Origin of the sequence: Pullulanibacillus camelliae, from assembly GCF_014642655.1 — a bacterium.
Lineage (GTDB): Bacteria > Bacillota > Bacilli > Bacillales > Sporolactobacillaceae > Pullulanibacillus > Pullulanibacillus camelliae.
This window is the reverse complement of record NZ_BMIR01000004.1, coordinates 173,014-230,684: the sequence shown is the minus strand read 5'-3', so window position 1 is coordinate 230,684 and position 57,671 is coordinate 173,014. Positions and strand designations below refer to the sequence as shown.

Annotated in this window: 52 protein-coding genes, 3 pseudogenes and 3 riboswitches (2 of these 58 only partly in view); of the genes and pseudogenes, 40 read left to right on the top strand and 15 right to left on the bottom strand. The window is 41.0% G+C overall.

The features are described from left to right. A protein-coding gene (locus IEW82_RS06635; RefSeq protein ID WP_188691082.1) for a hypothetical protein crosses the window boundary here: on the top strand, positions 1 to 2,626 show its 3' portion. Its footprint begins 1,196 nt before the window's first position; only the last 2,626 of its 3,822 coding nucleotides appear in the window; the start codon falls outside the window, past its left edge; the stop codon is at positions 2,624 to 2,626. Between the two features lie 350 nt (positions 2,627 to 2,976). Further along, positions 2,977 to 3,498, top strand: coding sequence for a DsbA family protein (locus IEW82_RS06630; RefSeq protein WP_188691079.1), 522 nt, complete (start codon positions 2,977 to 2,979; stop codon positions 3,496 to 3,498). A gap of 801 nt (positions 3,499 to 4,299) precedes the next feature. On the opposite strand, the gene IEW82_RS06625 is transcribed toward IEW82_RS06630, so the two are convergent. Beyond that, positions 4,300 to 4,812: a DUF8453 domain-containing protein gene (locus tag IEW82_RS06625; protein WP_229672390.1), complete on the bottom strand. Its 513-nt coding sequence runs from the start codon at positions 4,810 to 4,812 to the stop codon at positions 4,300 to 4,302. A 401-nt stretch (positions 4,813 to 5,213) separates the two neighbouring features. Further along, on the bottom strand, positions 5,214 to 5,783 hold the full coding sequence (locus IEW82_RS06620; protein ID WP_229672388.1) for a hypothetical protein: 570 nt from the start codon (positions 5,781 to 5,783) through the stop codon (positions 5,214 to 5,216). 705 nt (positions 5,784 to 6,488) lie between these two features. On the opposite strand from IEW82_RS06620, the gene IEW82_RS06615 reads away from it, so the two are divergent. Beyond that, positions 6,489 to 6,740, top strand: coding sequence for a hypothetical protein (locus tag IEW82_RS06615; protein WP_188691076.1), 252 nt, complete (start codon positions 6,489 to 6,491; stop codon positions 6,738 to 6,740). Beyond that, on the top strand, positions 6,741 to 7,016 hold the full coding sequence (locus tag IEW82_RS06610) for a type II toxin-antitoxin system RelE/ParE family toxin (protein WP_188691074.1): 276 nt from the start codon (positions 6,741 to 6,743) through the stop codon (positions 7,014 to 7,016). A gap of 562 nt (positions 7,017 to 7,578) precedes the next feature. Here the strand turns inward: IEW82_RS06610 and IEW82_RS06605 are convergent. Continuing rightward, positions 7,579 to 7,911, bottom strand: a complete 333-nt coding sequence (locus IEW82_RS06605; protein ID WP_188691072.1) for a tyrosine-type recombinase/integrase — start codon at positions 7,909 to 7,911, stop codon at positions 7,579 to 7,581. 342 nt (positions 7,912 to 8,253) lie between these two features. On the opposite strand from IEW82_RS06605, the gene IEW82_RS06600 reads away from it, so the two are divergent. Next, the gene (locus tag IEW82_RS06600) at positions 8,254 to 9,333 is read left to right on the top strand and encodes a hypothetical protein (protein WP_188691068.1); all 1,080 of its coding nucleotides are present in this window, start codon (positions 8,254 to 8,256) and stop codon (positions 9,331 to 9,333) included. A 62-nt stretch (positions 9,334 to 9,395) separates the two neighbouring features. Then, positions 9,396 to 10,781 (top strand): hypothetical protein, encoded by a 1,386-nt coding sequence (locus tag IEW82_RS06595; RefSeq protein WP_188691065.1) that lies wholly within the window; start codon positions 9,396 to 9,398, stop codon positions 10,779 to 10,781. Positions 10,782 to 12,275: 1,494 nt separating this feature from the next. Here the strand turns inward: IEW82_RS06595 and IEW82_RS06590 are convergent. Both IEW82_RS06590 and IEW82_RS06585 read right to left on the bottom strand, forming a co-directional pair. After that, the gene (locus tag IEW82_RS06590) at positions 12,276 to 13,268 is read right to left on the bottom strand and encodes an amidohydrolase family protein (protein ID WP_229672386.1); all 993 of its coding nucleotides are present in this window, start codon (positions 13,266 to 13,268) and stop codon (positions 12,276 to 12,278) included. Positions 13,269 to 13,305: 37 nt separating this feature from the next. After that, a pseudogene (locus IEW82_RS06585) lies at positions 13,306 to 14,479 on the bottom strand (multidrug effflux MFS transporter). A gap of 131 nt (positions 14,480 to 14,610) precedes the next feature. On the opposite strand from IEW82_RS06585, the gene IEW82_RS06580 reads away from it, so the two are divergent. Next, entirely contained in the window at positions 14,611 to 15,516 is a 906-nt protein-coding gene (locus IEW82_RS06580; RefSeq protein WP_188691133.1) for a LysR family transcriptional regulator, read from the top strand. Positions 15,517 to 16,240: 724 nt separating this feature from the next. Here IEW82_RS06580 and IEW82_RS06575 read toward each other — a convergent pair. The 3 genes from IEW82_RS06575 to IEW82_RS06565 all read right to left on the bottom strand — a co-directional run bounded on the left by IEW82_RS06575 (position 16,241) and on the right by IEW82_RS06565 (position 17,667). Beyond that, positions 16,241 to 16,981, bottom strand: coding sequence for a DUF2306 domain-containing protein (locus IEW82_RS06575; protein ID WP_308422132.1), 741 nt, complete (start codon positions 16,979 to 16,981; stop codon positions 16,241 to 16,243). A gap of 78 nt (positions 16,982 to 17,059) precedes the next feature. After that, on the bottom strand, positions 17,060 to 17,344 hold the full coding sequence (locus IEW82_RS06570) for a hypothetical protein (RefSeq protein WP_188691061.1): 285 nt from the start codon (positions 17,342 to 17,344) through the stop codon (positions 17,060 to 17,062). After that, positions 17,341 to 17,667: a type 1 glutamine amidotransferase family protein gene (locus IEW82_RS06565; protein WP_188691058.1), complete on the bottom strand. Its 327-nt coding sequence runs from the start codon at positions 17,665 to 17,667 to the stop codon at positions 17,341 to 17,343. Before IEW82_RS06565 ends, IEW82_RS06570 begins: the two co-directional genes overlap by 4 nt. Positions 17,668 to 18,305: 638 nt before the next feature. Here IEW82_RS06565 and IEW82_RS06560 point away from each other — a divergent pair. The 4 genes and pseudogenes from IEW82_RS06560 to IEW82_RS06545 form a co-directional block, all read left to right on the top strand. Then, positions 18,306 to 18,407 (top strand): annotated as a pseudogene (locus tag IEW82_RS06560) (DNA-binding response regulator); the annotation flags it as partial. Between the two features lie 16 nt (positions 18,408 to 18,423). Further along, positions 18,424 to 18,774 (top strand): VOC family protein, encoded by a 351-nt coding sequence (locus tag IEW82_RS06555; protein ID WP_188691056.1) that lies wholly within the window; start codon positions 18,424 to 18,426, stop codon positions 18,772 to 18,774. Between the two features lie 708 nt (positions 18,775 to 19,482). Further along, a complete protein-coding gene (locus tag IEW82_RS06550) occupies positions 19,483 to 19,671 on the top strand; it encodes a helix-turn-helix transcriptional regulator (RefSeq protein ID WP_188691052.1) in 189 nt (62 codons plus the stop codon). A gap of 123 nt (positions 19,672 to 19,794) precedes the next feature. After that, entirely contained in the window at positions 19,795 to 20,346 is a 552-nt protein-coding gene (locus IEW82_RS06545) for a GNAT family N-acetyltransferase (RefSeq protein ID WP_188691049.1), read from the top strand. A 421-nt stretch (positions 20,347 to 20,767) separates the two neighbouring features. Here the strand turns inward: IEW82_RS06545 and IEW82_RS06540 are convergent. Next, positions 20,768 to 20,966 (bottom strand): annotated as a pseudogene (locus IEW82_RS06540) (transposase); the annotation flags it as partial. 1,125 nt (positions 20,967 to 22,091) lie between these two features. On the opposite strand from IEW82_RS06540, the gene IEW82_RS06535 reads away from it, so the two are divergent. From IEW82_RS06535 to IEW82_RS06490, 10 genes are all read left to right on the top strand, one after another. Beyond that, positions 22,092 to 23,306: a substrate-binding domain-containing protein gene (locus tag IEW82_RS06535; protein ID WP_188691046.1), complete on the top strand. Its 1,215-nt coding sequence runs from the start codon at positions 22,092 to 22,094 to the stop codon at positions 23,304 to 23,306. A gap of 132 nt (positions 23,307 to 23,438) precedes the next feature. Then, positions 23,439 to 25,004 carry an ATP-binding cassette domain-containing protein gene (locus IEW82_RS06530; protein ID WP_188691042.1) on the top strand — a complete coding sequence of 522 codons (1,566 nt, stop codon included), beginning with the start codon at positions 23,439 to 23,441 and terminating at the stop codon, positions 25,002 to 25,004. Further along, entirely contained in the window at positions 25,001 to 26,224 is a 1,224-nt protein-coding gene (gene mmsB, locus IEW82_RS06525; RefSeq protein WP_188691040.1) for a multiple monosaccharide ABC transporter permease, read from the top strand. The genes IEW82_RS06530 and mmsB overlap by 4 nt, the downstream gene beginning before the upstream one ends. A gap of 195 nt (positions 26,225 to 26,419) precedes the next feature. Next, positions 26,420 to 26,647 carry a hypothetical protein gene (locus tag IEW82_RS06520; RefSeq protein WP_188691037.1) on the top strand — a complete coding sequence of 76 codons (228 nt, stop codon included), beginning with the start codon at positions 26,420 to 26,422 and terminating at the stop codon, positions 26,645 to 26,647. Between the two features lie 1,176 nt (positions 26,648 to 27,823). Further along, on the top strand, positions 27,824 to 28,480 hold the full coding sequence (locus IEW82_RS06515) for a cysteine hydrolase family protein (RefSeq protein ID WP_188691034.1): 657 nt from the start codon (positions 27,824 to 27,826) through the stop codon (positions 28,478 to 28,480). Positions 28,481 to 28,502: 22 nt separating this feature from the next. Then, on the top strand, positions 28,503 to 28,652 hold the full coding sequence (locus tag IEW82_RS06510; protein WP_188691031.1) for a hypothetical protein: 150 nt from the start codon (positions 28,503 to 28,505) through the stop codon (positions 28,650 to 28,652). A gap of 31 nt (positions 28,653 to 28,683) precedes the next feature. Further along, the gene (locus tag IEW82_RS06505) at positions 28,684 to 30,090 is read left to right on the top strand and encodes a purine-cytosine permease family protein (RefSeq protein ID WP_188691028.1); all 1,407 of its coding nucleotides are present in this window, start codon (positions 28,684 to 28,686) and stop codon (positions 30,088 to 30,090) included. Positions 30,091 to 30,204: 114 nt separating this feature from the next. Then, complete coding sequence (locus IEW82_RS06500; RefSeq protein ID WP_188691025.1) at positions 30,205 to 30,873, top strand: TetR/AcrR family transcriptional regulator; 669 nt, start codon at positions 30,205 to 30,207, stop codon at positions 30,871 to 30,873. Between the two features lie 389 nt (positions 30,874 to 31,262). Next, positions 31,263 to 31,841 carry a hypothetical protein gene (locus IEW82_RS06495; RefSeq protein WP_188691022.1) on the top strand — a complete coding sequence of 193 codons (579 nt, stop codon included), beginning with the start codon at positions 31,263 to 31,265 and terminating at the stop codon, positions 31,839 to 31,841. Between the two features lie 117 nt (positions 31,842 to 31,958). Further along, positions 31,959 to 32,201 (top strand): Fur-regulated basic protein FbpA, encoded by a 243-nt coding sequence (locus IEW82_RS06490; RefSeq protein ID WP_188691019.1) that lies wholly within the window; start codon positions 31,959 to 31,961, stop codon positions 32,199 to 32,201. A gap of 720 nt (positions 32,202 to 32,921) precedes the next feature. On the opposite strand, the gene IEW82_RS06485 is transcribed toward IEW82_RS06490, so the two are convergent. Continuing rightward, positions 32,922 to 33,107, bottom strand: a complete 186-nt coding sequence (locus tag IEW82_RS06485; protein ID WP_188691015.1) for a hypothetical protein — start codon at positions 33,105 to 33,107, stop codon at positions 32,922 to 32,924. Positions 33,108 to 33,539: 432 nt separating this feature from the next. On the opposite strand from IEW82_RS06485, the gene IEW82_RS06480 reads away from it, so the two are divergent. The 4 genes from IEW82_RS06480 (at position 33,540) to guaA (ending at position 40,049) form a co-directional block, all read left to right on the top strand. Next, positions 33,540 to 34,508 carry an AAA family ATPase gene (locus tag IEW82_RS06480; RefSeq protein WP_188691012.1) on the top strand — a complete coding sequence of 323 codons (969 nt, stop codon included), beginning with the start codon at positions 33,540 to 33,542 and terminating at the stop codon, positions 34,506 to 34,508. Further along, a complete protein-coding gene (locus IEW82_RS06475; protein WP_188691009.1) occupies positions 34,505 to 35,752 on the top strand; it encodes a DUF58 domain-containing protein in 1,248 nt (415 codons plus the stop codon). Before IEW82_RS06480 ends, IEW82_RS06475 begins: the two co-directional genes overlap by 4 nt. Further along, positions 35,688 to 37,991, top strand: a complete 2,304-nt coding sequence (locus tag IEW82_RS06470; RefSeq protein ID WP_188691007.1) for a transglutaminase TgpA family protein — start codon at positions 35,688 to 35,690, stop codon at positions 37,989 to 37,991. Before IEW82_RS06475 ends, IEW82_RS06470 begins: the two co-directional genes overlap by 65 nt. Before the next feature lie 101 nt (positions 37,992 to 38,092). Further along, a riboswitch (purine riboswitch) is annotated at positions 38,093 to 38,194 on the top strand. 322 nt (positions 38,195 to 38,516) lie between these two features. Continuing rightward, positions 38,517 to 40,049 (top strand): glutamine-hydrolyzing GMP synthase, encoded by a 1,533-nt coding sequence (guaA, locus tag IEW82_RS06465; RefSeq protein ID WP_188691002.1) that lies wholly within the window; start codon positions 38,517 to 38,519, stop codon positions 40,047 to 40,049. A gap of 98 nt (positions 40,050 to 40,147) precedes the next feature. Here guaA and IEW82_RS06460 read toward each other — a convergent pair whose 3' ends face one another. The 3 genes from IEW82_RS06460 to IEW82_RS06450 all read right to left on the bottom strand — a co-directional run bounded on the left by IEW82_RS06460 (position 40,148) and on the right by IEW82_RS06450 (position 41,891). Further along, positions 40,148 to 40,666: a site-specific integrase gene (locus IEW82_RS06460; protein ID WP_268237341.1), complete on the bottom strand. Its 519-nt coding sequence runs from the start codon at positions 40,664 to 40,666 to the stop codon at positions 40,148 to 40,150. Positions 40,667 to 40,869: 203 nt separating this feature from the next. Further along, positions 40,870 to 41,526, bottom strand: coding sequence for a DNA-methyltransferase (locus IEW82_RS06455; RefSeq protein ID WP_188690996.1), 657 nt, complete (start codon positions 41,524 to 41,526; stop codon positions 40,870 to 40,872). A gap of 110 nt (positions 41,527 to 41,636) precedes the next feature. After that, a complete protein-coding gene (locus IEW82_RS06450) occupies positions 41,637 to 41,891 on the bottom strand; it encodes an MFS transporter (RefSeq protein WP_188690993.1) in 255 nt (84 codons plus the stop codon). Positions 41,892 to 42,246: 355 nt separating this feature from the next. On the opposite strand from IEW82_RS06450, the gene IEW82_RS06445 reads away from it, so the two are divergent. The 4 genes from IEW82_RS06445 (at position 42,247) to IEW82_RS06430 (ending at position 45,553) form a co-directional block, all read left to right on the top strand. Then, on the top strand, positions 42,247 to 42,759 hold the full coding sequence (locus IEW82_RS06445; protein WP_188690990.1) for a MarR family transcriptional regulator: 513 nt from the start codon (positions 42,247 to 42,249) through the stop codon (positions 42,757 to 42,759). Between the two features lie 14 nt (positions 42,760 to 42,773). Beyond that, positions 42,774 to 43,343 (top strand): nitroreductase family protein, encoded by a 570-nt coding sequence (locus IEW82_RS06440; RefSeq protein ID WP_188690987.1) that lies wholly within the window; start codon positions 42,774 to 42,776, stop codon positions 43,341 to 43,343. 20 nt (positions 43,344 to 43,363) lie between these two features. Beyond that, a complete protein-coding gene (locus IEW82_RS06435; RefSeq protein ID WP_188690984.1) occupies positions 43,364 to 43,840 on the top strand; it encodes a nitroreductase family protein in 477 nt (158 codons plus the stop codon). Positions 43,841 to 44,257: 417 nt separating this feature from the next. After that, complete coding sequence (locus tag IEW82_RS06430; RefSeq protein ID WP_188690981.1) at positions 44,258 to 45,553, top strand: MFS transporter; 1,296 nt, start codon at positions 44,258 to 44,260, stop codon at positions 45,551 to 45,553. Positions 45,554 to 46,542: 989 nt separating this feature from the next. Here the strand turns inward: IEW82_RS06430 and IEW82_RS06425 are convergent. Then, on the bottom strand, positions 46,543 to 47,733 hold the full coding sequence (locus IEW82_RS06425; protein ID WP_188690977.1) for an MFS transporter: 1,191 nt from the start codon (positions 47,731 to 47,733) through the stop codon (positions 46,543 to 46,545). A 216-nt stretch (positions 47,734 to 47,949) separates the two neighbouring features. Further along, positions 47,950 to 48,052: riboswitch (purine riboswitch) on the top strand. A gap of 146 nt (positions 48,053 to 48,198) precedes the next feature. Between IEW82_RS06425 and IEW82_RS06420 the strand changes: the two genes are divergently transcribed. Both IEW82_RS06420 and IEW82_RS06415 read left to right on the top strand, forming a co-directional pair. Further along, positions 48,199 to 49,494 carry an NCS2 family permease gene (locus IEW82_RS06420; protein ID WP_188691127.1) on the top strand — a complete coding sequence of 432 codons (1,296 nt, stop codon included), beginning with the start codon at positions 48,199 to 48,201 and terminating at the stop codon, positions 49,492 to 49,494. Between the two features lie 299 nt (positions 49,495 to 49,793). Then, positions 49,794 to 50,075: a hypothetical protein gene (locus IEW82_RS06415; RefSeq protein WP_188690974.1), complete on the top strand. Its 282-nt coding sequence runs from the start codon at positions 49,794 to 49,796 to the stop codon at positions 50,073 to 50,075. Here the strand turns inward: IEW82_RS06415 and IEW82_RS06410 are convergent. Then, on the bottom strand, positions 50,072 to 50,494 hold the full coding sequence (locus tag IEW82_RS06410) for an Hsp20/alpha crystallin family protein (RefSeq protein WP_188690971.1): 423 nt from the start codon (positions 50,492 to 50,494) through the stop codon (positions 50,072 to 50,074). The genes IEW82_RS06415 and IEW82_RS06410 overlap by 4 nt on opposite strands. Positions 50,495 to 50,669: 175 nt before the next feature. Here IEW82_RS06410 and IEW82_RS06405 point away from each other — a divergent pair, with 175 nt between their 5' ends. The 9 genes from IEW82_RS06405 to purL all read left to right on the top strand — a co-directional run. Next, the gene (locus IEW82_RS06405) at positions 50,670 to 51,209 is read left to right on the top strand and encodes a DUF2179 domain-containing protein (RefSeq protein ID WP_188690967.1); all 540 of its coding nucleotides are present in this window, start codon (positions 50,670 to 50,672) and stop codon (positions 51,207 to 51,209) included. Then, positions 51,206 to 51,409: an NETI motif-containing protein gene (locus tag IEW82_RS06400; RefSeq protein WP_188690964.1), complete on the top strand. Its 204-nt coding sequence runs from the start codon at positions 51,206 to 51,208 to the stop codon at positions 51,407 to 51,409. The genes IEW82_RS06405 and IEW82_RS06400 overlap by 4 nt, the downstream gene beginning before the upstream one ends. 72 nt (positions 51,410 to 51,481) lie before the next feature. Next, positions 51,482 to 51,583, top strand: a riboswitch (purine riboswitch). A 219-nt stretch (positions 51,584 to 51,802) separates the two neighbouring features. After that, on the top strand, positions 51,803 to 52,288 hold the full coding sequence (purE, locus tag IEW82_RS06395; protein WP_188690961.1) for a 5-(carboxyamino)imidazole ribonucleotide mutase: 486 nt from the start codon (positions 51,803 to 51,805) through the stop codon (positions 52,286 to 52,288). Then, entirely contained in the window at positions 52,285 to 53,436 is a 1,152-nt protein-coding gene (purK, locus tag IEW82_RS06390; protein ID WP_188690958.1) for a 5-(carboxyamino)imidazole ribonucleotide synthase, read from the top strand. The genes purE and purK overlap by 4 nt, the downstream gene beginning before the upstream one ends. After that, positions 53,433 to 54,758, top strand: a complete 1,326-nt coding sequence (gene purB, locus IEW82_RS06385) for an adenylosuccinate lyase (RefSeq protein WP_188690955.1) — start codon at positions 53,433 to 53,435, stop codon at positions 54,756 to 54,758. The genes purK and purB overlap by 4 nt, the downstream gene beginning before the upstream one ends. Further along, positions 54,758 to 55,471 carry a phosphoribosylaminoimidazolesuccinocarboxamide synthase gene (gene purC, locus IEW82_RS06380; RefSeq protein ID WP_373285702.1) on the top strand — a complete coding sequence of 238 codons (714 nt, stop codon included), beginning with the start codon at positions 54,758 to 54,760 and terminating at the stop codon, positions 55,469 to 55,471. The genes purB and purC overlap by 1 nt, the downstream gene beginning before the upstream one ends. Beyond that, a complete protein-coding gene (gene purS, locus IEW82_RS06375) occupies positions 55,468 to 55,719 on the top strand; it encodes a phosphoribosylformylglycinamidine synthase subunit PurS (protein ID WP_188690953.1) in 252 nt (83 codons plus the stop codon). The genes purC and purS overlap by 4 nt, the downstream gene beginning before the upstream one ends. Then, positions 55,716 to 56,402: a phosphoribosylformylglycinamidine synthase subunit PurQ gene (purQ, locus tag IEW82_RS06370; RefSeq protein ID WP_188690950.1), complete on the top strand. Its 687-nt coding sequence runs from the start codon at positions 55,716 to 55,718 to the stop codon at positions 56,400 to 56,402. The genes purS and purQ overlap by 4 nt, the downstream gene beginning before the upstream one ends. After that, positions 56,383 to 57,671: the 5' portion of a phosphoribosylformylglycinamidine synthase subunit PurL gene (gene purL / locus IEW82_RS06365; RefSeq protein ID WP_188690947.1), read on the top strand. Its footprint extends 946 nt past the window's final position; the window shows 1,289 of its 2,235 coding nt (coding positions 1-1,289); its start codon is at positions 56,383 to 56,385; its stop codon lies beyond the right edge, outside the window. The genes purQ and purL overlap by 20 nt, the downstream gene beginning before the upstream one ends.

Here is a 57,671-nt window from a genome sequence, read left to right as displayed (position 1 = left end):
TAATCAGCTTTTTAACAGGTTATTTCAACAGAGAAATGAACCAAATAATTCCCTACGAAGGACTGCAGAGGCTTGCTCTCTTGTGTATTCATTTGATAGCAGGACACAAGAAGGAGCAAATATAGAATTAAAACTTCTCAGTTCTTTAGCCAATTTGAGTATCCGCGAGGTATACGAAAACATTGTAGAACTAAAGCGGCGTGATCTTGTACAACAAAGAAGTGTATGGAGAGCTGTCCTACCTCATGCAATTGCAAATAGGCTTGCAAAGGAGGCATTAGAAAGAATACCGATCGATATAATTATGGATACCTTTGAAAAGGGGGGATCTGAAAGACTATTGAAATCATTTTCCCGAAGATTAAGCTATTTGCATGAGTGTGGGGCTTCAGTGCAAGTTTCTGAAAGGTGGCTAAGTGAAGGTGGCCTATTAGGGGATATCAGCCACTTAAATGAATTAGGTATAAGCTTGCTCGAAAATATTGCCCCTATAAATCCTCAGGTGACATTGTCTGCTATAGAAAGAGTTTCAATGAGGGAAAGTGCGGAAACGTTTTTTTCCCGCGAAAATGACCATTTTTCTAGATTTACAAGGCTACTTAGATCCTTGGCTTATGACAAAGACTTATTTGAACGTTCAGCAGAATTGCTATGTCAGTTTGCATTATCTGAAAGTCCAGATGAAAATTATGATTCAATACGGAGTTTACTCCGATCTTTATTTTATATTTATTTGTCTGGTACACATGCTACACCTGAACAAAGGATCAAAATAATTAAGAAATTGGTTGAATCGGATCATGAGGACCAAGTTGATTTAGGTATTTCTTTATTAGATGCTTCATTGGAGACCTGGCATTTTAGTTCTAGCTACAGTTTTGAATTCGGTGCACGTTCCAGAGATTATGGTTATTCTCCAGAGAATAAGAAAGAAATTCAAGATTGGTATAAGTTGTTTATTCAATTTACTGTATCTAAAGCGATCTCAAGGGATTCAGTTTCCCTTAAAGCAAAATCGCTTCTTTCTGACAAATTTAGAGGGTTATGGACAAAAGCAGGTATGTATAATGAGCTGGAAGAGGCAACAAAACAGATATTGGATAATGGTACTTGGAAAGAGGGCTGGCTGGCTGTAAAAACAACCAAGAGATATGATAGCGAGCATATGACCCAAGAGGTTATCTCTCGTTTGAAAAATTTGGAGGTAATACTTAGACCGACAACATTAACTGAAAAAGCTAGGCTGTATGCTCTTACTAGCCATCAAAATGCCTTTGATTTAGTTGAAACTGTGGAATATGAAGATGAAAAACTGGAAGCTGCTTTTCAACAAGCAGAAAATATTACTCGATCACTTGGGAAAGAGGTCGTTCAAAATGAAGATATTTTTTACGATTTATTACCTGACCTTTTAAGTTGTAATGGAGCAAGATTGTTTAGTTTTGGACAGGGTTTAGCAGAGGGATCTGACGATCTTGAAAAAGTGTGGCGGGATCTTAAGCAACAATTATCCGTTCTACAGGCCTCTGCGGCGAGGAATTTTCAGGTGGTTCGTGGATTTTTAAATGCTGTTTCAAATATAAACAAAGATCTTTATCAGCGGTTTCTTGATGAGGCTGTATTTGATCAAGTATTTGCTGAGGTATACCCAATGCTTCAAACCAGTAGTGAAATCAACAACTCAGATGTAGAACGACTTAAGAAGTCTCTTGAATATGGTTCAGCCTCTATATGGCAATACAGTAATTTAGCATATGGAAGGATTCACGAAACTATAGAAGATGATGACCTATGTGAATTGTTAAGGTTAATATCCCAAAAACCAGAAGGAAACGTAGTTGCAATAGAAATTTTGCATATGAGGCTTCATGGTTTTGACAAGGGTAAGTTAAGTGATATTATTGTTTCTACAGCCCAAAAATTACTTGCTGAATTCAAGTTTGATCAAAATTATCGTAATATGGATCACCTGGACTATGTAATAGCTGAAATTATCAAAGCTTGTCTTGGAGGTGAATCGGCAAAGGAAAGCGCAGTACAGATTTGTAATAATCTAAAACGGGTGTTATCAAGTTACTCAATTTATAGAGATTCCGATCATGTGTTACATGCTCTTGCAAAAATGCAACCCAATGTATTTCTCGATATATTTTTAGCAGGAGATGATGATGAAGTAATCGATCGTTTTGAAAATTTAGTCATACATGGTGTAAGAACATCTAGCAATCCAATATCCCAAATTAATGAGAATTTTATTATTCAGTGGTGTGAAGTTGATCCCAAGACGAGGTATCCAAAAGCTGCAACCGTCATAACTCCATTTAAAAAAGGAGATGACAAATCTTTAGAATGGACTGAACTCGCTCTAAACCTTTTGGATTATTCACCAGATCCAATATTAATTTTAAATGAATTTAAGTCTTCATTTAGACCAATGTCTTGGTCAGGTTCAAGGGCGGATATAATGCAAAACCGGTTGGGTTTAATATATAAATTAGAGAAACACAGTAATCCGATTGTTGCCGAGTGGGCAAGTAAGGAAAAAAGAACGTTCCAGGAAGAAATTCGTTCTGAGCGTAAGTGGGAGTCTGAATTAAACGAAAAACAAAATGAACGTTTTGAGTAATTATAAGATTTCATCGTAGGCTATTTGATCGGTTTAAGGCTCGTTTTTTGTTCTTGTTAACGATAAATCAGTTTTTAAATTTCTTGATCTCTTCTTGATGGTTAGATCAGATCACGTATAATGAAGTTCGCAAAAATAGAAAACAAGATTGAGGAACAGTTTTCAACATTTCAAGGAATAGTGCAGCATGAGAGTTTTAAGAAGGGTTTTGCCGATGGTATTAAGTTAATGGTGAGCTTAACTAAATAGCAGGTGGACAATGCTTTATCTTGGATAAGCTGTGCTATTTAAAATAAAAAGTTCTGTCCACACAATACATTGTGTGAGATTAAGCCAAAGGAGCTGAACGAATGAGTGAAATTCCAAGCGTGATCATTGGTTGCAGGGAATGTGAACGTGAAAATAAAGAAATGCGTTTTGCTCATGGCGTGATCCCCTTCCCGACAACCACCGCTTATAAAAAGAATGAATTGTTTAAACTTGAACAAGACTACACATGCCCGTTTTGCCAAGACATTTTAGAAATTACTCCGAAAATTATAAAGATGTGCCGAACCTTAATTGACGGATATTCACACATTGTGGCTCACCCTAAAGCAACGGAAATTACATCTCCTGACACAAATTGTTTCATCCCACATGACAGGTTATATCCTTCGCTTGAAGCCTTTTTTAAGGAGCACGGCTCTTTTGTGAAGGGGATCGATGGAAAATTGTTCAAAAACCCGAAAGAGGACTTGAAACTGATCCATGATGCAATGAACGATTTCGATACTGAAAAATGGTTACTCGTTATTGAGTGTGCTGGAAACCCAGAAGCTTATCTTTCGGACAGTACTCTTTGGTTCAATTTATTTGAAGATGATCTCTAGATAAATCATGCGCCTCTGTTCATTAAATCTTTTTTAGTTAATGTGAACTGTTGTGAAAGCTGATTCGAAGAGGTTTATGGGACTGAGTGACAAAGTCCAGGGGTCCTTCCCCTTTCCAGCCCCTTAAGTGCATTGATCAATCATTGCACTTGCTAAACCCAATCGCAGAAGGGCACTTTTTATATTTTTGATTATTTTTCGATGCATGACATTCATTCATCAAGAAATATTTCTGGAGGAGCAACAAAAACTAGCACAGAATAATGGAACTCCAAAAAATGAAGTTCCATAAAAATTCACTTATAAAATGAGGTCAGGGCAATTATTAGCTCATTGATGAGTGCGTTTTTGAAACAATTTTGTTGAGTCTTACACAGTGACCTCAAACTACCAACTGTAACAAAATAACACGAATAGGACTGTCTGAAGTCTTGAGTCTGAGCTCTTTAAACTCCTGATTGACCTACTAATTAGGTTGATGTTTGTTTATCCCATATTCCGCGCCTATTTTGAAGAGTAGACTCTTTTTTTTGCAGGAATTTCAACCCCGTTTATCAAAGGAGACGATAGACAAGTCTAACGGAGTGCTACGATGCAGAATCCCGTTCCAGAAATTCCTGCCATGCAAGTGCTCTGTATTGGAGCCATGCCTGTCATCAAACAACTGATTGATAACACGCATCTAATTGAGTGCATTGACCAACGTTCTCCGATCAAAAAGGAAGAATGCCATCTTTCCGTCAGTATAAGAATGGCCACTTTAATTCAAACTTCCTCCGATTTAACGACTGCATTTAATTATTATAACCCTCTCCTTAAAATCTCCTGTACTGTTTTTGTAATAATTTCACCTTCTGATTTGCCTTTTGAAGGCTTGATTTTAGCAAAGGCAAGATCATGATCCAATTCTTCATTTAATTTTATTGTATCTTGATAGTGCTTTTTCCCATTGTGATAAGCTACGATAACCTTTGTTATCCCGCTCCTGTCGTTGTCAAAAGCATTATAAGAGGTAACAGTTGAGATAGATTGACTTGGTGCAATAAAAGTATTGTCTATGTGCTCAAAGACATTATTGCCTCTAGTTCCTAAATAATTTGGGTGAAATTCCAAAGAGTCAATGATTGCGCCAGTTCGACCAAAGTTTTTAACAATTATGTACTCACAAATAGTATCCAATGCTTGGATATAATCTCTATAAACGACAACATAAGGTCTATTCGCCTGTTCAATAGAACGTTGAGTTTGTTTTAACGAAAGGATTGATATTATCACAGCAACAGCTGACACCCCTATTCCCACAAATTCAGCCACCTTTATTTTTCCTCCCTTTTTGATGCAGTAATAAACTACTATTTGAAATATCGGTTGGTTAACATAATCTCTAATTAAGCTTAAAAAGATTATAATCAGGTTTATTGATAATTTTCCGGTATATAACTCGGAAAATCACATTTCCCTTTAAAGTAAGTTACTCTGCGGGTAACCTACATTTGCTGGTTCTGCCCTTAGACATACTGTTTAATGGTTTCCTTTTTAGTTTTACACCTGTAGTTTATCATATGTAACTTCCAGGTATTTCCTTTTGGTTGTTCAAAACCCCTTCTTTATTAATTAAATTGCCATAAATGTAAAATTGATCGCCAATTCTTATTCCGGAAATGCGTCCAATTCAAGAATAAGTCTGACATTCAGGACCATGCCCTTTATGTCAACTAACTATTAGCTTCTGTCCACCTATATTTGGCTTCGATATCATCTTCAATTTCACACTCTAATGTCCAACAATTTTTTAAAAGAGTTCTTTTATAACCGCATTTTGGGCATTTATATTTATATCTTCCAAAATATGTTCTCGATTCTTTCATCTTTCTATAATCATTCTTACAATATGGTCCGTCCACCATGCCTACATTAATATCTAGGATCTCATTTGTGAGAGGATTTTTACGTTTAATATCTGCATGTACTTTCCATTTAAAACCATAACCTTCTGCCTTAGCTTCTAAATCATAGTTGTTTCCAATGCTAATGACCATAGGAAAAGGTGTTTGTAACTTATCAATTCTATTTCTAATAAACCAACGTATCACAATTAAAAAGATCAGTAATAACATCCAATAGATAAGAAATCTATAGGTAATAACCATGTTTGAAAAATCTTTGAAATTAATATTCTTCCTAATTTGTATAAACTGAAAAACGTATGTAGTCAAAAATGTAGCGAATAATGAAGCTATTACACCAATAGTAAAATCTTTGAGATGAGTAATCACTAAAGACACCGTCTTTCTTTTATTAAACAATATAGTCCTTTTTTTGAACAAAAAAATATCCAGTTGATTTTTTAATCTATTTTAACATATGCAAACGATTTTCAATTCCATTCGATAGTCCGAATACCCGAAATTACTAGCTCATTGATGAGTTGAGTTTTTTGAAATAAGTTTGTTGATAAACTCTTACAAGGTGATTTCAAACTATACTAACTGGAACAAAGTAACACGAATAGGACTGCCGTCAAATCAACGATTTCTTGGATTTAACTATATACGCGGTTTTTGGCTATTGCAAAGAATAGTTCCGGATATTACTACCTTGGCAGCAAGCACTGATTTGACCCGAAGTCTGGAATCAGTGCTTGTCAACTCTGGATTGACCTAATTAGATTTATTCAGTCAATACTACTACCTAAGTAAAACCCGCGCCAATAAAGGGCTGACAGTTATCTGGGTTATTTAGGTGAGTTTTTTTGTACAAAACCACTAGGGAGATTTCAACAAGCTCATAATTTAAAGCCACGCCTTTCAAGAGGGGGCTTGTCCAAGTTAATGGGGTGGAAAGGTTCATGAACGGAGGGTGTTTATACATATTTTTACAAATCCACACCCTACATGTTCAGTTTGCCATACACACATCGAAAATCCTTGATAAATATTGTATAATAAAAGTTAATCCAGATTGATCACGAAACTTCAGAGGGTGGTTATATGAAGAAGCTCGAAGGCCGAATTGCGGAAGTCATGAAGGGTATTATTCATGACGGAGATACTGTTATTGAAATTGACGGGAAGAAGTATTATCTTTCCTTAAGTGAAGAACCTGAAACAACAGTTGCGGAAGATGTGAAAGACGATCCGGATCTCAAACAGAAATTACTCCAAGCAAAAAAGGACATATTAGATGGAAAAACTTATACTTCAGATGAAGTGATGGAAATGATCGACCAGGGAGAAGTATAAATGAGGTTGGAGTGGACAGATCAAGCGTTGGAGGGTTTTCGTAATATTTATAGCCACCATTTTACTTTATCCGAGACCAAGGAATATAAAAAACGATTGCTCAAAAATATAAAAGAAAAAGTATCTCTCTTAGGAACAAGCATACCAGCCGGAAATGGAGAATGGGAAGGCAGTTATAAAATAATCGTTGATAAATTTATCGTTTATTATTCTTTTTCTGAGGATCGGGACATCTGTTATATTGAATACTTCAGACATTCCAGTCAACAGAGATAAAAGTTGTTGCTAACTTTAACAACTTGAGGACTTAAGGTAGTGAACATTTGGTGGAGGACATGTACAATCATCCTACCCCCACTGAAGAGAACAAAATAAATTTGGCATTAGCAAGGTGAATGCTACAGTAAAAAGATATTACATGTCCGTGCCTTCCTAGTCACGTTTATCATGTTGCAATCCAAAAAACAATCTTTATGGTTAATTACTTACCAATAGACATTACGCGATCCACAGCTGTAAAGCTGTGTTGGTAATGACGCAGGGGGTCTTCGGGCCCCCGTATTTGATATAATGCATAGAAGCCTATCGTGTTAGTTTAGGGGTAACATAAGGGTAACGTCATCCATTAAAAGGTCGTAAAAAGAGGTGGAAAATGTTACTCGCTAAACATGCAAAAACCTTGATATGACGCCATTTCATGAGTTTGGGTGAAACATGTATCAACCGCTGGATTTATGGGCGGTATGATGTAATAAATGCCCAAACCCCTTGATATATAAGGATTTGTTAGTAAGGTGAGAGTGCAATGCTAACATTTTGCTAACATTAATTTGAGGACTTAACGGAGGCTTCTCATGAGTTGACTAAACTTGTGGGAAGCTTCTTTTTTCATGTCTTGCGTGACATGGAGGTACACATTTTTCGTAATTTGATCATCGGTATGACCAAGACGGTCCATGATTTGTTCAAGTGACACACCTACTTTGGCGAGCAGTGATGTGTGCCTGAGCGAATGCGGTGTCAGGTCAGGGTTTAAGTCGGCAATGGATAAGAGCCTCGCCATTCGAAGTTGAACCATTTTAATGACGATGGGATAGCCGTAATGGCGCTCCGTCTTCGCAAAGATAAAGCCTTGGTTGTAGTAAAGCGAGTGCCAGGGAGCGGAAATCACCTGCCAATGCCATAACTGACTTCAGAAGGAATAATCAACAAATCTTTAGAAGAGCTTTTTAAAATTATTTTAGGCACCAAGGGAGCAGTATGCCCAAAAAACAGGTCATTTTGTGGGGAGCGACCGTTTTAATTCCTAAATCGGATTCAACATAATTTTCATAAAAGTGGCATGAGAAGTTAGCTTTGATCCCAGATCTTTTTTGTCCCGAAGTATGAATAAATCAGTTACTTTATAATTTCCATCTTTCCACTCTAAAATATTTAAATATTTAAATATTTAAATTATGGACCGATATAAATAGTGAGTTCACAAAATACTATTTAGGAGGTTCATAGTAAAATGAAGAAATTGGTGTCAATGAAATTTCTTGCAATTTTTTTAGTGACTTTTCTAATAGGTATTGATGCTACGACTTCGTCTGCGAGTGCTCATGAAATATCAAAGTCTATTAGTAACTTCAAAGTGGAAACGAATAATAAAGGAATAGATGTATCATTTGTTTCCAACGACCTAAAGATAGATAAGGGACACGGTGTTTCAATAAAGCGTCCAAAGTATTCAATTAAATCGAATTTTAATGTTTCAGGAGACCGTATGAATTTTACGGATACTTTAACTTCTACTGACACGGATGATTTTTGGTTCTTCAGTGTTGATACGGAAAGAAGCGTTATCTTTAATATTCAATCAACAAATCCGGATTATGCTGTGGAACTGTATCAAATAGACTGGGAAACTGGAACAGCCTATCCTACTTCTCTTGGAGGATATTCGGGAGATGAGGTAGCGTATAATCAATTACCGAGTGGAGACTGGGCATTAAGAGTTTACACAACGGGCACTACTTATGGAGATTCATACTCAATTAAAATGAATGCTACGAATCCTTCCGGTGCTGCAAATATTCTATCAGAGTCCGATTCATTGTTATACGTTGTATTAAGTTATCCAAATGGTGATATATACTCAAATGGTACTTATGTTGCAACAATAGGAGGGGATAATACTCATTTAAATTGGAAAAGGGAATATTATTTTACGTGGGATGGTAATTATGATCAACGAACACATGAAATATCCGAGGTAAAAATTAAATCTATTTCTGGTCCCGTAAGCTATCACTCAGACTATGCGAGTTCAGATAATGCAATACTTATTTATTTGGATGAGGGGACTTTATTTATGTATAACGAGTCTTCTTTCAGATCAGGCCCCCCTACACAATATACTAACTCTTTTGTAGATACAATTGGAAAGACAACACCTAGAAGATTAGACAGTGATGACCTCACTAATTGGGGGGATCATATTTTAGTATATGATTTAAACAAACAGAAACCGATCGATTTTTATAGTGTTCTAAATTATTATTATGCAAGTGGTGTTGAACCGCTCCCTTCAATTACATTTCTAAATTAAAACTTTTTATCATTCATGAAATAAACATCATAAGACCGAATAACTATTAGGGAGGAAAAGGCGTGAGAGTCAATCCTTTTATAGCAAGAAATTATGATTCAAATATTTATAAAGACAATTTTAATGTCAGCACTTTGGACTCACTAGATAGTGACCGTTCATTTACTACAGAAGATGATGTTCTCAATCAAGATACCTACAAGGAACAGGCCCTTCGTAGGAGTACATCACCCATCCTTGTCCATTTGTCAAAACAAGCAGATGGTACAATTACATTTGACCGCCAACAAATGACGCGTGAAGAGGTATTGTCACTGCGCGAAGGCGACTTAAAAAATGTAGCCATTAATTGGGCACCTTTAGAATTACAATTAGCCAGTAAGCAATCCAGCTACTCTTCCACTGATCAAGTAGCTTATGATTTAGATTATTTTGCCTCTGAATATGTACAATTTCAATCACAAATTAACATGCGCTATTCGGGTAAAGAACAAGAGGAACAGCTTCAAAAATTAGATGATATGATCTATTCACATGTTGAGAAATATGCTGATCAATTTTCAGAAATGGCGGACACCTTTTTTTCCGAAAATGGTATAAACATCAATAAAGACCAGTTTAAAGATAGCATCATGGATTTTTTTCAACAACGTAAAAACGCTTACGCGGATTTCATTCAAGAAAATAAAGACTATGCGGGAATCAAAGGGACCGAGAATGAATGGCTATTGAATGATAACCAATTTATGGGTGAACAATTGCGCTATGCATTGGATTCAAAGCACCCTGATGTGAATTTTATAAGCTCAAATGGAATGAGTATCGATGATTTGGCAGCGGTTGGTACAGTGATCAAGGAAACAAAGAACGCTGACTTCAATTCTTTTGAAATAGGTCACAACAAACATAGGGCAGAAATAAGTTACAACAAAAATAAATCAGAAGAAGAATATGGTGTGAAGCTTGGACTTACTGCCATGAAATATACATTAATTACCGAAAACTATCACTTAAGTGATGGCATAAAGTCTAAGTTAGATACCGCGTTCGATAATTTCATCAAGGACCAGAATGAGCGTGCTAGTGATTATGTGAAGGATATGCAAGAGGACCCCTTTGTCAGGAACAACGAAGCTTTTGCGATGGATTGGGATAAAGAGCTTGTTTCAAACATTATTAACAAGATGGTTAGTCATTTACAAACAACAGATATAAACCAATCATTCAAGAATGACATAAATGTTTTGATCGAATTGTATAAAAGCAAAACAGAAGATCAAAAGACAAGCGGCCTTTCACGGTATCAGAGTTATCATAATACTTGGGCAGAGGATAATTATGTTGATGATTGGAATAGGTTTGTTAATGGACTTTCACTCTCGACAGGAATAGACTCAAGCCAATACGAACTTAATTATCAGGTTGATTTGTTTGATACAACAATTTAATGGGACTAGGGGTCAGGTCCACTGTCCTAGAATGTAATACGGTAACATTTTGCTAATTTCTAAGTAATCTAAAGAGGCCTCTCATTGGTTGATTAAACTTTTGAGAAGCCTTTTTTAAAATTTTTTGTTACAGGAAGATTATCAGGGTGCTAGGGCAATATGCAGGGAACTCACAGGAAGGAGAGGGGGTGATCCAACCTTTGCGTGAGTTGGCCAAGCCTTTAGTGGATGGGACAAGCGTGACCCCTTGTGTGGCTCTTCAAAAGAAGCTGGATGCTAGGACCCTAAGTCATGTTCCCGTATATGGTGACATCCCTTTATTTTTCCCACCTTAGAAAGCCAAATGATTCAACAAAAGATGTAAGGTTAAGAATGGGTTATACAAATAATCAATTAAGAATGTTACTTGGATATTTGGACCAATTAAATGGTAAAGAAAATTGGGCCAGAATAATATCTAAAAGATGCCCATGCAGAGTGAGATAATGTTGAATTTAGATAATTATTTAAAAATAAAATTCAATCAGATATCAAGTAGATTGGCTCAATAAAGCTCGAAAGAAGTACCAATATGAATTAGCCAAAGCCCTAAAACCAATCTATAAAGCGCCAACTAAACAGATTGCTTTTTCAGAGTTCGAATCCTTTAAAAAAGGAATGGACAAGCCGATATCCTAAAATTGTAACCTCTTGGGAGGAGAATCTCTAAATACTCTTAAAAAAATCTTGGATCATCCATCTGAAATACGCTATGCCATCTAGACAACAAACTGGATTGAAAGAACTAATAAGGAAATCCGAAAGAGACTAAAACCTATGCATAGTCTAACACATATGGATGCAGCTGAGAAAATTGTCTACTTTAAGGTAATGGAAAGGAATGATGAATGGTCTGAAAGCATTTCAACAGGCTTCGCTATGGCAAAACCGCGAATTCAACACATGTTCAAGGAAAAATAGAGCGAATAAAAAAACTGTAATAAAATATATTTCGGTCATACAGAGGGCATTCCTGTATCTCTTATAACTGAATATTCAGACCAAATCCACGACATCTAGATACCCTAAAAGAGAAATTTGACTCTACCGCAATAGCCGAAACGAGTAAGCGCTGATTTGACCCGAAGTCTTGAATCAGTGCTTTTTAACTCTTGATTGACCTAATTAGGATTTATTTCGTCAATGCTACTAAGTAGGGGGATGGCAACGATACGTAAAATACATGGTCATTTCGGCCAAACTCAACCGATAACAGGGATTATCGATTGAGTTTCATGCCCTATTCCCGGTGTTTTTATTGATAGAGTCAAGGTTCTCAATCCGAATACATCTGTGCCGATAATAGTTCTCTTGTCATAACAATTTATTCTTGTATGACAATAACCTTTTAGGGAACCCATAAAATCTTATCAGCTGGGCTTAAACAAAAAGGCTGGAAATCCCTAAATCATTATCATCCCTTGATCATAGTACGAACGCTCCCGATCACTTACTTTACTGGTCAATACCGAAGAGACGGCGGGCATTGTCGTTGCTGAACTTGTTGCGGTCTTCGTCGGTGTCGAACTCGGTCAGAAACCGCTGAAGCTCATCCTGGGTCGGCCGTTGGAAGGGATAGTCCGTTGAGAACATTACCTTGTCAATCGTGGTCACCTCGAGGGCATGATGGAGCAACGCAGGGTTGAACATGCCGGAACTCGTGATGAAAAAGTTCGAGCGGATGTAGTCCGACACCTTTTGCTCCAGGCCGGCGATGTGAGACAGGCTGTTTATCCTGTCCTGCCAGAACAAGAGAAGCTCGCCCCAGTGGCCGAGAATGATCTTGAGGTTGGGGTATCGATCGAAGGTACCCCGGGCTATCAGGCGCAAAGCGGCGATTGCCGCCTCAAGATGCCATCCCCACGAGAAGGTCGACAGCGCCAAGTCGGTCATCGGACCCAATCCGGAATAAGCTGCTTTACGGACGACATTCGAGGGGATTTGGGGGTGGATGAAGACTGGCTGACCGAGAGTCACCGCGGTTGCAAACAGGTCATCGTAGCAGGGATCGTCGAGTGTCGTCTCGCCAATGCGACCATAAACCATAGCTCCGACGAAACCGAGACTTGCCGCACGCTCGAGCTCGCTAGCGACGGCGGCTGGCTCAGCCATCGGGAGAGTGGTCATCGCTCGAAGGCGTGATGGATAGCGACGGACCGCTTCGGCTGCGATGTCGTTCATCTCCCGGCTGAGCGCGACCGTCTCGGCAGGAGCGAGGGGAATAGTCGCTGGCGGAGCAAGGGAGATGATGTGCATTTCGATGCCCTGCTCGTCCATGGCCGCGATTCGTGCGTCGCTGATGTCCTCCAGTCTGGTGAGATTGTCTCCTATCTCGTTGAATGACAGACTCTCGTCACGTCTTCCCTCTGGCAGCCCCTTGAGCACTGCAGTTAGTTCGGGGGTGGTCCAGTGTTCCTCGATTCCAATGAAACTTATTTTGTTTGACATGTATATTCCTCCTACTTGTGATGTTTGATTAGAAGTATCAAGTGCATGGCTCCCTCGTTAAAAGCATATAACACACGATGGCACCGACATCCACGATCGCAATGATGATCCCCAGGGGTCAAGCCGTGTGACTGCTACCGATGCCAACTAGAGGTGCGACGACCGCCCAAAACACAAAAGGCAGCACGCCAAGAAGTGCCGAAGCACCGCCTACGGATGTTCCTTGATTCTGCATCGCCAAAGAAAAACTGGTCTTATTGATCATACCGGTACCGGCCACAACAAAAAACAAAGGGATGAGTATGGCAATCAAGCTGGTGTTCGAAAGAATCATGCCAAACCATTCGAGGCCACCTGCAGCGGCTAAAGAAAGACCAATCAGCAGCAATTGACCTTCTTCTCCCCTGTCTACGAGCTTTTCGGTGACAACAATACCGAGTTCGTTAATGGCAAAGATCACGCAAAACATTGTGGCGAAACACCGAAAATGTTTTGCAGAACAAAAGGAGAACCTGATATATAGGCAAACATTCTGCCCATCACAAGTCCTTGGATCAACTGCATAACCGACAAAACCCGATACCAATAAAATCGCGTAACGTCGACAGTGTTTCTTTGATTCCACCTGTAGCACGGCGTTCCTTTGACAATGTTTCAGGCAAATTGAAAAACACAGCGAAAAACATGATCATGCCAATGATCGCGAGTAGAATAAACACACCATGCCAGGAAGTTATATGCAGTATTTGACCGCCTGCAATCGGTGCCCCCCATAATAAGCATTAATATCGAAAAAACTTCGTCAATTCATTACCGGAGTATAAATCCCGTGATATCGCCCGAGATATCACACGATGCCCGCCGAACTTCCAACTCCTTGAATAAAACGCAATATAATCAGCGACCAAATCGAGGTACTGATGGCCGCAAGCAAGGAAGCGATCGTATAGGCCTATAGGCCGCGAGTACGATAGTTAATGGTTTACGCCTGCCACGTACATCACTGAGCGGATCTGCAATCAATTGACCGAACGCCAGGCAAACAGACAAGCAGTCAAACTTAGTTTTGCAAGTGAGGCACCGGTGTGCAAATCGTTAGTAAGTGATGGTAAAGAAGACAAATGCTTATCCAAGAATAACGGGCCAAGTGCCGTCAACAAGCTAAGCAAAATCCCCATCCATAATTTTTTTCGGTCCTTTGTATGAGTCATTTAATGAATCATTCAGTTGTTCCATGATACACCTCCCTAAAACGCCCTTGAAGTAACCGTAAATCAATTTTATAATGGAGTCCAACGCATTTAAATTCATGGATATATTGACTGAAAGGAATGGAAGCGGAATGGAGCTTCTGCAATTGCAATATTTTCAAGTAGTGGCCAGACTTCAACATATAACCGCTGCCGCGAAGAGTCTGCACGTCACGCAGTCCTCTCTAAGCAAAACGATCCAACGTCTGGAGGAGGACTTAGGTGTTCCTCTATTTGACAGGACTGGGCGAGTACTTCGACTGAACAAGTTTGGCCGTGCCTTTCTTAACCGTGTGGACAAAGCGCTTTTTGAATTGGCACAGGGGAGGCAGGAGATTAGTGACTTATCCAGTTCTGAGAGTGGATCAGTTGAATTGGCTGTTACCACAGCTAATTCATTGACACAAATCTTACAAGACTTCCGTGTCAGGCGGCCTCATGCGCATTTTCATGTCCAAATGTTAAAAACGGAGGAAATGCTTGAACCTCTCCATCGTGGTGAGATCGACTTCTGTTTATCATCGCCGCCGATACATGGTGAGGACCTTGAATGTAAAATAATCGCGCTCGATTCCTTTGTATTGGCTGTTCCAAAAGGGCATCATTTCGTAGATCGGAACAGCGTATCGATTTTGGAACTGAAGGATGAGTTATTCGTAGGATTAAAACATGGTTACTCCACCCGTGATTTGACCGACCGCGTTTGCCAATCCGTTGGTTTTACACCCAAACACGTATATGAGGGAGACGAACCGGCCAGACTGCGTTCACTTGTGGAAGCAGAAATCGGCATTGCCTTTATTCCGGAGACATCTACATGGAGCTCATCACAGGAGGAACATGTAAAATTTCTTCGAGTTGAAGAACTTAAATCTATGCGAGAAATAGGTCTCTCATGGCATAGAAGTCGTTATTTATCACATGCCGCCCTAGATTTCCGAAAAATAGTTTTAGAATACTTTAAAGGGCTACCTAGAGAAGGAAACCACTCATTCTAACTATGATTGCGAGAGATCATTTAGCTATTTACTACAGATAATATCCATGTCAATGACTGGATCCATGTATGATCACGTCTCCTTTTTTGTATTCGCAGGTGGCTCCACACAAATCTTGTAATCTCATAGCTTCATTTGTTATAAGGATCCCTGTCCCAACCAGCCTCAAACATGTTTTTACGAGAGTGAGGTGGGCAGTATTACAGGCGGGATTAAGTCCTACTGGCCAGATCGTTCTTCCCCGACTACCTCCAGAATAATCTAAATAGGCTAACCAGATGACTGGTTAGCCTTATAATACGATCAGGCGATATTATTGAATAACAATAATAGTGGGGCAAAATAGGTGTAAGTTCGTCAAGGCAAGAAACTAAAAATAATTGTAAAGTATGTATCCCGAAAAGATAAAGGCGATTACTCTATGCTGTTTTTAATCCAATCGAGTTGATCTAGGGCCATTTTGCCGGAGGCTGAATCAACCATGTCGATAATAAATTTATTGATGACAACCTGAGGCGCTTGTTGGCGCGTAGTACGAATGGATAGCACATTATTTGTTATGAAAAAATGTCAAGATGGGCAACAAAACATAGAAAGCTAGATATGATCAAAGACCCAAATGATTTCCAGCGAGCGAATGAAGGAATATTGAATAAAATTAGGTGACGGTTTCCTGTTGCGGTCAAGCCTAACGCAGCACGGATCTTTAATCGGAAATTGAACTTCAATTGATATTCTTGCTCAGCCCCAAATGGGTGGGAATCCTGTAAACCCTTCGGATGACTATCTCGGCAAGGCTGTAATTTAAAAGGATCGTTCCCAAGATAGCCGATGTGTAACTCATATCATATTGCATACCAAGCACATCATAGAGAACGAATGTCAAGAATTTGATAAGCAGGTTGGTAAAACAGTAGGCATAACTTCGGACCATCCATTTCCGGTGCTTATTGACCTGTTTTCGTTTGATCTGGATCAATGCTGTGATGGTCATGAGTATCCAAATAATATTCATAAGATTAAACGCCATACTATTGATTCTTCCGCCTGTTGCATAAGGAGCCATATAACCCGAAGTTCCGCAAACAGCAAAAACGGCAAGAATATAGAGGTAGCCATTCATCCTATGAAACTTTCGGTATTTTCGTTGAATCTTGTTTAAAAAGTTAATCGTGCCTGTTACTATCGCCAGACAGGCGACAATCACATGAATATGCAATACATTTAACCAGACAGGTACATTTATGGAATGATTGAGACTGGTTTTATGGCTCAAAAAGTGAGTAGCCTGTGGATCAAAAAACAAATTAGCAGATACGACATAGACAATGTAGGCAACTGAAATAGCAATCATGGTTACGTACAAAACCTTATTTTTTATGAGCTTCATAAAACTTTCCCTTCTTAGTGAATTCAAACGATCTGTAAAGAATATTGAGGGGATCATTCGAGTCCAATTACTCACAGATTTCACCCAATGGAACCCATGATCCCCTGAAAAGCCCTTATTAAGCCGTTTATCGTCTAAACAAGACACAATCACTCAGCTTCGGTTTTTACGACACGTTCTCCAGTGAACTTTGAGGAGGGAAGAACCGGCTTTGACAATGTCCTCCATCTTGTTGCCGTCCACTGTGGTTTCAAATTTAAGTTTCAGAGAGATCGATTTTGATATGTGTTGCGTCCAGGTCATCTGATTGCCGGTGATCACAGGGTCGATAAACTCGCTGATCTCACCGTCTTGTTCGACAGAACCTTGTACGGATTCGCTATCAGAAGAGATTTTTGCCAAAACAAATTGCTTACCGATGGGGGTAGAAATCGTCATGTTCCATCAAAAAGAGCACTGCCGACAGGGACACGTTCTTTAGATGTTTTATCGAAAGGGGCCTCATCTATTGACCTCGTGTCTGAATTGGGATGAGAATCTGCATCAATTGGGACAAGGCCTTTTTCACACCAGATGGTTCCGCGACGTTCATACTCGAATAATTTTTCCACCTCATGGGCAATACGCGGCCCCAACTCCCGTTCGACTACATATAAGGCAATATCAAGGCCTGTTGTTATCCCCTCACTAGTAATCAGATTTCCTTCGTCCTCGACACGCGCAGTCATGGGGATTGTCCCTGTTACGCCTAAGACATCCAAATCCAACGCGCCCCTGAGATTGTACTTGCCGCATTCAATACCTCATAAGGTGCCGCAGCGTCAAAAAGATCAAACCCATCGAATAAAACAATTTGAGCCAACATAAGATTTCCCCCCTTCGATTGAATCTGTGTTGTGGAGTCATCTTACAATAATCGATTCTGATTGCAGGGTCTTTACTTTGTAAGAAGCTCTTTCAGTCTTTGAAATTCTGCTTCGTCAATTCTTCCTTCGGCGACTCGCCTTTTAAGGGTCGAAATCATGTCTCGGGTTCTGTTGATTGGAATCCCTGTAACGATAGCGAATCGCGAATATGCGTAACGCTACAAAACAGAAGCGTGTGAGACAAAACAAAGCACCGAATGGAAAGAACGAAAAACTATGATTTTCTAAACCTCCTTTAATTCATTCATGGCCGGACCGGGTTTCGGACCGCCACGCTATTAAGAGAATAACAATGGAATGTCTCAAACAAAGGTGTAAAAAGGTCACAAAACCATCAATAACTCATCACAAAACGCACGCCCCGGCTTGATCGCGGTTGAAAAAATGATAAACTTAAAATAATTTCGACTGGAGGGGTTTAAAAGACGATTCTTCGGATCAAAAGGTGAGATTTTTGTGGTGGACGATAAACAATCCTGGTTGTGGACGATGATCAAAGTATTGTTGAGCTACTAAGGGACTTTTTGGAGAATGACGGATTTCATGTAAAAATGACTGGTGACGCTGCTCAAGCGCTGGAGGGTGTACAGAATGAAGGTTAAACGAATTGTCGCCAATATTGAAACACAGGACGTTTCTAAAGCAACGTATTTTTACAAGGAGATACTTGGACTAGATCAACTGATGGATATGGGGTTTATTTCAACTTACGGCTCCCATGAGAAAATGGACACGCAGATTAGTTTTCTTTCAGAGGGAGGTTCGGGGACACCAGTACCTGACCTATCCATTGAAGTTGATGATCTAGACACTGCATTAACGCGTGTAAAGGAAGCAGAGATACCGATCGAGTATGGTCCTGTAGAAGAATCGTGGGGAGTACGGCGTTTTTATGTAAGAGATCCTTTCGGAAAGCTCATTAATATTCTTACCCATTTGTAGATGAATTCAATCTTACTGCAATAGAATAAATATCCATATATTTGGCTCATCAATAATTAATCTAATTCTAAAATATTTGGCTTATTACCAGCAAGTTTTGTTTATTTATTTAATTTTTGCAGTAGCACTACCTAAAAATACTCTAACGTTATCATTTTATACATGGAATGAGTGAGACACACTCATCTTGTATTACTAGTGGGGTTAAATAAAAACTCAGGGTCACACAAATCAGAGGTGCCTCATTCATGTGGCCCTTTTAATCGCAATGATTTAACCTAAGTAAAGTTATACCCCTAAAATGTAAAATAGTTTTGACATAATTCACAGGTAGCCTTTATTCTGTAATATAAAGATGTTTATACATTATGGAGGGGATAACTCGTGAGTTTGAACATGGAAATGTATTTTTTACATTGATTATTGTGGCGTATTGGGTTCTAATTTTCGCGCTGATCATTTCGGTGGGAGTGATGCTCCTTTCTTTAACAAAAAAAGGAGACGAAAGAAAAAGTTATATTAAGGTTAAAACAATGGCAAATGCTTTTGCGGTGAATTGGTGATTTTATTTGTAAATGTTCTACTGGATATTTATCAGGTCATCAGAGGTCAGGGGGGAAGTCTCTATCCATTTGCCTATTTGTTTATTGTTTCGTTTGTTTTCTTAATCACACTGATTGTCAATAGAAAAAAATATGGAGATTGATCATGGAAAACAAAATAAGAGCGTTGCGGAAGGCAAGAAAGTTATCTCAAGAGGAATTAGCCAAATTATGCGGGGTTTCTAGACAAACCATCAATGCAATTGAAAATGATAAATATGATCCGACCCTGTCACTTGCCTTTAAATTAGCTGAACGATTAGAAACAACGGTTGATGAGCTCTTTGTTCCTTAAACGGGGGACTTTAGCTGAATAACATCGTCATTTATCAGGAGGGTTTTAGTAAATTTTTCCGTCCATGTTGTATCGAGCCTGAGGTTTATAAGCTCAATCGAAATTAAGGAAGTGTCACTTGTTATGCAACCAATCGAGATACAAATGCTACCTTGTAATGCGAGTACAAATAGCGTGAATATGGAGCACATTACGAACATCGTTAACCGTTCATTTGCGGCATCGGAGGAAGGGATTTGGATGAACGGGGCAGATCGTACGACAGTAAAGAAAATTGCAGAATTTACCAATTCTGGAGAGATTGCTGTTGCTCGATTCAAGGGGAGAATTGTTGGATGTGTCCGTGTTCAACGGATTGATGAGGGAACAGGAGAATTTGGCATGCTGGCAGTGGACGGTGCTTATCAAAGGAACGGTATTGCACGTGAGTTAGTTCGTTTTGCTGAACAGAAGTGTCAAAACGAATATCTTCGCAAGATGCAACTCGAATTGTTAATACCCTGTGAGTTTTCTCACCCGTCCAAAGTCTTTTTGGAAAACTGGTATCATCGTATCGGCTATCATCGGGTTTATGAAGAATCTTTTGATGCGTCATACCCAAGGTTGGCACGGATGTTAGCTGTTCCTTGCAAGTTTATTGTTTTTCAAAAAAGGTTAAGCAAACGAGCGCTATAATGGACTAAGGCTTGCACGTATCTCCCCTTAAAAATTCAGATATAGGCCAGATTTGTTGTGAATTTAAGAAGTTGCAGTAATGCGCGAAAATAAATGTTGAAATTGGGTATAGCATGGGCAGGTGATTTCCGCTCCTGGCACTCGCTTTCCACGGGCATGGCCTCAGCCTCTTCGGAAGAAAGACACTTCCTGCGGGGTCTTCGGACACGTGCTGTTCCCGTAGGAGTCTCGCACCCTCCGCTCCAATCACTCGAGTTTGAGCCTTTGAATGCGCTGTAGTATGTCCCAAAAAAACGTTTGATACACGAAACTGGAAGAACATTTGAAGTACAATGATCGCCCTGACTTTACTCATTTGCTGGCCACTTTAATGATCTTTGTCCGTATTGCTTGGATTGGCATATTCTTTTGTCCCTCTAGATTGATCAGCCGCATCATCTTCGGAATATCCGGCGATCATTTGATAGAGTTTTTGGCGAATCAGCTGTTCATTCGAGTGAACAGTAATGCCTTTCATCATTTAGTTTGAGGTGTTGAATCAAAGTTTGGGAGAAACCCACTTTTTCGTCGAATTCTCGGAATATGAATTCACCTGTATCGGAGGAAAGTAATCCTCCATCATTTGGCGATTCACTAGAAGGGCTTTCCCCGGCTTTCTAAAGATTGGGGAGATTTTTCGATAGAGAGACCTTTCATCAAGTCATTGAACTTGGTGGAAGGTCTTTTTACCATAATACCAGCCTTTGAAAGTTGGATGGGCTTCCTTTTTCGTATGGTCAGTTTTACAAGGCTGTTACAATTAGAATCTTTAGTTAGAATTCATACCGATATGTTTTTTGATAGAGTTAATATAACATCATTTATACGTACAACCAAAAAATACAAATAAATTCAATTTTTTATTGAAATATACGTTGAAAAGTGATAAATTTACATTTGTAAGCGCTGTTATTTTTGAAAAAGAAGGGAGGAAGATAAAATACAGAGAAAATCAGGACAATGAAACACCAGATTTATTAAATATCCATATATATTTATACGTACATATTTGGGGGTTGGATGCGATTTAACCTGAGTCAAAGCTATTATGTTGATTGATTCAACTTTTCAAATTATAGCATCTGGAAGTTAGAAATGACTTGAATATGGTTTTGGACTTATTCTTTAGAAGAACTTCCAAAGGGGGGCACGTGAGTTATCGTGCAATAGCCGACGAGGTTTATGAGCATTGATCGTGCTTGAAAAGCTTGGCGCGATTGGATTTAGCGATGGTGCGTGGCTATATGGTATTTGATAAGCCCGTATACCTTTCAGTTCCCTTCAGGACTTGGAGAAATGCCATGATAGCGGATGTGACTGCTGAATTGACTGAGTTTTTCCACTATAATGTCCAGCAACGTTGGAGTATCAAGTAACTTTAAACCATGAGGAACATATGGCACAGATTGATTATTAGGCGACTTTGGCTGGTGTGTCTACTGGTAAATTAATTGGTGAAAAAGGCCTAGGAGCTGATGAAGCTTTTGGGATGCTGCTCATTTGATTTTACGACTAAAACTTATGACGAAAAGTTTGTGACCTCTTTCAAAAAGTGGGTGGAATAGAACAATCTTTCGAGTGGATTGCTTTGATTGTTTTGTTGATTTCCACCAGAACACAGTTACTTTTAGTTTATTCTGGGGAATTTATATATTTTTATTTGGTTTCTTAAAATCCGAAATGTAAATAAAAAGGGGGAATTTAAAATGAATTTTAAAAAGTTAGCAAAGATGGCTGTTATCATTATTGCCAGTGTAGCACTGTTGTCAGCTTGTGGCAGCTCTACCCGTGGTTCTTCAGCATCAAAATCAACAAGTCCCTCGCTTAAAAAAGGCGATTTGATTGGGATCTCAATGCCTACTAAGGCTGATCAGCGGTGGAACGTTGATGGTGCTAACTTGGTTAAGGATCTCAAAAAGGCGGGATTCAAGACTAAGATCGAGTATGCAAATAACAGCCCATCACAACAATCAAATGATATCAACAATCTGGTTTCTGCCGGTGCAAAAGCAATTATAGTAGCAGCCGTTGATGGCACTGCTGTTGGCCCGGCTGTTGAACAGGCGAAATCACAAGGCGACATTGTCATTGCGTATGATCGCTTAATTATGAATACCAAGGCCGTCGATTATTATGTGACGTTTGATCTTGAACGCACGGGTATCCTCGAGGCAAATACCATTATCAACAAGCTTGATTTGAAAGGGAATGGAGGTAAGACTAAACCTCTGAACATTGCACTTTTTGCTGGTTCGGATGATGATAACAATGCCCCATACTTCTTCAAAGGAGCCTGGGATTTGCTAAAGCCTTACTTCGAGTCAGGGCAATTAGTTGATCCATCAGGTCTTGTGACCAAGGATACTACAGATGCCGATTGGAAGAAAATTTCTGTTCACGCCTGGGACCAAAATCAAGCTCAAAAGCAAATGGATGCATTTATGACCAAGCTTAGTCAGAAGCCACTCGCCGCTGTCCTTTCTCCCTATGATGCAATCTCACTTGGCGTTATGAAATCAATCAAGAATGCGCGTCCTGATATGTCTCCATCTACTCCTTTCTCTGCTTCAAACCCAGATAATAAGTCTGCGTGGCCAGTTATCACCGGCCAGGATGGTATGGATATCGGGATAACCAACATCAAATTTGGGGCACAGGCACAGACTGTCTTCAAGAATGTTGCCCTACTCGCCAATAAGACAACATCAATTTTAACTCAGATTGCTGATGACAAAAAACCAAAATCAACCGATGCCCCGATGAGCAATGGTAAGAAGGATGTTCCAACTTGGTTGTTGAAGTCAGATGAATTAGTTAAGAATCCAACAGGGGATCAAAAAGGTCTACATTATGAAGTTGAGGTTGGATTCATCACTGAAAAACAATATCAGAAGGATATCGCTGCTCCGATTATTAAGTAGTATATTGAGAATTTAAGGCGACTTGCGAACAGGAGGAGCAAGTCGCCATAAAATTTCTAATCATTACGTGTAGCTGCTTGTTCAAATCTTGAACAATTGCAAAGAGACGTTCATGCAAACGAGGAGTGTAATATGTCAAATTCCCAAATGATATTACAGATGCAAAACATCACTAAAACTTTCGGTCCTGTTAAGGCCCTTACAAATGTGAATTTGGAGATTGCTCGTGGTGAAATTCATGCCATTTGTGGCGAGAATGGTGCTGGAAAGTCGACCCTGATGAATGTGCTTTCAGGAGTGTATTCCTACGGTTCATACTCAGGCACTATTATTTATGATGGTAAAGAATGCAAATTTAAAAAAATTAAGGATTCTGAGAAATTAGGTATTGTAGTGATTCAGCAGGAGTTGGCATTGACTCCATTCCTTTCGATAGCTGAAAATATATTTCTTGGTAACGAGCGTCAGAAGAGTGGCGTGATTGATTGGGAAGCTACTCGAGCTGATGCTATTAAGGTGATGGAACAGGTGGGTCTTCATGAAGATCCCGACACTAAGGTTATGGATATTGGTGTAGGTAAGCAGCAGCTCGTGGAAATTGCGAAAGCTTTATCGAAGAAAGTTAAACTTCTGTTACTAGATGAGCCTACTGCTGCTTTGAATGATGAAGATTCGGCCCATTTACTGCAAATCATTCGCGATTTACGTGATCATCAAGGCGTTACATCGGTTATTATCTCTCATAAGTTGAATGAAATTGCGGCCATTGCCGACAACGTGACGATTATCCGCGATGGTTCCACGGTGGGGTGGATGACGAATTCGGAAGAGAATCCACTTGATCAGGATGAACTGATTCATAAGATGGTCGGTCGCGAACTTACCAATCTGTACCCCGAGCATGTTTCTCATATTGGAGAAGAAATCTTTCGTGTGGAGAATTGGACACTCCATCACCCACTTGATCAGCAGCGTGTAATTGTGGATCATGCCAATATTTATGCGCGTGCAGGTGAGATTGTTGGGCTGGCCGGACTCATGGGAGCCGGCCGCACAGAGATGGCGATGAGCATCTTTGGTCGCACCTATGGTTCAGGTGTATCTGGAAAAGTCTATGTACATGGCAAAGAAATTGACACATCGACAGTTCGGAAGGCAATTGAAGCAGGCATTGCCTATGTAACTGAAGATCGCAAAGGATACGGTCTTAATCTTTTACAGAATATTCGTGAAAATTCTACGTCGGCAGCCCTTACTAGGTACTCAAAGCAAGGTGTCATGGATGAGGGGGTTGAACGTGTTGCTGTTGAAAAGTATCGCAAGGACTTCAATATCAAAACACCAAGCATTGAAGAACAAGTCTCCAATCTATCGGGTGGAAATCAGCAGAAGGTACTTTTAGCGAAATGGGTGATTTCTAATCCAGATATTTTGATTCTTGATGAGCCGACACGTGGGATCGATGTTGGTGCTAAATACGAAATTTATGAAATTATTGAACAACTTGCTGATGAAGGCAAAGCAATCATTGTTATTTCATCTGAGCTTCCTGAGCTTATTGGTATTTGTGATCGGATTTATACGATCAGTCAGGGTGTTGTCACAGACGATGTTCCGAAATCAAGATTTACTCAGGAGTACCTCATGAAAGGTATGACTCAAGAAAAGACTAAGTTAAAGAAGGTAGGAGAATCATGAGTTTAGAATCTTTAACACCACAGAATAAAAATAATGTAAAAAGGGGGACAGTGTTAGAAGCCTTTACTTCAAATGCTCGCCAATACGGCATTGTTGGGGCACTCATCGCCATCATTATCGTATTTGAAATTTTGACTGGAGGACTTTTACTGCAGCCGAATACAATTGTTCAATTAATTCAGCAGAATGCTTATGTCATCATTCTTGCAGTGGGTATGGTTATGATCATCATTGCAACCCATATTGATTTGTCAGTCGGTTCCTTGGTTGGGTTTATTGGTGGCTGTGTAGCTTTGCTTATGCAGAATGCGCATATGAATTGGTTCTTAGCAATTATTATAGGTTTACTGATTGGTCTTCTCGTGGGAGTGTGGCAAGGCTTCTGGGTTGCTTTTGTTGGAATTCCAGCTTTCATTACCACTTTGGGGGGCATGTTGATTTTTCGAGGTCTTGCAACCACATTGATTAAAGCATCTATCCCCGTTAACAATACATCATTTAATGCTATTGCCGCAAACTATCTTCCGAATGTTTTTGGATGGTGGGGACCATTTGATGGGTTGAGTATTGTTGTGGGAATCCTTGTTGTTATCGTTTTTGCGTGGACTCAACTTCGTAAGCGTACCAAAGTCGCTAAGGTGGGATTGGTTCCAGAACCGATGACCGCAACCTACATCAAGATTGCTATTGCAACGGTTGTAATTGCTGCTCTAACTTTTGAATTTGCATCTTCCGGAAATGCTACTCAAGGCGGTATACCAATTATATTGGTCATTGTTGGGGTTCTTGTTTTAGCTTACCACTTTATTTTAACTCGTACGGTTTTTGGCCGTCGCGTCTATGCGATTGGTGGAAATCGTCGAGCGGCGAGTCTTTCGGGTATTAACACGCGTCGTGTCGATTTTACCCTTTTCATTCACATGGGATTCCTTTCAGCTGTTGCTGCTATTGCGATGCTCTCTCGTTTGAGTTCTGCATCGGCTGCGACGGGTAATTCTTTTGAGCTTGATGCTATTGCAGCCTGCTTTGTTGGTGGTACAGCTGTTACTGGTGGGATTGGAACTGTACCAGGCGTTGTTATTGGGGCATTAGTAATGGGGGTTATTAACCAGGGCTTGTCGATTATGGGGGTTGATTCCGCATTAATTCAAACGATTAAAGGCCTTGTGCTGCTCTTAGCAGTCGCGGTAGACATAATACCCAAGCTAAGAAAACGCTAATAAATTGGCAAATGAGACTTGAATGTATAGATTACTTCAATAATTGAGCTTTAGTTAAGCTGTGAGTTAATAGAGAAGATGCGAGAAAATATTTATTGACCACGACTATTGACGATGCGTGTAGGTCCAATCGATTACGTGAAAATTAAGAAACAATTCTGTAAGGAATAAATTTAGGTTTAAAGAGGGAGAAGAATGAACGATAAAGCAAAAATGCGCTTATATGCCTTGACTTCTATTACGTGTCTCGCATGGCTAGTTCAAGCAATGCTTCAAGATAGACAAAAAGGTCAAATGTGGTCGGGGTTAAATCTCATTTTTTATGGGTGTATGATTATTGTAATTCTGTATACCGCATACTCTGCGGTGCAAATGTGGAAGATAAAAGAGAAACCTGTAAAAAATGATGATAGAACGAATTAGAACAGGGAAAATGGGCACTGTTACCTGTTTTGCCAAGACATTTTCGAAATGACTTCAAAAACCATTCAGATGTACTAAACTCTGATTTACGGAAATGCACACATTATGACCCATCCCAGGCCTATGGCGGTTACATCTCTTGATAAAAATTGCTTGATCCCTCATGACAGTGCTGTCCTCCGCTTGAAGCCTTTTTTAGGAACACGGCTCTTTTGTGAAGGGATCGATGGGAAGGGTTTAAAAGCGCTCCTTTTTGTGGGACAAAGGGATAGCTTCATAGTCCAACTAGCCTTTTGCTAATATCTAGTTTTAAACGGAGGCTTCTCATGAGTTCAGCAAATTTTTGAGAAGCTTCTTTTTCATGTCATGCGTGACATGGAGGTAGAAGGGAAGCCTAGCTGTTTCCCTTAAGTGCATTATTAATCAGCATTAATAAGCAATATAAAACCCTTTAAAAAGGTATATTTTAATAACTTTACTTAAATTCTTGCTTTATTATTCTAAAATATCTAAATTCATATCGATACAAATAGTGAGTTCACAAAATTTGTATAAGCTCTCGAGATACTACACTCCATATAATGAAGTTGGAACAGAAGTAATTTTGGAGAAATACGTTCGGACTTCTGAGTGAGTCATGAAGCGCTCCATCAAACTACTTACTTTCCTCATGCCCACACGATGTGGGTAGGGTCGGCGTTCGACGCAACATCGGGGTCCTCAAAAAGTGGTTTTTTACTTTTTTTGGGTCCTGGGGTGCACACTTCGTTATCACATGGAGGTGATGTTTTTAGCCGATCGTCCTTAGTGGCCTCAGTGAACTTGGGAATAGACGATTTATTTTTCCAAGTGGATCTTCGGACACGTGCTTTTTCCGTAGGAGTCTCGGTATTTTGACTACCCTGCCTGTTTCCCAGGCTACTTATCGTTCGGTATGAAGGTGATTTCTTTTCGTCTTGTCTCAGCTTCCACTTCCTTTTTATGTTTTCGTTATTTCATTAAATATCGGGGTATTAAATATCGGATTAATACAAATATTCCCCATAAGTCCTTTTGTTGGTTTTCCATGTCGTAAAATATTACAGGTCATTTGACATGCTTTCCATATTCACTATAGTATGTTAATTAATCATGATTATAAAATAATCATGATTAATTAACAGAGGAGGAAATGATATGGATGTTAAGAAAACAGCACTGCTCCTGATTGATATGCAAAAGGAGAGTAAGTATGGTATTGAGGGTATGGAGGAAGCGGTGATAAATGCCAAAACATTGCTTTCGGCTTGTAGACAGGAAAATATTCCTGTTATCTATACACGTCATATCAGTAGAGCGGATGCCATCGGCTTGCCGAATAATGAGGTATTGGATCACTCGGGTAAACCGATTTATTATTGTTCAGATGCAGAGTCGAAGGAGATTATTGATGAGATAAAGCCTGAGTCAAATGACATTGTTATTGATAAGCATCGTTGGAGTGGATTCTACCAGACGGAACTGGACCTGATATTACGTAGCCTAGGGATTAAGCACTTAATAATGGGGGGATTTGTCACGGATTGCTGTCTTATGACCTCTGCGTTTGATGCCTATGCGCGAGATTATCAAGTGAATATAGTCAAAGATATTTGTGGGGCAACCAATAGTGGTTCACATCAATCGTCCTTGCTGATAATGGCGAACTGGATCTATGATTTGAAAATTTTTGATACTGAGGAAATCATCAAGATGCTGCGCGGAGAAACCTACGAAGCTTGGGAATGTACTACACCTGATCAAATGCAGTTCACTCCAGAAAATATGCGTGAAATATTTTCAAAGCTCTCTTAAAAAAGGCTAGGGGGGATAATGGATGGATAAAAAAATTGCGGAGGAATTAGATCAAATCATAGCACAGGACATTGAAAGTAATGATATAACTGCAAAAGACCAATGGATTATGGGGCTTCTAGCCACTGTTCCAATTATCGTAGCAACAATATGGTATTTTCTATCGAGTTAATCAAAAAACGGTAGAGTTAAAGGAGAATTGTATGAATACGAATGAAAGTATATTACCTATTCCTAAAAAAAATAGGTATGCTAGTAGCCTGTCTATTTTCTGGCTTTGGTCTGGAGGGAATGTTTTATTAACTAATTTTGTGTCAGGAAGCTCTTATGCTCAAGGAATAGGCCTTTTTCCTATGTTGGTTATGACGCTTTGTGCAAATTTCTTTGGTTTAGCTTTATGTGCTTGGGATACACAGCGTTCTGGCAAATATGGAATTGACGAAATGGTATCGATTCGACCAACATTTGGATATAATGGCTCGATATTTGGCGTGCTGGTTTTAGTTATCATTAATTTTGGTTGGGTTGGTATACTTGCTTCTATGGCTGGTTCAGCATGTAAAATCATCGTTCAGGGTTTTGCAAATGACTTTAGTTTCCCTGGTGATTTCAGCCTTTACGCGCTTGGAGCTGGCATTGTTTTCCCACTTGTTATCCTCATGTTCAGTCAGAAAGCTGCCTTCATTTTATCGCGTATCACCGTTCCTATTCTATTGTTGTTTGCTTTATATATTCTTATCGTACTTCTAAAGGGCGATCATTGGCGGCAAATGGTTCAGTTCAAGCCTGATCATTCTACAAATTGGACGATGGCCTTTGAGATCATTGTTGCTTTCGCCATTTCATGGTTTCCCTATCTTGGTTCATGGAATCGATTCGCTAAAACACAACGAAAATCTTTTTGGGCCACTTTTTTTGGGTTGGGCTCATCGGGTATCTTATTTGCCGCTATCGGTGGCATGGCAACCCTAGCAACAGGGAAAGTGGACCCCGCTCAGTGGTCAGATCAACTGCACTTAGGAGTCATTGCGCTGTTTATTATCATTTTGGGAACGGCGACTTCGGTGACTCATCTTCTCGGTGCAGGGACAATGGGAATATTGAGTGTATTTCCAAAATGGAATTACCGCTATGTTTCATTGGCAGTAACATTACCATCGGTTATTTTTGTTTATATGGATTCTCTGCAGCAAATGTTTAATACTCTACTTATTTTTGTTGGCTTACTAGCAGGTCCGTATTGGGGGATCATTATGATCGACTATTTTTTCTTAAGAAAGCAGCAGATTGATGTAAAGGCGTGTTATGATCCAGAAGGTATTTATAAATATTTTCACGGTTGGAATCCGATTGCGGTCGGTTGTCAGATTGTTGGTATCATCTTTTGGTTGTATTTAGGAGGTTGGCAAAGTAATATAAAGATACTTACATTTTCTTCTGGACATTATTTATTTAACTATATTTCAGCAACTTTACCGTCCATGCTGCTGTCTGGTTTACTTTATTTTATAGTTGGAAAATGGGCGTTTTCCAAGCTTCCACTCATTGGTGGCTATCATTTTCAAAAGAGAAAGGTTAAGAAAACGTTGAGCACACAAAAGGTCCAATGACTTTTTATTGCTTTGGAATGGGATAGCACTATGGAAGTGTGTAATAGGCTAAAATGGAATATTGAAGTGAAGGAATAGACGGCTTTTAAAATAGTGTATTCGTAGGTGAGAGCATTGAGAAAAAAGGAAATTCAAGCCAATCGGATGATGAAATACTTTATTGATGCAACTTCCAAAATTATTGAGGAGGATGGCATTGAGAATGTGACAATTCGCAAAATAGCTGATACCGCTGGATATAATAGTGCGACAATCTATAGTTATTTTAAGGAAGTCTCTCATCTCATCTTTTTTGCAGCGATGACATTTTTAAAGGACTATATTAATGATCTCTCTGAATGTCTAAAGCTTAGTGATGATCCTCTTGAAAAATATGTTTTATCCTGGGAGTGTTTCTGCAAGCATTCTTTTGCGAATCCAAAACTTTACCATGCCATTTTCATAGCTGATCTGGGTGAACATCCTGATGAACTGATGAGACATTATTACCAATTGTATAATATGGATTTGCTGGATATTCCAGAGGAAATAAAGGCTGTTATGCTTGAACACAATCTTATGGTGCGGAGTCGGATGGTCTTGGAAAGTGCCGTTTCTCAGAAGTTGATAAAGGTAGAAAATCTTGAGCCGATCAATGAGATGACCATATACATTTGGCGAGGCATGTTTACTTCTTTATTAAATAACCGCTGTTCTCATAGCAAGGAAGAAGCACTTAAGACTACTGTAGCCTATATTCGAGAATTAACCTTTAACGCCAATCACTTCAACTTTGAAAAATGAATTAGGGAAAATCATATAAAGAATAAAGCTAAAATGGCATAATTTCTAATAGCGGAATTCTAAAAAGCCCGTAGTTTCCTTCAGATTAAGGATATTACGGGCTTTTTATATCCACGGGATAGAATGTTAATTTTAGTGTCAGAAACAATTCGTTTCGTGTGAAAACATAAGCCTATTTACATTTTATATACGACAATGTTCAAACAAGGAGAAAGTATTAGTCGCAACCAGGTTTATGGTAGGTGAGGTCTTGAAATCCCTTAACCTCATTGCCAGTCCTATGTGCCCTAATTGTTATAAACTACACCTGAAATGTATAATTTTTCTAACGATAGGATAACTTACTTTCAATAACATAACTTAGTCGAGAGAGTAAGGTGGGATCCTATTTGAGTGAACATCAAAGGGCGATGTTAAATCATATTAGAGAAGTCAATCAACATATTGAAAATTTAGTAACGGATTATTGGAAAGCCTATAGTGGTATCGATACGTGGCAATTTTGGTTAAATGCCGTGCTGCTTATCATACCTCTTGTATTTTTGCTGATTTATATAGATAGAAGAAGGGTTTTTCAAATTCTCTTTTTTGGCTACACCATTCATGTTTTGATGAATTATTTGGATATTACTGCTGTCTTAAAGGGTTTAATGTATCACCCTTATTCGTTATTACCGATGCCGCAGAGTCATTTAACCTTGGATGCCTCATTGATTCCTGTTGCTTTTATGCTGACTTATCAGTTGGGCTATAATCGTAGGATTAACCAATATTTATTAGCTGTTGTCATTGGGGCGGTTATGTCGTTTATATTTGGCCCCATCGTTCATGCCATCGGTTTTTTGAAAATGTATCACTGGATGAGTTATTGGGTTTTATTTATCGGAGACATCATTGAATACATTATTGCCTATTGGTTAACGAGCTTCTTTTTTCATTTTTATAGAAATGATGAACCCACTTCTTAAAACAGCCAAGCTTAGTGATATAAATGATAAAGAGCACATTTCCAAGTTGACTTATAGGAATAATAATATTAAGATGGCAGTGTAAGCTTTTCTTTGACATGGAAGGGAGAGAGGAAAATGCAGCTTCAGGAATCCATGGAATCCAAAAAAGAAGAACTCGTAAACAAGCTCATCTCATTTAATGTGTTTAAAATAAAACAAAAGCAACTTTTCGAATTATCATTAGAACAATTAGAGCATGCCTATGACAAAATTGTAGGTGCCGCCCATCCTCATAGTGGCGTAGGGGCTATTCAGTGGACAAATAAAACCAAGCGAAGAAGACAGGCCCGAAGACATCCTATTAGAAGCCACGATTAAGCTAAAGGGCCCCCTTTAGAGCGGCATTTTCAGTGCCTCTAGAGGGGGTTTTTTAAAAGATAAGAGAGTATAAAATTTCTGGTCATGAGGACGGTGCGCGATTCCGCTTCAGACCGCTCGCTTTCCGCGAGGGAGTGATAAGCCTCCTCGCGCCTTCGCACTGCTAAGGTCTTTCCAATCTCCCACTTCCCGCAGGATTCTAGTCTCCGCATCATGAGTCAGCGGCGCCCGCGGAACACATGATTTTAGAGCGTTACGAATCTCGCGCCTTGCGCTCCATCCCACTTGACCAGGCGACGAAGCCTTTTTCATATTGGATGATGCTCTATACCAAGCAAGGACCGGGCATGCTTTTCGCCCGGTTTTTTTTCTAATACTATACAGAATGTATAACTCCGCTGACGCTTATAAAGGAAGATAGTATAAGTGTAACTTTGGCTTTCGCCATTAAAGCTTGCGGGCACCCTAAGTGTGTGATTTGCAAAAGTCACATCAGGAGTACCAGCGAAGTGGTGCAAGCCAAGTTTTCTAACTCTTGGCTTCTAGAAGTGATGGGGTGATATGCAGGCCGATAGCTGTCACTGATAGTTGAATAAAAAGTAGGGTATACAAAAAAGCCTCGTAGAGACGTCATTTAAACGCTCTATGGGGCTTATTTTTACAATCAAGTGTATTTTGAGTCAAGGCTTTTCTAAGTGTGCGTTGTAACGGGAATAAGCTTTAAAAAATTTGGGTCAATCCCCACATGATTATGGCAACAACAGGAACAAGCACCCAAACATTATGTCCACTGCTTTGTTTAGCTGCATTATGCTGCTTGAGCAATTGTTCGATATGATTTAAACGCTTGTTTAAATGTGCGATTTCGTCTTTAAGAGCGCTGATGCCTTCTTCGTTGTTCTCCATAGAGCAGTGTCTCCTTTTACTCTATATGCAACAAGTATCATGCTTTTATTGTAGCATTTTTCTGAATGAAGCAAAGATATTTTTCTAATAATTAAAAATTATTTTTAGAATAAATTTCCTGAAGGGTTAACTCGTTCTCTACGGGCTTGTTTGATTCCGATTGGTAACATGAAGCAAGAAGGCTTCCCCTAGGGCTGAAACAAGACAGGCCGCTTTTGTTTTTGTTATACTATCAGAAAGTATAAACCTTCGCTGGCGCTATTTAGGGTAAGGGTATAAGTGAAATCTTGACGTTCATATCAGGAGAACTGTGAAATAGTGCGAGCCTAAGCTTTACTAATACTGATAAATAAGCCCAGTTATGCTCATGATTGGCTATTTCAGTAGAACTACGTCTGAATTTTCATGAAATCACAACCTAGGGGGCCTGACATGGAAGCAAACGATGAAAGAATGCACCCGCTTATTGAACGGGTAATGGATAATATTGAAAAGGTCATGATTGGCAAGCGCCAGGCAGCCATGCTCGCGTTAACCGCCCTATTGGCAGAGGGGCATGTCCTTCTTGAGGATGTTCCTGGGGTCGGAAAGACTATGCTTGTTCGGGTGATTGCTAAGTCACTAGGCACAGAGTTTAAAAGAATACAGTTTACTCCAGATTTACTCCCTTCTGATTTAACGGGATTATCGATATATAACCAAAAGGATATGGTCTTTGAATTTCGGCCAGGTCCACTCATGGGGAATGTTGTCTTGGCGGATGAGATCAATCGGACATCTCCCAAAACCCAGGCTGCTTTGCTGGAAGGAATGGAAGAGGGCGGTGTCACTGTGGACGGGCAAACCCGCGTTCTACCTAAGCCCTTCTTTGTTATGGCGACACAGAATCCGATTGAATATGAGGGGACCTTTCCCTTACCTGAAGCGCAGCTTGATCGTTTTCTTCTCAAGTTAAAAATGGGATACCCGAATGCTGCAGAGGAATTGGAAATGCTCAATCGTTTGGAATCCTATCATCCGATCGAAGATATTGAGCCGGTATTGTCAATAGAGGATGTGCTTGACTTACAAGCCAGTGCAAGAACGGTTTATGTAGAAGAAAGCATCAAAAAATATTTGATTGAGATTGTTACACGCACGCGTCATCATCATCAAGTGTATCTCGGTGTGAGTCCGCGTGGCTCTTTGGCATTATTGAAGGCCGCACAGGCATGGGCCATGATGTACAATCGGAAATATGTTGTACCTGATGATATAAAAGGATTGGCTCCTTTTGTTTTAGGCCATCGCCTCATCTTGAAGCCGGATGCGAAGTATTCAGGAATTGGCTCAGAGGATGTTGTTTCAGAGGTGCTCAAACAAGTCACAGTCCCTATTTTTAAAAAGGACACGGTGAAATGATCAAGCGGCTCCGGCGTTATCAAACGATTTTAGGTGTGGCTTGGATACTTCTGCTTTTCCTCATCGCTTTTTCCTACGCTATGTTTCAAGGTGGTTTTGTTAGCTGGTTTGTTTTTTACAGCTTTTTACCTATTTTAGTCTATACGCTATTCGTCGTTTTTTATCCTTTACGAGATTTGCAGATGACTAGATCGTTAAATAAAGAAGAGCTTTTTGCTAATGAAGTGTTAGAGGTGTCGATCCGGATTAAGCGCCGCTTGCCGATCCCGCTTTTTTATATCGTGGTGGAGGATCAGCAGCCGACAAACAGTTTGAAGCGCCAGGCATCATGGCGGCACGGACAAACCAAGAAATTGTTTGCATTGGGTTTTCGTTTAAACGCAACATTGACCTATTCAATCGAAGCAATGCCGCGGGGCTATTATCACTTTGATACTATTTCCGTACGGACAGGTGATATCTTTGGTTTTATCCAAAAGGAAAAAGCCTTTGCTGTAAGTAGCGAGGTTATAGTTTATCCACAGAAGCTGCCGCTTCGGTCTTGGAAACCCCTCAATCTGTCCTATGGCGGGCAGCATAGATCACGTAAAAGCTTTGAACGGGATCTTACCTCGATTTCCAGCATTCGTGATTATACCCCAGGCGATCGGCTCAGTTGGTTGGACTGGAAAGCGACAGCCCGAGCGAATCGACTGGTGACAAAGGAATTTGAGCTGCCTTTGAATAATGATGTGGTGATGGCAATAGATTGTTCTCAGCAGGAGCAGGATCGCGAGGGGGAGGGTTTTGAAAGAGCTGTATCGCTTGTGAGTGCTTTGGTGGATAGAGCGCTAAAGACAGAGGCGAAGCTGCAGTTTATGTCCATATCACATCACATCACCTCTATTAATGAGGAGGACGGCGACTTTCAAAGATGGAAGATTCTCAATCACTTGGCACGGATTGAATCGGTGAAGCAGCCGCGTGATATTTTAAAATTAACCGCTTATCTTCAGCGTATGACGAAGCAAGTCACCCTTGTCTTTGTGACAACAGTCGCCTCGGATGCTTTGGTTTTACAATTCAACGAACTCATCAGTCGGGGACTTGCGGTCGAATGTTTTCTGGTTACATCGAAAAAGGCCTCTCAAGAAAGTCAGTATTGGAGGGGTGTCCTTAGTAGCATAGGTGTTGTGACGCATGTGGTTTCGGATGGTCATGATGCAGCCTTTGAACAGGCAGGTGATTCGCTTGCAACAAGCTAAAGCGCAATTCCTATCGCTTTTCCTTTTTATTTTAGGCTTTCTCTTGTTTTGGGAATGGCTCCGCCCTTTGGCGGTGATTACTAACACAGAGCACGTGAATGACTTTGTTGGATTCGCGGTGTTTTCTTTTCTATTAACCTACTTGCGTTTGCCCTTTTGGCTGGCCTTCCCGCTTAAATTCATTGCGATATTTTTTGTGCTTCATCTTTTGTTTTTCTACAATACGCCACTATTTGATCGGCTATGGTTGGATTATTTTGTTGATGATATTCATAAGAATTTAGCCTTCATCTCGCAAGGCAACTGGGTGGATTTTACCGATTTATTTAAATCCTTTCTGTTTTTCATCTTGCTGTGGATTGTCAGCTACTTGATGCGCTATTGGCTCTTGCAAACGCGCAGACTGTTTTTATTTTTCTTTGTCACTGTTATCTACTTGACGATTCTTGATACATTCACGTTATATCATGCTGATTTTGCGATTGTAAGGACCATGATCATCGGCTTAATTTTGATGGGCATTCTGCGATTGCTCAAGATTCAAGAAAGTGAAAAAGTCACCTTTGAAAAAGGCAGACTGCCTCTAGCTTGGCTTGTCCCTTTACTCGCTCTTATTGTTTTAACGGCGATTGTTGGCTTTGTTGCGCCGAAGCTCGGCCCACAGTGGCCAGACCCTGTGCCCTTTATCCAAAAGGCTGCCAACGGCTACCCAGAATATGAAAAGGGGCAAGGAAACGGAACTGGACCACAAACCATCGGTTATGATGACGATGATACGCATCTAGGGGGTTCATTCTTAATGGATGACACGCCTGTCTTTTATACAGAGGGAGAGTACAATCATTATTGGCGCATTGGTTCCAAAAATGTTTATACAGGCAAAGGATGGGTTAATCGTCCTCAGGGACAGGTACAAACAGTGGACGCTGATCACCTTGATCGTTCTCCGGTACTTGACCTTTATGAGCAAAATACAAAGGTCAGTTCAGCGACGGATAAGGTGGAAACACTGAGTAATAATTTCCCGCAGCTTATCTATGGGGGTGAAGTTAATGCGATCGAAGGGAAGAGTCGAAATCGTGTGTCTTTGCAGCTCAATGATAGCACGGGCAAACTGGAGCCAATGTATCATGGGCGCCATGTTACACTCAGAAAGTATACGATTAACTACCAATACCCCAGTTTTTCTATCAACAGGTTAAGTGAGGTCATAGGCAATCAAGGGGATCCAAAAGAGATCAAGCAACAGGATCTACAGCTGCCAGCGGAGCTTCCTAACCGAGTCAGAAAGCTGGCAATCAAGCTGACCAAGAATGAATCGAACCGTTATGACAAGGTACAGGCTTTATTGAATTATCTTCAGAGTGACACGTTCACCTATCAAATTGATGGCGTGCCAAGACCATCAGGTCAAACCGATTATGTCGATCAATTCTTATTTGAAACGCACTTCGGGTATTGTGATAATTTTTCTACTGCTATGACGGTGTTGTTAAGAGCGGCCGGCATTCCTGCACGCTGGGTCAAAGGCTTTACTCAAGGCACATATGATAAGGCTGTTGATCTGACGCATTATAAATATGTGGTCAAAAATTCTGATGCGCATTCATGGGTTGAGGTTTATTTTCCCAATTCAGGTTGGGTTCCTTTTGAACCGACAAAAAGCTTTGATAATCCCTATAGCTTTAATTATGATACCAATGCAAGTGATAGTGAGGCGGCGCCTGCGAACGCCCAAGACGATTCGGCGAATCAAGAGCAACAACAGCAACAGAAGGAAAAGGCTCAGAAAAAACAACAACAGCAACCAGCTGCGCAAAAGGAGCAGGCGTCCCAGCATACTTCTGGCACTAAAGCTAAGGGAGAAAACGCGATCCCGTGGATTGTCAGTGGGGTGATTCTGTTCATTCTGCTCATTGCTGCCGTTATCTTATATAGGATGCGGAAGAGCTGGTGGCCAAAGTACCTCTTGCACAGGTTTAGGCAAAGGACAGATGAAGCGGCTTTTGATGTGGCTTTTAAGCATCTGCTCAAATTACTGGCGATGCACGGCTATACAATAAAGTCGGATCAAACATTAAGAGAGTTTGCGGTTAAAGTAGATCGTGAGCTGGGTGTTAAGGAGATGTCGCGGCTTGTGAAGTATTATGAAGAGAAACACTATTACCATGCTTCAGGCCAGCATTGGTCAGAGTGTAAAGAATCGTGGGAAAATATAATCAAAAAAATATCAGGTTGATGCTTGAGCAAATGATTGATAGAATAGGTTCAGGCTCATGAATACAAGGGGTCTACCTGAGGGCGGCTTTAGGTTTCATTGCCCCCTGAGTTGGATTCATATCAAGCATAAATGATCTCCTTCGTATATGCTCGTGAATAAGGCGCGAGTGTCTCTACCAGATCACCGTAAATGATCCGACTATGAAGGTGGATTTCCACGGGAAAAACAGCCTGTTAATGTCCTTTGTGAAAAGAGATTTTCACTGGTAAGGCTTGTTTTTGAAGATTTTTACGTATGTTTATTACCCACTGGATATCTGCCTTCTTTTTATTGAGAAGCGGTATCCAGTTTTTTGTACTATCAGAATTAGAATGTATAACTTCGCTGACGCTCATAAAGGAAGATAGTATAAGTTGGGCTTTGGCTATCGCTACCTAAGGCTTGACGATAGCCACGTTATCAAATGCTATAAAAAGGGTGAGGATAAGTAGAAGCAGTGGCTGTCACACCCTGAAAAATTTTTAAGAGAAGTGAGGAACCTCTATGGATCAGCAAAAAATTATCGTCATAGATTTTGGCGGGCAGTATAATCAGCTCATCGCGCGCCGTGTGCGTGACCTAGGTGTATTTAGTGAGCTTAGGCCGCACACGACGACTGCGGAAGAATTGAAGAAGGATCTCCCTCAAGGACTTATTTTCTCTGGAGGACCTAATAGTGTGTATGGGGAAGGGGCTCCTTCCTGTGATCCCGCTATTTTTGAATTGGGAATTCCTGTATTAGGCATCTGCTATGGGATGCAACTGATGAGTGCCCATTTTGGCGCGGAGGTTTCAGCAGCTAATCATCGTGAGTATGGCAAAGCACTTATCAAGGTTGAGCAGGAAGCGTCACTTTATCAAAATCAGCCGAAAGAGCAAACCGTGTGGATGAGTCATGGGGACCTTGTTAAAGCCCCACCAGAAGGCTTTGAGGTATTGGCAACCAGTGCGTCCTGTCCAGTGGCAGCCATGGCCAATGCTGAGAAAAAGCTTTATGGCGTCCAGTACCATCCTGAGGTGCGCCATTCAGAGTATGGCAATGATTTGCTCAAAAACTTTGTCTTTAATGTCTGTGGATGTACCGCAGATTGGACGATGGAGCATTTCATTGATGAAAAGGTTGAGGAAATTCGCCAAAGTGTGGGCAACCAGAACGTGCTTTGTGCGCTGAGCGGCGGTGTCGATTCTTCAGTGGCGGCTGCCCTTGTGCATCGTGCGATTGGGGATCAGCTCACTTGCGTGTTTGTTGATCATGGCTTGCTCAGAAAAGGGGAAGCAGATAGTGTTACCCGGACATTTAGAGACAACTTTCATATGAATTTTATCAAGGTCGATGCGGAGGAGCGTTTCTTAGGCAAATTAAAAGGTGTCGATGATCCTGAAAAGAAACGCAAAATCATCGGGAATGAATTCATCTATGTCTTTGAGGAAGAAGCAAGTAAGCTGAAGGACATTTCTTACCTTGTACAAGGAACGTTATATACTGATATCGTTGAAAGCGGGACAGACTCTGCTCAGACCATTAAGTCTCATCATAATGTTGGCGGACTTCCTGAGAAAATGAATTTTGATTTAATCGAGCCATTAAATACGTTGTTTAAGGATGAGGTCCGCCGCTTAGGAACCGAGCTCGGTCTTCCAGATGAAATTGTCCACCGCCAGCCATTCCCAGGGCCTGGACTTGGCATTCGTGTGTTAGGAGCCATCACTGAAGAAAAATTGGAGATCGTTCGTGAATCAGATGCCGTCCTGCGCGATGAAATTGCCAAGGCCGGTCTCGATCGGGATATTTGGCAGTATTTCACAGTACTACCTGATATCCGCAGCGTAGGCGTCATGGGCGATGCCCGCACGTATGATCACTGCATAGCCATCCGCGCGGTCACCTCAATTGACGGCATGACCTCAGACTGGGCAAGAATCCCTTGGGATGTCCTTGAAAAAATCTCAACGCGGATTGTCAATGAAGTTGCCCATATCAACCGCGTCGTGTATGATATCACCTCTAAGCCACCAGCAACGATTGAGTGGGAATAATAACTGAAAAGCGCTAAGCCTAGATATACCAAGGCTTAGCGCTTTTTTTCTTTTTTATGTCATCGGCTATGTCATCTTGTGTCATCATCATTATTTTTTCAATGATTATCTATACTAAGATGTTGGTTCCCTTGATTACTTGTTAGATCCTTTTTAGAAAAATCTCTCTCCATGACATTACTTAATCGACTAGCGAGTTCAAAATCTCGATTAGGATAAAGATGTCCATATGTACCTAATGTAATTTGAACGTCGCTATGACCAAGTCGTTCCTTGAGAATAAGAGGATCTTCTTTCATATGGATTAAAAGACTTGCATGGCTGTGGCGTAAACCATGAACGGCTATTTCCTTCACTTTGGCGATTTTGGCATGGCGTCTAATGATATGTCGTAAAGTATGTTTATTGGTGGGAATACCATTAAAAGAGAGAACGTACTTTGTTTTAATTTGTTTTTGTTGATGCTCTTTCCACTCTTTTAATAGTTTGATTGTGCCTCCATCAAGTGCTACCTTTCTTATGGAAGCCTTTGTTTTTGGTGTGCCAAAGTGAAAATCATATGCATTCTTATATATTACAGTTTTTGTCACATCAACAATTCCTTCCTCTAACTGAATATCTCCCCATGTGGATAGACTGGGATTAACCCCTTTTACGGGTTATGCCTGATCAGCCCATGGGTTAGAAGGAGAGAAGGGAACTCTTGAGGGGATTAACAACACTAGCGTTTTTTCAAAAAAAGTTACACCTACCCCTATAAAGTAAATAAACAACAAAAAAGACCTGACCGATATGTTGATCAGTCAGGTCGTGAGTATATTTAATCTAATTCAATACGGTCAAAGGTCTCCTTGTCCATTTCATAGCCAAGGTAACGCCGATTCCATTGTTTACAACATTTTGCGACAATGCCACTTCCCGAAAAAAGATCGATCACTAAATCAAAGGGCTGACTATGTCTGAGAATAAGGTCTTCAATGAGGGCTTTGGGCTTCTGATAAGGAAACACCTTCTCCTTAGAGGAAGAAGAGAGACTCGGATAATCAAATACCCCATTATGATAGGCTTCATCAGGCTTGAGCTGAAAAGGGGGCGTCTTTGATTTACTTACCCAAAGAATATACTCTCGGTTTTTATTGACATACCCCCGTTTGCGCAAATAACGCTGTGGAAAGGAAGGCTTGACCCACACCATAAGGTCTTGGACAAATAGTCGATAGGTTTCTGCGTGGCGATACATCTCTAAGACGTTGGGAAGAATATTAAATATCAGGGCACTTCCATCTGGTTTTAAAGCGGTTGAAATAATCCACATGAGTTCTTCGAAATCAAAATCTTTATCCCAATCCTCTAAATCCAGATTATATGGCGGATCAGCAATGATTAATGCTGCTTCTTCCTCATTGTAATTTAAGATTTCACGATAATCTAGGTTTCTTAATCGTCGGCGTTGGTCTTGGCTCACTTTTAACATCATTTTTCTTTCCCCCTTGGTCTTGACGGCTTAAAATATGATGGACATGTTTTCGGCTGATGCCCAATTGGTGGGCAATCGCTGTCTTGCTCTACCCTTTGTTCACAAGGTCTTCAATAATGGCGCGCTGTTGCACGAAGTGATGCGCACAATACATCAGCAAATGTAAACAGTGCAAGGATTGAAATGAAAATCCGTTTAAATCTAAAACGGTCGGTCAACCAGCCGATCAATGGGATGATTGCGGACATGACTAGCGTGTAAGCGGTGACAGCCGGCTGGATCATCTTTAGATTCGTGTCAAAGTAATCGACCAGCTTTGGAATGGCTACGTTAATGACCGTGCTATCGAGAAGAACCAGAAACATTGCGAAGACAATAGCGAGCAACTGGGGAAGAATTTTTTGATGGAGAAGGATTCCGTTCCTTGTTCTTGTTTAATTCTTTGTGAAGTGTCCATACTCTACTTGCTTTCTTATTTTTGTTTCAATGTAAACTATAATTAACAAACTTGAATATTGTCAATCTAACTTTTTTGAAATTATCATGACAATAGGTATAAGTATATAAAATATTGATATATCGCCTTTTTTGTACTCATTACTATAACCAAGTATCGATGGACCTAAAGTCAACCGGGAGAAACAATAATTGATTCTCTTTGGGATATGTGTTATTTTGTTAACATATAAACAATAATCCCAAATAAGGATGTGTAGCATAATGAATTCAACTGAGGGACTAAAGCGATTGCTTTATAACCGGTTTCTTCATTTTTCGGAACTATTTGAGCAATCTGTGGAAGTAGAGTTGACCGAATTCGCAACTCAAGCGCGCGCGCTTGGGCTTGATACGTTCCCTAACAATATGACAAGTATTCACGTTATCGACTGTATCGGTAGTTATGAGCCAATCAACAATACATCGATTGCCGATAAGATGAATTTATCGAAAGCAAGTATTACTAAATTCAGCAACAAGTTGCTTGAAGAGGGTTACATCAAACGAAGCCAACTAAACGACAATAAAAAAGAAGTTTATTTTAGTCTTTCATCCAAAGGCAAGCATGTTTTTAAAGTCCACCAAACGGTGCATGAAATGATAGAACGAAGATTTATAAGTACCTTAAGCTCATTTTCAGAATTGGAGCTGCAGACGACACTGAAGTTTATTCAAATCATGATCGATCAACTAAATGCATACACACCCAGTGAAACGAATCCAGAAATGAGATAGAGGGGGAGAGCATTATGAGCCTGGAATCTTTAATCAGGGAACGGCGGACCGTTCGGAAATTTAACAACTTACCGGTTTCGGAAGCTTTGGTCAAATCGCTATTGCAAAAGTCAGAACAGCTGTGTCCTCATGACGGCGAGTCGCAATGGCGATATGTCTATGTGGGTACTGACGAAGCGAGGGAGCGGCTGTCTGGTTACATTAGCGAAAAGGTCTTGGAAAGTCGAATAGCGAGACTAACTTTGAGCAAAGTGATCGAGAGCTATCAACGACGCTTTTTGAAAATACCCGCTTATCTTATTGCGATTGCTGATACCGATCATGATCCTATTAAAAACGAGGAAATATATGGGACAATATGCCGGATTTTGCAGAACTTTCAGCTTCTCTCGTGGGAGCAACAGCTTGGAATGGCATGGATTACGGAACCCATCATTCAAAATGAGCTGTTCTACAAACGAATCGGTCTTAAGGAAGGCGAGCGCTTTGTTGGCATGCTGGAAATCGGATACTTCGATAAAAGTCCTAAGGCTCGGGCAAGAACGACCGCAGATCGCTATTGGACCGATTCTGTATATCAATAACAAAAGGGGATGTCGTACTAATGAATTTGATGGACATGAGTATCACGTCGCTGCAAGAGCAGTACATGGAAATGCGTGATGATCTGAAAGAGCTTGTACTGGAATTGTTGAATCATGCGGTATGGGCGCCTAATCACAGAAACAGGGAGCCTTGGCGGTTTATCTATATAACGGGTGGAGAGAAGCCGGATTTCCTAAATCAAAAAGCACCAGCGCACCTAGTAATAACGATGAGAAATGACAGCAATACACTCAAGCAAAATGAAGATTTAGCCGCTGTCTTTTGCCTTATTCAAAATTTGACCTTGCTTGCATGGGATAAGCAATTGGGTGTACGCGTTTCTTTCTATGAATGGATGTTTGACCGTAACTATTGCCGTAAATTAGGTGTGCCGGACAAAGAAAGAATTGTGGCGGTTCTTGATCTAGGCTTTTATTCTGTCATCCCGGAAGCGCCGTTTAAGCCATCAGCAGCTTTGAAGTGGAGTTTCCTTTAATTGATTGCAGTTTTTGGGAAATTCATGCGAGCGATTTAAAATAGGGAAAACTAGGCTCACTCAGGAGAGCGAATGGATCTGCTAGCCGATCTGACGAGGCCAACGTTCTACCGATGCATGAAGGCCGGATCGGGGCGCGCTGCAGCCGGAAAAGAACGACGAATGTAATTCCTACTGTCAAGAGGGATATTAAGCATCGTGAGCTTGACTTTAATCTTCCTTTTGGAGCTCTCCTTGAGTCTCAGGTGTCGCATAAAAAACTGCGCATATTTTGTTGCCAAAATTACTCATACTTTACCCTCCAAAATTTAAAATTTTATCATTGGACAACAATTCATTAAATACCCTTAACCTTTTCTATATAAATTTATTGTAGAATGAAGGGAAAGCGCTTAAATAGATCGGAGGAGTTTAGATATGGGGAAATTCTCAAAGCAAGAGACAAGTTGGATTTTCTATGATTGGGCGAACTCTGCTTATTCTATTATCATCATAACGGCTGTTTTTCCGATTTTTTATAAAGCAGCTGCTACCCAAGCGGGTGTGAGTGCAGCGAATTCAACGGCCTATCTCGGGTATACGATTGCGATTGCGACCTTTATCTTGGCCATGTTGGGACCTATTTTAGGGACCATTGCCGATTATCAAGGCTTTAAGAAACGTTTTTTCAGCTTCTTTTTTGCCATTGGCGTTGGTTTCACTGCTTGTCTTGCCTTTGTCCCCGATGATCAATGGTTTTTACTTTTAGTGTTTTACACTCTTGCCACGGTTGGATCTGCCGGCGCCAATGTTTTCTACGATGCCTTTATTGTCGATGTTACAACAGAGGAGCGGATGAATCGCGTCTCTGCCCGAGGGTTTAGCATGGGTTACATCGGGAGCGCTATTCCCTTTCTAATCAGCATTGCTATTATTGTGCTAGCCCAAAGTCATATCCTTCCTCTTTCCACTGCATTCGCCAGCAAGCTCGCTTTTATTATTACCGCATTATGGTGGGGACTCTTCACCATCTCCTTATTTAAACATGTTAAACAGCGCTTTTACATCGAGCGCCAGCCTCATCCGGTTAGAAGTAGCTTTAAACGTCTCGGACACACCTTAAAAGCAATTAAAAATTATCGCACATTATTTTTATTTTTATTGGCTTATTTTTTCTACATTGATGGTGTCGGTACTGTAATTTCCATGTCTACAGCATACGGGACAGACCTAGGGATTCGTTCAACCCATCTATTGATCATTTTATTTGTCACCCAAGTTGTCGCTGCCCCTTTTGCCCTTATTTATGGCAGACTTGCTGAGACATTCACTGCAAAAAAGATGCTATATGTCGGGATCTGTATTTATATCATTGTGTGTATTTATGCTTATTTCTTAAAATCAACCTTAGACTTCTGGATTTTAGCCATGCTCGTGGCCACCTCACAAGGGGGAATCCAAGCCTTAAGTCGCTCTTACTTTGCTAAACTCATTCCTAAAAACAAAGCGAACGAGTTCTTTGGTTTTTATAATATCTTTGGTAAATTTGCCTCCATTATGGGCCCGCTTCTCGTTGGTGTCACCGCTCAGCTAACCGGTCACTCGAATATGGGAGTCTTCAGTCTGATCCTTTTATTTATTATTAGTATCATTATTCTAAAGGTCGTCCCTCAGCCTCAGGAGCCTGCCTCTCACTATGACAAAGATCTTAATGTTGGGGGTAGGAAAAATTAGAAACTTATAAGCTCTTCCGAAAGGTTTTACATTCTGACGTTATAAAACAACACCTGCCCTATTCAATGAGGCACGGGGTTTTCTTAAGAAAATTGCTGTGAGGTGTACAAACGTAATTTTCGTGGTATAATGTGCATAGAAAAAGGATTCAGCCATATCATAATAAAGACCGCCGCACGCTGGAACGTGGGCGGCCACAATAGACCGAACCCCATCAAGAGGGGCTAGGCACTTTTCGAGAAATAATCCCTCGCGCCTACCAAGCACATGAGGGATTATTTTTTGTGATTCTTATCGGACATAATATAGGCCACTAAAAGCCCGAAGGAAATCATCAGGCCTAGAGCTGTTGGTATGTCCATTGGCAACACCTCCCTCCTGGGAAATCTCCAAAAGAGACAAACAGAAGGTTTACAGTGCGCCTAATCCCTCATGTGAAGCCGATCTATTGTTATTTCTATACTAACATACACCTTCCCTTAATAGAGCTTTGCGACAAGGTTTTTAGGTTTCGAATTTACAATGAGAAGGGGAATCTATGAATCTATCGGCTTTTTCAACTTCATTGCAAATGTGAGCGCATTTCAATCAATTGGTATTTTGAGTACAAGAGAAGAAGTGTTTTCTCATCCGAAATGGACCTCTGAACTCGAAGAGAAGGTAGTGAAGGAACAACGTATTCTTTCTAGACGTACCCAAGGTGGTTCAAGTTGGTGCAAACAACGGATGAAGGTTGAAAAATTCATGAGCGTATTACTTGCGCACGAACGGACTACTTGCAAAAAACTCGACCGACATCATCAAAAACGACGAGTGAAAAGGATGTTGATAGAGTCCTCAACACACTTTGAAAGGCGATAGGAAGACCTTGCAGCCTTTTGAATGGAAGCCACAAGGCATTCCGGATCCGTAAACCGATTACGCCCCTTAACCCTTTTTTAGGAATATCTAATAATGGAGGGCTTTTATTTTTTCAGGAAGCGTTTCGTTTATATTTCGCTAGAGACGGTGGTGCTAAGTGGATCAGGTTTTTTTCTAGTCATCGAAAGCTGTAGGATTAATAGGATAAAGCCGATTAGAGATAGTAATGGTGCGATGAACACCAAATGTTTTAAGGGCAAGTAAGCGACGGAAAGGCCGCCAACAAATGCGCCTGTCGCATTTCCGACATTCATTGCTGACTGGTTTAAAGTGCTTGAAAGAGTAGGTGCGTCTTTAGACACGAGCATGCTGCGATACTGAAGGCTTGGTAACATCGCAAAAGCAATGACACCGAAAAGGAAGACACCAAGCACCATCCACAGTTTATTAAACTGCATGAAGTAGAGGAGAACAAAGAAAAGTTCAAACACAATGAGTGAACTGATAATGGCTTTATTTATATGCCAATCCGCTAGCTTGCCGCCAACGACATTTCCGACAGTAACGCCGACACCAAAAATGACTAATATTAAGGAAACGGCGGATTCGTGAAATCCTGTGACCTGCATCAGGATAGGTGAAATATAGGTAAATAAGGCGAAGACACTGCTGATACTAAAAAGAGAAATCAGCAAGGTGAGCCACAGCCTTCCGTTTTTAAGAACGGCGAGCTCTTTGACCAGTGCGGCTTTTTCTGAAGCCTCTTTTTTAGGCACCAAAAAATAAAGGCCTAAAAGGGCAACGATCCCAATCAAAGCTATAATGAAGAAACTTGCTCTCCAACCCAAGTGTTGACCAACAAATGTGCCAAAAGGAACGCCGACGATATTGCTGACGGTTAATCCGGAGAACATTAGCGCCATGGCGCTTGCTTGACGATTGGGCGCCACTAAACTGGCCGCCATGATCGCGCCCATGCCAAAGAAGGAACCATGAGCTAAAGCGGTAATGACACGGCTGGTCATTAATAGCCCGTAGTTAGGGGCGATTGCGCCTAAGAAATTGCCTAAGACAAAAATAGCCATTAAAAGCATAAGGACATTTTTTTGTGACAGTTTATAGGTAGCCAAGACGATGATAGGACCGCCGATCGCCACGCTGAGTGCATAGCCAGTGATTAATTGTCCAGCTGTGGAAACAGAGACATTCAAGTCAGAGGCGACATTGGGAAGCAGGCCCATTATAACGAATTCAGTCATGCCGATAGCAAAGGCTCCGATTACTAATGTCCAGAGCGGAAGTGGATAGTTCTTTTTCATCTTTTTCCTCCTTTAACCCCACTATTATATATCAATCTTTGCTGGTTTCAACGCAAATGCACTTTGATGCAAGTTAGGGGGTATGGGAGGGCGCTGGGGAAGCGATAAATTTATGTGAATATTGGTAAAAACGAACATTGATAAATATTTTGCGCTAAAGTGTTCGTTTTGTTGTTGACGCAAGTTTCTTTCACTTGGTATAATGTCCAAGTAATCTTTTGAATTGCATAGCATATCCGTATAATCCTTGGGAATAGGGCCCAGGAGTCTCTACAAAACCACCGTAAATGGTTTTACTACAATCGGATGAGAAACTGGACATTATGTCAGTGTTTCCTGTTTGATGATATATGTTTTGAGAGACTCTAGGTCATACTACCTAGAGTCTTTTTGAATTTGAAAGAGAGTCTGGAATCATTTATTTTAGGGAAAATAGGGGGAGAATTCATGAACGATCGCAATGTAATCGCGCGTTATTTTCGTTTTTCAGAGTTAAATACGTCTTTTTCTCAAGAAACGATTGCGGGATTAACAACCTTTTTAGCGATGGCGTATATTTTGTTTGTTAATCCAAGTGTTCTCGGCGATGCTCATATGGATAAAGGAGCTGTGTACACAGCCACGGCATTGTCAGCTGCGATAGGCACGCTCATCATGGGTATTCTTGCTCGGTATCCTATAGCGATTGCGCCTGGGATGGGGCTCAATGCCTTTTTTACTTATTCTGTTGTCATCAAGTTGGGTATTCCTTGGGAAACAGCGTTAGCGGGTGTGTTTATTTCTGGTGTGATCTTTGTCATTATTACTATTTTTAAAATTCGTGAAAAAATCATCAACGCTATCCCTGCCAATTTGAAGCATGCGACGGCTGCGGGTATTGGGTTATTCATCGCATTTATCGGCTTACAAGGCTCGGGAATTGTTGTTAAAAATGATAGTACACTCGTCGCTTTAGGTGATGTAACGGACCCTAAAGTCTTACTGACTTTCTTCGGCATTCTTGTTACGATTGTTTTACTTGTTAGAAATGTAAAAGCGGCTGTGTTTTATGGCATGATTTTAACCGCCATAGCGGGCTTATGTTTCGGTGTTATTCATAAGCCAGATGCTGTGTTAGCTAATATTCAGAGCTTATCACCTGTATTCGGTGTAGCTGTGACACATATTCCTGATATCAATAGTTTACAGCTTGTTATCGTTGTTTTAACCTTCCTGTTTGTTGGCTTTTTCGATACAGCTGGAACATTGATGGCGATTGCCAATCAAGCAGGATTATTGCGTGATAATAAGCTGCCAAGAGCTGGACGGGCGCTGCTTGCAGATTCATCTTCCATCGTGATTGGCAGTGTTCTTGGTACGTCTTCAACAACTGCCTATGTTGAGTCTTCTTCAGGGGTTGCTGCAGGGGGACGGACAGGCTTTGCTTCTATTATTACAGGACTTTTGTTTATTATTGCATTGTTTTTCTCGCCACTTCTTAATGTCATTACTGATCAGGTCACAGCCCCTGCACTGATTATCGTCGGGGTGCTAATGGCGACTTCATTAAAAAATATCGAATGGAATCAGATCGAGATTGCTATTCCAGCCTTCTTGACGATGGTTGCTATGCCATTGACTTATAGTATTACAACCGGAATTGCGCTAGGCTTTGTCGTTTATCCTATTACAATGGCGGTGAAAGGCCGGATTAAAGAGTTGCATCCACTCATGTATGTGCTGTTTGTCCTCTTTATTATCTTCCTTCCGTTCTTATCTTAGCGTAAAAAACTATAGCTTTTCATGGGTTCGAGCTGTCGAGAATTTCTCGACAGCCGTTTTTTTGTCTTATTATATCCTTTTACAGATGCTCTTTAACGGCTTGGCGATAAGCCGAGGTTGTCTTAATGTCATTTCTTACCCTGTTTTTATAGATTTCATGTGTAATGACTTTATCTCTGGCTTAGGCATGGTGTTTTTCGAGGCGAATAAAGACCTGAGTTAATAATTCGTTGATGTCACGTGCATACTTTTATTAAGTCATATTTTGTGTACTTATATTAAAAGGTGTGTGATGTCGAATGGTTATTCCAGTAATCTGCTCATTGATCATATGGGTGGTCGGCTTTGTCATTATCATTGGCGAACGCTTGGTGGTTAGACAATTGAAAAAAACACAAAAGCAGTTGGATAAGAACGCAGAAGATGCGCAGTTTGATGATAATTCCGCAAGTCTTGCTTATAGCATGGGTGAGGCGGCTTTAGATATGGTTCCATGGTTTTACATACGGACGGTGTGTATCGTTCTTGGTATGATAATCATTGCCCTCGGTTTTGTACCCTTGGGATTTATAGCCATTTAATCCTCGTCTTTGATAATGATTTCACTGACTTCATGTTGCTGTAGCCGGCGGAGGGTGACAGACATTAGACCGCGATTGAAGGTGGCTTCAACAGGCTGATTGTGCACAGGAGAAGGCAGTTCAATGGTTCTTTCAAAGGAGCCTTTGAATAATTCTTCATTCACTGTCTTGAAGCCTGGAAACGAATAGTGGATATGTCCTTTAATGATGATCGTTGTGTGGTGGATATAAATATGGATATCATCAAGCTTTTTAACGCCAGGCAAGGCAATAAGGCACAGAATGGCATCCTCTGATTCATATAAATTTACCTGTGGCCATTCTCTTGTAAAAATGTCCTGAAACTCACTCCAAAAGTCGTGGCCTAGAAATTGATTAACTGATTTTTTCCAATCATGATACTTGGCTTTTTCATCCAACGTGCTGCACTCCTTTCTAGGAGAATTTTTGATGGTAAAGGGCGCTATAAAGCTTTTCTTCTCTTTTTTTGTTCTCTACTTTGTGAACATCCTCCTTAAACTATTGATGACATAATAAAAAGTGTTAAAATGGAATCACCAAAGACTAAGTGCCAGCAGATATTGGGGGAATTTGATGTTGCATAATGCTGTGGTCATGGTCATCATCATCCTTGTTATTAATATTGTATATGTCTCTTTTTCAACAATGAGAATGATTTTAACACTCAAAGGGTTCAGGTACTTAGCAGCCTTTGTCAGCATCTTTGAGATTCTCGTATATGTCCTTGGCTTGAGCATGGTTCTAAATAATTTGGATCAAATCCAGAATCTGATTGCTTATGCTCTAGGATATGGCATTGGTGTCATGGTTGGGATGAAGATAGAGGAAAAGCTTGCTTTGGGCTATGTCACAGTTAATGTGATCACGAGCAGAGTAAAGGAAAACTTAGCGGATCGTATTCGTGGCAAGGGCTATGGTGTAACGCATTGGGTTGCCCATGGCAAAGAAGGTGAACGCATGATGATGGAAATTCTTACCCCTCGTAAAAATGAATGGAATTTAATTAATTATGTCAAAGAGCTTGATCCCTATGCCTTTATCGTTTCTCATGAGCCAAAAGCCTTCCACGGTGGTTTTTGGGTTAAAGCAATTAGGAAGGATATGAGACCGTGAAGTCTTTACAGCCAAAGAAAAAGCAATTTGATGTCAGTGATTTTGAGTCTTTAAACGATTGTTTAAATCAAATGCAAGAACAAGGCTACCGTCCTGTTCGGCGCATGGAAAAGCCTATTTTTAAAGAAGGGGAAAAAGGGCTTGAAGTGGCGCGACAATCGATTATATTTGAAGGGAAACTGATAAAATCCGAACGATGAATGTTTCTATATGAAAAAACATTCGATTTTCGGTTGACATAAGTGAAAACAGGTTGATATGATGAAGAAGGAAGATTGACATTTGATAGACCTCATATAATGTTGGGAATATGGCCCAAAAGTTTCTACCCAGTGACCGTAAATCACCGGACTATGAGGGAAAGCACTGAGCATTCGACAGGCTTACGTATGCCTGTAGACCCGGATTGTTCGCTTTCTCGGATAGTAGAGAAACCGAATATCCGGGCTTTTCTATTGTATTTGAGGAAAGTATAAATGGTCGTTAAAGCCGATGAGGGAATAAAGGCTAAGGATGACTTTTGCCACCTGAGACATGACGACGTGTCCATTTACTCATCTAAAAAATTTCTATCTCTTGAAAGGTGTGAAAGGATGCAACCTGAAGTTGGTGTCATCATGGGGAGCCAATCAGATTGGCCAACGATGCAATTAACATGCGACATACTAGAAGAGCTCCACATTTCTTATGAAAAGAAAATTGTGTCTGCACATCGCACACCAGATATGATGTTTACCTATGCGGAACAGGCGAGAGACCGTGGACTAAAAGTGATTGTAGCGGGAGCGGGTGGCGCAGCCCACCTTCCAGGCATGGTTGCGGCAAAAACAACGCTGCCGGTGATTGGTGTTCCAATTCAATCCAAGGCATTAAACGGGCTAGATTCCTTGTTATCCATCGTACAAATGCCAGGAGGTGTGCCGGTAGCCACTGTAGCGATCGGCGCTTCAGGAGCCAAGAATGCGGGATTATTAGCCGCACAAATATTGTCAGCTTTTTCACCAGACATCGCTGAAAGACTCATACGTTATCGTCAAGAAATGGAAAGCAGTGTCCTTGAAAGTAGTGATCAATTATGAAGCAGCCGATGATTATCCCAGGACAGACGATCGGCATTTTAGGCGGTGGACAATTAGGGCGGATGATGGCCTTATCCGCGAGAGCTATGGGTTATCGCATTGCTGTATTAGACCCAGGTCACGATAATCCGCTAAGTCAGGTTGCTGATATAGCCATTCAGACGGCTTATGATGACCCTGAAGGAGCTGAGCGATTGGCTGATGTTTCAGATGTCATTACTTATGAATTTGAAAATGTTGATTTGGCTGTTGCACGTCAACTAGAAGCGAAGGATCTATTGCCACAGGGGAGCGGATTGCTTGCCGTCACCCAGGATCGTGTGAATGAAAAAAAGGCATTATCTAAAGCAGGCGTCAAAATAGCTTCTTATGAAGTCATCCAAACGCAAGAGCAGTTAGAAAAAGCGCTCCAGATTATTGGTTATCCTTCAGTGTTGAAAACGGCACGTGGCGGTTATGATGGCAAGGGGCAGCTTGTCATTCGACGTGCCGAGGATATGGATCAGGCGCGCGCTCTTGTTGATGGGACGACGGTTTTTGTTCTTGAACAATGGGTGCCTTTCCAAAAAGAATTATCGATCATGATTGCTCGCAGCACTCAGGGAGAAATAAAAACCTTTCCAGTGGTAGAAAATATTCATATCCATAATATTTTGCATCAAACCATTGCTCCAGCACGTATCTCAGAGCGTGTTAAGAGTAAAGCGGAGCAGATGGCGCTTGAAATCTCGGAATCTCTAAACCTTGTAGGCATGCTTGGGGTTGAAATGTTCATGACAGCGGATGAAGAAGTGTATGTCAATGAGCTCGCACCGAGACCACATAATTCTGGGCATTATACCATTGAGGCCTGCGAAACCTCGCAATTTGAGCAGCACATTCGTGCGATTTGTGGATGGCCTTTAGGATCGACAGAGCAATTAAAGCCAGCAACAATGCTCAATCTGCTTGGACAGCATATGGAAGCCGCATTAACGGCTATTCCACAGATGGCCAATAGTCATTTTCATCTTTATGGGAAAGATGAGGCGAAGCAGAATAGAAAAATGGGGCATATTACCTTATTAGCAGATACTTTAGACGAAGCATTACAGCGGGCAGAGCAACTTAAGATTTGGAATCAAGAAAATGTGGAGGTAACGAAATGATAGAGCGTTATACAAGACCGGAAATGGGTGCGATTTGGACTGAAGAGAATAAATATAAAGCCTGGTTAGAGGTTGAAATCTTAGCCTGCGAGGCTTGGTCAGAGCTGGGAGTTATCCCGAAGGAAGATGTTAAGGTGATGCGTGAAAAGGCCAGCTTTAACATTGATCGCATTCATGAAATTGAAAAGGAAACCCGTCATGATGTTGTGGCATTTACTCGAACAGTTTCTGAATCGCTTGGAGATGAAAAGAAATGGGTTCATTATGGGCTGACGTCGACAGATGTTGTTGACACAGCACAATCCTTCTTAATTCGCCAGGCTAACGCCATTCTGCAGAGAGATCTTGAAAGCTTTATTGAGATTCTTAAGCAAAAGGCGATTGAACACAAGCACACTATTATGATGGGAAGAACACATGGTGTCCATGCAGAACCGACAACGTTCGGCTTGAAAATGGCGCTTTGGTATGAAGAAATGAAGCGCAACTTAGAGCGGTTCAAAGCGGCAGCAGCCACCATTGAAGTCGGCAAGCTTTCTGGAGCTGTAGGCACCTACGCTAACATCGATCCCTTTGTTGAACAATATGTCTGTGAAAAACTGGGCTTGAGCGCTGCACCTGTTTCAACGCAAACCCTGCAACGCGATCGCCATGCACATTATATGTCTGTTCTATCATTAATCGCCACCTCCATTGAAAAATTCGCCGTTGAAATACGCGGGTTGCAAAAATCAGAGACACGGGAAGTTGAAGAATTCTTTGCGAAGGGACAAAAAGGCTCTTCTGCCATGCCACATAAAAGAAATCCAATTGGCTCCGAGAACATGACGGGTCTTGCCCGTGTCATTCGGGGTCACATGCTAACGGCTTATGAAAATGTTCCTTTATGGCATGAACGTGATATTTCTCATTCTTCTGCGGAACGCATCATTTTACCCGATACGACCATCGCTTTGAATTATATGCTCAATCGCTTTGGCAATATCGTAAAAAACCTGACCGTTTTCCCGGAAAATATGCGCCGTAATATGGATAAGACCTTGGGCCTTATCTTTTCACAACGGGTCTTGCTCAGCTTGGTTGACAAAGGCTTAAGCCGTGAAGAGGCCTATGACCGTGTCCAGCCACTGGCCATGGAGGCTTGGGAGAAGCAAGTGCCCTTTAAATCTCTAGTTGCGAGTGACAGCAAGATCACAGATCTTTTATCAGAAAATGAAATTGAAGACTGCTTTGATGCAACCTATCATTTGAAAAATGTCGATGCGATTTTTGATCGTTTGCACCTCAATAACGCCAATAATGTGAAGGTGGGGAAAGCATAATGAAGCGTGCCATGCTCTATGAAGGGAAGGCTAAGAAAGTCTACAGGACAGACAATCCTTATGAATTGCTCATCGATTACAAAGATGAGGCCACTGCCTATAATGCGGAAAAGAAGGCTGTTTTTGTAGGAAAGGGTCAGCTGAATAACGCGATTAGCAGTATCCTTTTTACGATGCTGCATGAGGCTGGCGTTGACAATCATTTTATTCGTAAGCTGTCTGATACTGAACAATTGGTAAGTGCGGTGACCATTGTCCCTCTTGAAGTGATTGTTCGAAATGTGGCAGCTGGAAGTATGGCAAAACGTTTAGGCCTAGAAGAAGGCACGCCACTTAGCCAACCGATCATAGAGTTTTGTTATAAGCGTGATGATCTCGGTGACCCTCTCGTTACCGAGGATCATATCCGAGAACTTCAGCTCGCTACTGAAAGTGAATTGGCGCTCATTCGCCAAAGTGCGGCGAAGGTGAATGATGTGCTCAGCACCTATTTTGATGCGCTCGGTATTCAACTGATTGACTTTAAGCTTGAATTTGGTCACAAGGAAGAGAATGGACAGCTCGTGCTGGCAGATGAAGTGTCACCAGATACCTGTCGGCTTTGGGATAAAGAGACGGGCGAAAGACTTGATAAAGACGTATTTCGCCGGGATCTTGGCGATCTATCAACAACCTATCAAAAACTTCTTGAGCGACTGGGGGCAGCACAATGAAAAAGGTGAAGGTATATATCACATTAAAGGAAAGCGTTCTGGATCCACAAGGTCAGGCAGTAGCTGGGGCTATGCATCATCTCGGCTATCAAGAGGTGAAAGACGTGCGCATCGGCAAATTCATAGAATTAGAGATTGATAGTGAAGAAGAGATAGATGACAAGATCAGAGCCATTTGTGAAAAATTGCTGGCCAATACTGTTATCGAAAATTATCGCTATGAAATTGAGGAAGGTGTTCCTCAGTGAAGACAGCAGTGATAGCTTTTCCAGGCTCTAATTGTGATAGTGACATGTATTATGCCATACGTGACGGTCTTGAGCAAGAGGTGGACTATGTCTGGCATCAAGAAACTTCTTTAGATGGCTATGATGCCATCATGATCCCAGGCGGCTTCTCCTATGGAGATTACCTTCGCTCAGGAGCGATTGCTCGGTTTTCAAATATCATGCCTGCTGTGATAGCAGCAGCAGCAGCCGGCAAGCCTATCTTAGGGGTGTGCAACGGGTTTCAGATCTTACTAGAAGCAGGGTTGCTCCCTGGAGCGATGCTTCGAAATAAAGGATTAAAATTTATTTGTCGTCATGTGGATTTAGAGGTGATGAACAACACGACGTTGTTCTCTTCTCTGTATGACAAAGGCGAGACGATTTCCATTCCAGTTGCTCACGGTGAAGGCAACTATTACTGTGACGCAGAGACCTTGACAAAGCTTGAAGCTGAAAATCGCATTGTCTTTAAATATAAAAATAATCCTAATGGTTCGGCGGCTGATATAGCGGGAATCATTAATGAAAGAGGCAATGTCCTTGGGATGATGCCCCATCCTGAGCGGGCGACCGAAGCACTGCTTGGAAGTGCCCACGGTTTGAGACTATTTCAATCTATCTTAAAACACTGGAGGGAATCTCATGCCACTCTTACATCATGAACCAACGCCAATGGATATCAAGGAACAACACATTTATAAAGAAATGGGCCTTTCTGATGCTGAATATGAGCATATTGTTAGTCTGTTAGGCAGACAGCCGAATTATACGGAAACAGGTCTGTTCTCAGTCATGTGGTCAGAGCATTGCAGCTATAAAACTTCCAAGCCAGTGTTGAAAAGATTTCCTTCTTCTGGACCCAGAGTGTTACAAGGGCCTGGAGAAGGTGCTGGGATTGTAGACATCGGTGACCAGCAGGCGGTGGTGTTTAAAATAGAAAGTCATAATCATCCGTCAGCCATTGAACCTTATCAAGGGGCGGCAACAGGTGTTGGCGGGATTATTCGTGATGTATTTTCGATGGGGGCACGGCCTATCGCCCTATTAAATTCATTGCGTTTTGGTCCGTTGAGTTCAGCTCGCGTCCGCTATTTATTTGAGGAAGTGGTTGCTGGTATCGCAGGGTATGGCAATTGCATTGGCATTCCAACGGTAGGTGGAGAAGTGCAATTCGATAAAACCTATGAAGGCAATCCGCTTGTCAATGCCATGTGTGTCGGGCTCATTAATCATGAGGATATCCAGGTGGGTCGAGCAACCGGTGTAGGCAATACCGTAATGTATGTTGGCGCAGCGACAGGGCGTGATGGGATTCATGGTGCAACCTTTGCATCAGATGAATTGTCGGATGCTTCTGACGAAAAGCGTTCGGCGGTCCAAGTGGGAGATCCCTTTATGGAGAAGCTCCTTGTGGAAGCATGCTTAGAAGTCATCAAATCCGATGCATTGATAGGTATGCAGGATATGGGGGCAGCGGGTTTAACCTCTTCTGCCAGTGAAATGGCCTCGAAGGCTGGAGTGGGTATGGAGATGGATTTGGACAAGGTTCCACAGCGTGAGACGGGCATGACTCCTTATGAAATGATGCTCTCTGAATCCCAAGAACGGATGCTCCTTGTCGTTCAAAAAGGTCGTGAAGCGGAAATCCAAGAGATTTTTAAGAAATGGGAGCTTCATGCTGTTGCCGTTGGAACGGTTATCGAAGAAAAGACCTTTCGTTTGATTCACAAAGGCGAGGTCGTCGCCGAAGTGCCAGTAGACTCATTGGCGGATGATGCGCCTGTCTATCATATGCCATCAAAGGAACCAGAAAGCTTTCGGGTGAATGGGCAGCTCGCACCTTGGAAGCCGACGCTTACCAATTATGAAGAGGCACTGATCGGATTATTGAAAGAACCTACGCTTGCCAGTAAAGAATGGGTGTACAATCA

Excerpts from the sequence above, each read along its gene's own strand:
- IEW82_RS06455 (WP_188690996.1), bottom strand. The coding sequence starts at position 41,526 with ATGATGTTAAAAGTGAGCCAAGACCAACGCCGACGATTAAGAAACCTA.
- purB (WP_188690955.1), top strand. The coding sequence starts at position 53,433 with ATGATAGAGCGTTATACAAGACCGGAAATGGGTGCGATTTGGACTGAA.
- IEW82_RS06580 (WP_188691133.1), top strand. The coding sequence starts at position 14,611 with ATGGAGCTTCTGCAATTGCAATATTTTCAAGTAGTGGCCAGACTTCAA.
- purS (WP_188690953.1), top strand. The coding sequence starts at position 55,468 with ATGAAAAAGGTGAAGGTATATATCACATTAAAGGAAAGCGTTCTGGAT.
- IEW82_RS06510 (WP_188691031.1), top strand. The coding sequence starts at position 28,503 with ATGGATAAAAAAATTGCGGAGGAATTAGATCAAATCATAGCACAGGAC.
- purK (WP_188690958.1), top strand. The coding sequence starts at position 52,285 with ATGAAGCAGCCGATGATTATCCCAGGACAGACGATCGGCATTTTAGGC.
- IEW82_RS06615 (WP_188691076.1), top strand. The coding sequence starts at position 6,489 with ATGAAGAAGCTCGAAGGCCGAATTGCGGAAGTCATGAAGGGTATTATT.
- IEW82_RS06570 (WP_188691061.1), bottom strand. The coding sequence starts at position 17,344 with ATGACGATTTCTACCCCCATCGGTAAGCAATTTGTTTTGGCAAAAATC.
- IEW82_RS06425 (WP_188690977.1), bottom strand. The coding sequence starts at position 47,733 with ATGAAAAAGAACTATCCACTTCCGCTCTGGACATTAGTAATCGGAGCC.
- purC (WP_373285702.1), top strand. The coding sequence starts at position 54,758 with ATGAAGCGTGCCATGCTCTATGAAGGGAAGGCTAAGAAAGTCTACAGG.
- IEW82_RS06430 (WP_188690981.1), top strand. The coding sequence starts at position 44,258 with ATGGGGAAATTCTCAAAGCAAGAGACAAGTTGGATTTTCTATGATTGG.
- IEW82_RS06630 (WP_188691079.1), top strand. The coding sequence starts at position 2,977 with ATGAGTGAAATTCCAAGCGTGATCATTGGTTGCAGGGAATGTGAACGT.
- purE (WP_188690961.1), top strand. The coding sequence starts at position 51,803 with ATGCAACCTGAAGTTGGTGTCATCATGGGGAGCCAATCAGATTGGCCA.
- IEW82_RS06415 (WP_188690974.1), top strand. The coding sequence starts at position 49,794 with ATGGTTATTCCAGTAATCTGCTCATTGATCATATGGGTGGTCGGCTTT.
- IEW82_RS06610 (WP_188691074.1), top strand. The coding sequence starts at position 6,741 with ATGAGGTTGGAGTGGACAGATCAAGCGTTGGAGGGTTTTCGTAATATT.
- IEW82_RS06470 (WP_188691007.1), top strand. The coding sequence starts at position 35,688 with ATGTGGTTTCGGATGGTCATGATGCAGCCTTTGAACAGGCAGGTGATT.
- IEW82_RS06450 (WP_188690993.1), bottom strand. The coding sequence starts at position 41,891 with ATGTTTCTGGTTCTTCTCGATAGCACGGTCATTAACGTAGCCATTCCA.
- IEW82_RS06545 (WP_188691049.1), top strand. The coding sequence starts at position 19,795 with ATGCAACCAATCGAGATACAAATGCTACCTTGTAATGCGAGTACAAAT.
- IEW82_RS06555 (WP_188691056.1), top strand. The coding sequence starts at position 18,424 with ATGAAGGTTAAACGAATTGTCGCCAATATTGAAACACAGGACGTTTCT.
- IEW82_RS06490 (WP_188691019.1), top strand. The coding sequence starts at position 31,959 with ATGCAGCTTCAGGAATCCATGGAATCCAAAAAAGAAGAACTCGTAAAC.
- IEW82_RS06600 (WP_188691068.1), top strand. The coding sequence starts at position 8,254 with ATGAAGAAATTGGTGTCAATGAAATTTCTTGCAATTTTTTTAGTGACT.
- IEW82_RS06445 (WP_188690990.1), top strand. The coding sequence starts at position 42,247 with ATGAATTCAACTGAGGGACTAAAGCGATTGCTTTATAACCGGTTTCTT.
- IEW82_RS06520 (WP_188691037.1), top strand. The coding sequence starts at position 26,420 with ATGAACGATAAAGCAAAAATGCGCTTATATGCCTTGACTTCTATTACG.
- IEW82_RS06480 (WP_188691012.1), top strand. The coding sequence starts at position 33,540 with ATGGAAGCAAACGATGAAAGAATGCACCCGCTTATTGAACGGGTAATG.
- IEW82_RS06535 (WP_188691046.1), top strand. The coding sequence starts at position 22,092 with ATGAATTTTAAAAAGTTAGCAAAGATGGCTGTTATCATTATTGCCAGT.
- IEW82_RS06485 (WP_188691015.1), bottom strand. The coding sequence starts at position 33,107 with ATGGAGAACAACGAAGAAGGCATCAGCGCTCTTAAAGACGAAATCGCA.
- guaA (WP_188691002.1), top strand. The coding sequence starts at position 38,517 with ATGGATCAGCAAAAAATTATCGTCATAGATTTTGGCGGGCAGTATAAT.
- IEW82_RS06550 (WP_188691052.1), top strand. The coding sequence starts at position 19,483 with ATGGAAAACAAAATAAGAGCGTTGCGGAAGGCAAGAAAGTTATCTCAA.
- IEW82_RS06590 (WP_229672386.1), bottom strand. The coding sequence starts at position 13,268 with ATGTCAAACAAAATAAGTTTCATTGGAATCGAGGAACACTGGACCACC.
- IEW82_RS06530 (WP_188691042.1), top strand. The coding sequence starts at position 23,439 with ATGTCAAATTCCCAAATGATATTACAGATGCAAAACATCACTAAAACT.
- IEW82_RS06440 (WP_188690987.1), top strand. The coding sequence starts at position 42,774 with ATGAGCCTGGAATCTTTAATCAGGGAACGGCGGACCGTTCGGAAATTT.
- IEW82_RS06475 (WP_188691009.1), top strand. The coding sequence starts at position 34,505 with ATGATCAAGCGGCTCCGGCGTTATCAAACGATTTTAGGTGTGGCTTGG.
- IEW82_RS06435 (WP_188690984.1), top strand. The coding sequence starts at position 43,364 with ATGAATTTGATGGACATGAGTATCACGTCGCTGCAAGAGCAGTACATG.
- IEW82_RS06505 (WP_188691028.1), top strand. The coding sequence starts at position 28,684 with ATGAATACGAATGAAAGTATATTACCTATTCCTAAAAAAAATAGGTAT.
- mmsB (WP_188691040.1), top strand. The coding sequence starts at position 25,001 with ATGAGTTTAGAATCTTTAACACCACAGAATAAAAATAATGTAAAAAGG.
- IEW82_RS06515 (WP_188691034.1), top strand. The coding sequence starts at position 27,824 with ATGGATGTTAAGAAAACAGCACTGCTCCTGATTGATATGCAAAAGGAG.
- IEW82_RS06405 (WP_188690967.1), top strand. The coding sequence starts at position 50,670 with ATGTTGCATAATGCTGTGGTCATGGTCATCATCATCCTTGTTATTAAT.